Genomic DNA, 56443 nt, shown 5'->3' with positions numbered 1-56443 from the left:
CTCGCCGATGGTCGGATTCGCGCCATCCTGCGGGAGGAACTGCCCGGTACCCGACACCGTCCAGCTGCAACACGAGTAATCCCCGATCTGCCCGGCCCCGGCGACGAACATCGCCTCCCGCAGCGGCTCGGCGTGATCGGCGGGCACGAAGACCACCCACTTGTCCAGATCCGGCCCGGACGGCACCGGGGACAGCACATCCTCGACCGCCAACCCCAGGGTCTCGGCCAGCGCATCGGACACCCCGGGCGCGGCCGAGTCGGCGTTGGTGTGTGCGGTGAACAACGACCGACCGCCCCGGATCAGGCGGTGGATGAGCGCACCCTTGGGCGTCGACGCGGCCACCGTGTCCACGCCACGCAACAGCAGCGGATGGTGTGCCAGCAACAGGCCGCCCTCGGGCACCTCCGCGGCCACCGCATCGGTGGCATCCACTGCCACCGTCACCGAGGCCACCGGCTCCGACGGGTCACCGCACACCAGCCCGACGGAATCCCAATCCTGGGCCAAGGCGGGCGGATACGCGGTCTCCAGCACCTCGATCACATCGGCCAGCGACACACTCATCGGCCGGCCTCCGTCAGCGCCGCCACCAGCGCCGGCCACTCCGGGCGCACCGCGACACGCAGGTACTGCCCGCCCAAGCCGACGAAAGTGTCACAACGACGCACCGCAATCCCCTTGACTTCCAGGTGCTTTCGCACCAATTCCGCATCACCGGTCCGGAACAGGACGAACGGCGCACGACCGTCGACCACGTCCAGGCCGGCCGAGCGCATCCCGGCCACCATCTCGGCTCGCAGCGCGGCCAGTCGGTGTGCCCCCGCCTGCGCCTCGGCAACCGCCTCGGCCGTGCAGCACGCCGCGACGGCCTCCAGCTGCAGCGTGCCCAGCGGCCAGTGCGCGCGCCGTGCCGCCAGCCGGGCCAGCACGTCGGGCGCGCCCAGTGCATACCCCACCCGCAGGCCGGCAACCGACCAGGTCTTGGTCAGGCTGCGCAGCACCAGCACATCGGGCAGTGACCGACCGGCCAGTGACTCCGGCTCGCCGGGTACCGCGTCGGCGAACGCCTCGTCGACGACGATGATGCGACCCGGACGCCGCAGCGCCAGGATGTCATCGGCGGGGTGCAGCACCGACGTCGGGTTCGTCGGGTTGCCCATCACCACCAGGTCGGCCTCCTCGGGCAGCACCGCGCCGGACAGGTCGAAGGGCTCATCGAGCACGACGTGGGTCAGTGCCACTCCGGCCGCCGACAGCACCGCCTCCGGCTCGGTGAACGACGGCGCGAGCAGGGCGGCCAGCCGCGGTGCCAGGTTCGGCAGCAGCGCGAAACCCTCCGCCCCGCCGGCCAGCAGCAGCACCTCGTCGCGTCGGCGGCCGTGCCGGGCCGCCACCGCCTCGACGGCCCGCGTCGTGTCGGTCGACGTGGGGTAGCTGCCCAGGTCGGTCAGCCGGAGGGCCAGCCGCTCGACCAGCCACGGGGGCGGTCCGCCGGCGCGCACGTTGACCGCGAAGTCCAGCATGCCGGGCGCCACGGCCTGATCACCGTGATACCGCGCCCCGCGCCTGACCTCAGCTGCCACAGCACGACACTAGTGCGCCGCCCTGCTGCACAGGTACATCGGCGACAATGGGAGCGTGACCGATACCGTGCCCGCCACCGAGACCCGCACTCCACAGCTGGTGCTGTTCGACCTCGACGGCACCCTCACGGACTCCGCGGACGGCATCGTGGCCAGCTTCCGGCACGCCCTGACCGAGGTCGGCGCCCCGATCCCCGACGGCGACCTGGCGGGCCGGATCGTCGGGCCGCCGATGCACCACACGCTGAGCTCGATGGGCTTGGGCGACCGCGTCGACGACGCCATGGCCGCCTACCGAGCCGACTACACCACCCGCGGCTGGTCGATGAACCGCGTGTTCGACGGCATTCCCGAGCTGCTGGCCGACCTGGAACGCGCCGAGGTCAGGCTGGCCGTGGCGACCTCCAAGGCGCAGCCGACCGCGCAGCGCATCCTGACCCACTTCGGTCTGGACGGACACTTCGAGGTCATCGCCGGTGCCAGCCCGGACGGCACCCGGGCGCTCAAGTCCGAGGTTGTCGCGCACGCCCTGGAGCAGCTGTCCCCGCTGCCCGAGCGGATGCTGATGATCGGGGATCGCTCCCATGACGTCGAGGGTGCGGCGGTGCACGGCATCGAGACCGTGGTGGTGGACTGGGGCTACGGCCGCGCCGACTTCGACGGCCCCGGCGCCCCGGAACCGCTGCGCCGGGTGGCGACGATGGCCGACCTGCGGGAGGTGCTGGGTGTCTGACACATCCGGACTGCATGTGACATTCGTCTGTTCGGGCAACATCTGCCGCTCCCCGATGGCCGAGAAGATGTTCGCCCACCAGATCCAGGGCCGTGGTCTGTCCGAGCGGGTGCGGGTGACCAGCGCCGGCACCGGCGGATGGCATGCCGGCGACGGTGCCGACCGGCGCACCAACGCGGTCCTGCTGGCCCACGGCTACCCGACCACACACCGCGCCGCGCAGCTCAGCGATGACCATCTGGCCGCCGATATGGTCGTGGCGATGGGACGCAACCATGCGCGGTTCCTCTCCGATATGGGCGTACCGCCGGAGCGGCTGCGGATGCTGCGGGCATTCGATCCGCGCTCGGGGGCGCACCCGCTGGATGTCGAGGACCCCTATTACGGCGGACCCGCCGACTTCGAGGCGGTGTTCGGCGTCATCGAGGCCGCACTGCCGGGATTGCACAGCTGGGTCGACGAACGGCTGGCGCACTCATGAGGCGGTGGGGATTCCTGTTCCGGCCCCAGTGGCTGGCGCTCTACGTCGTGGTCGCGGCATTCGCCTGGCTGTGTTTCACCGTGCTGGCCCCGTGGCAACTGGGCAAGAACACCACCACCTCGCGCGAGAACGCGCAGATCGCGGCGTCGTTGAAGACCGACCCGGTGCCGCTGACGACGCTGCTGCCGCAACAGGATTCGTCCTCGCACGAACACCAGTGGCAGCGCGTGACGGCCACCGGCCACTATCTGCCCGACGCCCAGGTGCTGGCCCGGCTGCGATCGGTCGACGGTGCGCCCGCCTACGAGGTGCTGGTGCCCTTCGACGTCGACGGCGGGCCCACGGTGCTGGTCAACCGTGGCTACGTCAAACCCGAACAGGGCACCGCCGTGCCGCCGATCGCCGGAGCACCCACCGAAACCGTCACCATCACCGCCCGGTTGCGCGACGGCGAAGGCCTGTTCCCCGGCAAGGATCCGTTCGTCGCCGAGGGCGCCCAGCAGGTCTACACCATCAATCCCGGGCAGATCTCGGAGCTCACCGGGATCCCGCTGACCGGGTCCTATCTGCAGTTGGTGGAGGATCAGCCGGGTGTGCTGACCCCGATACCGCTGCCGGTGCTCGACGCCGGGCCGTTCCTGTCCTACGGCATCCAGTGGATCGCCTTCGGCATCATCGCCCCGATCGGGGTGGGCTACTTCATCGTCGCCGAGGTGCGCATCCGGCGACGCGAGAAGGCGGCCGCGGCCGGAGGCCGCCAAGCCAGCACCGCGGCCGGAGGCCTGAAAGCGGACGCACCGGTCGAGCAGGCCCCGATATCTACCGAACAGAAGCTCGCCGACCGGTACGGCAAGCGACGCTGACCGCGAGCGCGGTGGCCCCGGCCTGCACCAGCCGCGACAGCGTGCCCCCGCGGCGCAGATCCGCAGCACTGGGAGCCGGCCCGTCCCCGAGTGTCGGACGCATCTCCAGCCGGTGCGCGTACTGGGTCGGTCCACCGAGCGTCACGCCCAGCGCCCCGGCGAAAGAGGCCTCGGCCACACCGGCATTGGGACTGGGATGCTTGGCCGCATCGCGACGCCACGCCCGCCAGGCCGCGCCCGGCGCACGCGAAACCGCGACCACGATGGCGCCGGTGGCCCGCGCCCCCGGATAGTTCAGCACATCGTCGAAGCGCGCTGCCGCCCAACCGAACCGTTCATAGCGCGGCGACCTGTGCCCGATCATCGCGTCCAGTGTGTTGGCACCGCGATACACCAGTAATCCGGGGATCCCGGCGATCGCTCCCCACAGGATCGGCGCCACCTGGGCATCGGAGGTGTTCTCCGCCACCGATTCCAGCGCCGCGCGGGCCAGCCCGTCGGCGTCCAGTGCGGCCGGGTCGCGCCCGCACAGCGATGGCAGCAGTGCCCGGGCCCCGTCGACATCGTCGCGGTCCAGCATGTCGGCCAGCGCGCCGCCGGTGCGGGCCAGCGATGTGCCGCCCACCACCACATAGGTGCTGGCCGCGGTCGCGGCCGCCGTCCACAGCGGTCCGCGCCGGGCGGCCGCCCGCTCGGCGAGAAGTCCGAGGGCACCCAGCCCGCCCAGCAGCGCCGCGGTGTGCACCACACCCGCAGTACGGTCATCGGCGTAGCTACGTCGCTCGAATGCGGCCGCCGCCGTCCCGAACAGCGCCACCGGATGCCCGCGCTGCGGATCGGTGAAGATCAGATCGGCCAAGTAGCCGACGGCCAGACCGGCGGCGCGGGCGGAACCTCGGTGCGCAAACACGTCGGGCAGCGTCTCACAACGTGGTGTACTCGGGTGCATGAGGCACGCATGAGGCTCGGCCCACCGCGTCACCCGCGCCGCGTCGCCGATCTGGTCAACCCCGCGGCCGCCCTCGCGCCGGCAGCCAACGTCATCATGCAGCTGGCCGCGCCGGGTGTCGGCTATGGCGTGCTGGAGAGCCCGGTCGACAGCGGCAACGTCTACAAACATCCCTTCAAGCGGGCCCGCACCACCGGCACGTACCTGGCCGCGGCCACCATCGGCACCGACTCCGACCGCGCACTGATCCGCTCCGCGGTCGACACGGCGCATCGGCAGGTCAGGTCGCGGGCCGATAGTCCGGTGCGCTATCACGCCTTCGATCCGCGGCTGCAGTTGTGGGTGGCGGCCTGCCTGTACCGGTATTACATCGATCAGCACGAGTTCCTCTACGGCCCACTGGACGACGAGTCGGCCGACGCGGTGTACCGCGACGCCATGCGGTTGGGCACCACACTGCAGGTGCGCCCCGAGATGTGGCCGGCTGACCGGGCGGCGTTCGACGAGTACTGGAAGCGGTCGTTGGAGGAACTGCGCATCGACGAACCCGTCCGCAGGCATCTGCACGGTGTCGCGGCGCTGGTCTTCCTGCCCACACCGCTGCGCCAACTCGCCGGGCCGCTGAACTTGTTCGCCACCACCGGATTCCTGCCGCCGGAATTCCGCGACCTGATGCAGCTTCGGTGGTCGGCCGGCCAGCAGCGGGCCTTCGCCCTGTTGATCAAGGCGTTGCGGCTCACCGACCGGGTGGTCCCGCGCGAGGTGTACCTGCTGGGCTATGAGCTGTATCTGCGTGACATGCGCAGCCGGGCCAGGCGCGGCAAGCGCGTGGTCTGATACACATCAAAAGCAGGCGGCGCCATGACTTTCGCGAAACTGAACCATATGGCTATCGCCATCGCCGATGGCAGACTCATCGGCACCGACCCGGTGCTCGACGCGCACACCGACGGCGGCTTCCACTTCCAGTATCCGCACCCACGGCGCGGTGTCAGCATGTTCATATCTGATCCATAGAATGTCGAATTCTTCTCCATCGCAAAGGTTTTGAAATCTCTATGCGTCAGTCGCCGCGACGCGGGGACGGCCATACGGTGAGAACTGTAAGTCAGTTACCCACTGCACCAGGAGAAGTCATGAACAAGCTCGTCTTCACCATTGCCACCGTCGCCATCGCACTGACACCGGCGCTGCCCGTGGCGGTCGCCGCGGCGGCCGCCGGGCCGGGCGAACCTCTGTCGATCAGCGAGGTGAGCGCCGACAATTCCGACGGGTACACGTTCACGCCGCCGGTGACCGCACCCCAGACGATCCACTACAACGACTGAACGATGTCGTGAACGGGTATCCCCATCGGCATGTTGACAAGGATCACCCAGATCGTCGAGGGTCTCGGCGGGATCTTCGGAATCCGCGCGGGCACCGAGGAACCGTTCTACTTGTGTGAGGGACGCATCGGCCGGGCCGAGATCCGGCGCTACGGACCCCGCATCGCCGCCCAGACCGCCGTGACCGGTGACGGGCAGGATGCGCGTAGCGCCGGATTCCGGCGACTTGCCGGCTACATCTTCGGCGGCAACGATCGTGCGGACAAGATCGCGATGACGGCCCCGGTCGCCCAGTCCGGCACCGACAGTGGCTCGGTGATCCGGTTCTACATGCCATCCAAGTGGTCCCTGGACACCTTGCCCGAGCCGTCGGACTCCTCGATCACCGTGGTGGAGGTGCCCGCAGCCCGCTACGCGGTGCTGACGTTCTCCGGTGACCGTGACCGCGCGGCGGTCGCGGCCAAGTCGGCCGAGCTGCTGCGCGAACTGCAGGGCAGCGACGTCACCGTCGAGGGTGATCCGGTCGCCTGGTTCTACGACCCGCCGTGGACGCTGCCGTTCCGGCGCCGTAACGAGGTCGCGGTGTTGCTCGGGCCGTGAAGCCTCAGTACATGTACTCCGCGGGGCAGGACAGGTCGACGTAGACGGTTTCACCCGGTCGGTCCGAGTACGGCCCACGCACGGCTTCCACCGAGCAATTGGACAGCGGACCGTTCCGCGTCCCGTTGACCTGCACGCTGTAGCCCTGTGCGCGCAGATCCGCAACGGTTTCGGCCGCCGAGGCCGGCCCCGACGGCGCCGCAGACGCAGTCGGGGCCGACACGAGTGCCGCGGCGGCGAGAGCAAGGATGGCCGCACGGTTTCTGAAACTGGTCATTTCCACGTCCCTTCGGGCTGAGACGACACGCTCTGCCACGCTCTGTCGGGCGAAAACGCGCCGTTCGGTGATCACCGTGCGACTCCCGAATGTCCGTCGGATCGAAGAACCGCTCTCCGCCAACACTTTTGGAAGTCCCGATGTACCCCTATATCGTCGGGCACCACACGGCCGCCGGACAGCCAGGAAACCCGAAACATCGCGGGGGGGTTACCCCCAGTGCGATGCCCTGGATCAGATGTGTTCCTGCACACCGTCCTTGGCAGGAATAACTGAAGCGATCGCCTGGTTGGACTGCGCGACACGCTATTGAACGAAGAGAAGGAACTCAAAGCATGACAACACAGCAGTTGACTCGCGGCCGAATCCTTGCAGCGCTCGGAGGTGCCGCTGTCGTCGCCGCAGTCGGCTTGACTGCCGCCCCCGGCATCGGTCAGGCGGAAGGGATCGCGCCGGGTTCGGCGAAGGTCGCCACGAGCGAAGATGGAAACGGAGACGGAGAAATCTTCACTCCGCCCGTGACGGCCCCGCAGCAGACCTTCGAACCGTAGGCCTGACTGACCAGCGCCACCTACCGAGAAGGGCCGGTTGTGGCCGTCATGATCGGGCGCTGTGACGTAAGATCAGCCGCGGTTCGCGGAATATGCGAAAGCAGTCACCGCGTTACAGTTTTCAACACCGTCTTGAGAACGAAAGAAGGACCCGAAATGGCAACACAGCGTCTGGCTCGTCGTCGGATTTCGGCAGCGGTGGGCGGTGCTGCCATCATCGCGATGATCGGCTTCACCGCGGCCTGCAGCACCGAGGGCGACGAACCCGAAGAGACCACCCCGACCACCACCACGACGGAGGTCTCGCTGACCCCGACCGAGAAGTCGGTGAACCCCGGCGGTGGCGTCTTCACCCCGCCCGTGACGGCCCCGCAGCAGACCGTCGAGGGTCCGAACGACTGACGTACAACACACGCATGGGCGGGTCCGAATTCTTCGGGCCCGCCCATTGCGCTGTGTCGGTGGGCGCGGACGGTATCGAACCGCCGACCGCTGGTGTGTAAAACCAGAGCTCTACCACTGAGCTACGCGCCCCGTCGCAGGCAACTTACACGTCGTGCCCGCGTGCGGTGAAATCTCACCCACCGCGAATGGCCGCCAGGGCCCGCCGCCAGTCCGCCTGATCGCGCGGTACGCCGGGATCCTTCATCTCGGCGAACCGGATGATGCCGGCCGAGTCGATGGCGAACGTCCCGCGGTTGGAATAGCCGGTGTCGGCGTTGAAGACCCCATAGGCCTGCGCCACGACGCCGTGCGGCCAGAAATCGGCCAGTACGGGAAAGGTGAAGCCGTTCTCGGCGGCCCAGATCTTGTGTGTGGGTGGCGGACCCACCGAAACGGCGAGCACCGCAGTGTCATCGTTCTGATAATCGGCGAGGCGGTCGCGGATCTCGCCGAGCTCACCCAGACAGATCGGGGTGAACGCCAACGGGAAGAACACCAGCAGGACATGACGCGGTCGCAACGCCGACAGCGTGACGGGGCGACCGTGGTGATCCTTGAGGGTGAAGTCCGGTGCGGGGACCCCGACGGGCAGGCCGGCTTGCGCCACTACCGCCTGCCGGCGGCCTTGGACTTCGGCTGCACCAATCTGCTGGCGATCCAGTTGCCGAGATTGGCCGAGGAGGTCTGCATCAGACCCGCGGTGGGCGCGGACTCCGCGATCTCGGCGGGCTGGACGTGGCCGGGCTTGCCGGTCTTGGGTGTCACCACCCAGATGACGCCGTCATCGGCCAGCGGCGCGATGGCATCCATCAGCCGGTCCACCAGGTCACCGTCGTCATCGCGCCACCACAGCAGCACCACGTCGACCACCTCATCGGCGTCCTCGTCGAGCATTTCGCCACCGCAGGCGTCCTCGATATCGGCCCGGATGTCGTCGTCGGTGTCCTCGTCCCACCCCAACTCCTGGACAACCTGGTCTTTCTCGATGCCCAGTCTGCGGGCGTAATTGGGGTCAGATTCCTTCCCCGCCGCGACCACCTTCTGTCCTCCTCCTGTTAGTTTGAGTACGCCTGCGAACTTCGTGTGACGCCTATCGTCGCACGTCGTGTCCCCTCACCCGTGCTCCTGGGCGCAAGTTCGGACCCATGTTGTCAATATGCGGCATCACAGAGGTCCAATGCCAGGGTCCGCGAGTCGTTCAGCCGGTTGATCGCATCGTTGAACGGGCTCGGGCCGATATCGTCGGCGATCGCGGTGGCCACGGCCCGCGCGGCGTCCACCCACTGGTCGAGCGCATCACGTAGTTCCGGGCTCAGCGGGTCCGACAGGCTGCCCGCCACCAGGTCGGCGCTGCCCCGCAGGGAATCGATGGCCGGTCCCGCCGATCCCGCCACATCGGCACTGGAGTTGTAGGCGTCGACGTAGCCGTTGACCGCGGTGATGGCGTCGGCACTGCTGGAGCTGAGCGCCTCGCACGAGCTGTGCACGGCTTCCTGGGTGATCGAGGCCTGCCGTTCGGACTCACGGGCGCTGGAGCTGGCCGCCGATTCGGCGATCGATGCCGATACCGAGGCTTGATACAGCGGGGCGTCGGCCGTGTCGACGGTGGCGGTGCCGGGGACGACGCTGCTGCAGCCCACGACGATCATCGCCAGGCCGGCCGGACCGCCGACGGCGAGCGCGGCGATGCGCAGCCGCGTCGGTGCAGGACAGCCCCGCCAACTGGTCAGCATCGTGATCGAACTTACCGGTTCGCGCCCCGGATCGCCGGATCATTCCGCGAGCCGACCCCGCTCGGGCGCATCGGGCAGGATAGGAGCACGATGGAGGGTGCCACAAGCACCACGAGAAGCATCTTCAACCGAGGAGCCGTAGTTGACCACCGAGTTCGCGCGCCAAGACCTGGCTCAAAACTCTGGCACTGCAGGCGAACCCGACCGGGTCCGTGTGATCCGCGAGGGCGTCGCCTCATATCTGCCCGATATCGATTCCGAAGAGACCGGCGAGTGGTTGGAGTCGTTCGACCAGTTGGTTGAGCGGTCCGGCCCGGCCCGCGCGCGGTATCTGTTGTTGCGCCTGCTGGAACGTGCCAGCGAGCAGCGTGTCGCCATCCCGGCGTTGACGTCCACCGATTACGTGAACACCATCCCGACCGAGTTGGAGCCCTGGTTCCCCGGTGACGAGGACGTCGAGCGTCGCTACCGGGCCTGGATCCGGTGGAACGCGGCCATCATGGTGCACCGGGCGCAGCGCCCGGGAGTCGGTGTCGGCGGCCATATTTCGACGTATGCCTCCTCGGCATCGCTGTACGAGGTGGGCTTCAACCACTTCTTCCGCGGCAAGTCCCATCCCGGTGGTGGCGATCAGATCTTCATCCAGGGTCATGCCTCCCCCGGCGTGTACGCCCGCGCCTTCCTCGAGGGCCGGCTGAGCACCGACCAGCTCGACGGCTTCCGCCAGGAACATTCGCATCCCGGCGGCGGGCTGCCCTCGTACCCGCATCCGCGGCTGATGCCCGACTTCTGGGAGTTCCCCACGGTGTCGATGGGCCTGGGCCCGATGAACGCCATCTACCAGGCCCGGTTCAACCACTACCTGCACGATCGCGGTATCAGGGACACCTCCGATCAGCACGTGTGGGCGTTCCTCGGTGACGGTGAGATGGACGAGCCCGAATCGCGCGGCCTGATCCAGGTCGCCGCCAACGAGGGCCTGGACAACCTGACCTTCGTGGTGAACTGCAACCTGCAGCGCCTCGACGGCCCGGTCCGCGGCAACGGCAAGATCATCCAGGAGCTGGAGTCCTTCTTCCGCGGTGCCGGCTGGAACGTCATCAAGGTCGTCTGGGGCCGCGAATGGGATGCCCTGCTGCACGCCGACCGCGACGGCGCGCTGGTGAACCTGATGAACACCACCCCCGACGGTGACTACCAGACCTACAAGGCCAACGACGGCGCCTACGTGCGTGACCACTTCTTCGGCCGGGACCCGCGCACCAAGGCGCTGGTGGAGCCGATGACCGACCGGGAGATCTGGAACCTCAAGCGCGGCGGGCACGACTACCGCAAGGTGTACGCGGCCTACCGGGCGGCGATGGAGCACAAGGGTCAGCCCACGATCATCCTGGCCAAGACCATCAAGGGCTACACGTTGGGCCAGCACTTCGAGGGCCGCAACGCCACGCATCAGATGAAAAAGCTTGCGCTGGAAGACCTCAAGGCGTTCCGCGATGTCACCCGCGTGCCCATCTCCGATGCGCAGCTCGAAGAGGATCCGTACCTGCCGCCGTACTACCACCCCGGGCCCAACGCCCCGGAGATCCGGTATCTGCTGGACCGTCGCCGCACTTTGGGCGGGTTCCTGCCCGAACGGCGGACCAAGACCAAGACGCTGACCCTGCCGCCGACCGACACCTACAAGGCGCTGAAGAAGGGGTCGGGCAAGCAGCCCGTGGCCACCACCATGGCCACCGTGCGCACGTTCAAGGAACTGTTGCGCGACAAGAACATCGGGCCGCGGATCGTGCCGATCATCCCCGACGAGGCACGCACGTTCGGGATGGACTCGTGGTTCCCGAGCCTGAAGATCTACAACCGCAACGGCCAGCTGTACACCGCCGTCGACTCCGAGCTGATGCTGGCCTACAAGGAGTCCGAGGTCGGCCAGATCCTGCACGAGGGCATCAACGAGGCCGGCTCCACGTCGAGCTTCACCGCGGTGGGCACCTCGTATGCCACCCAGAACGAGCCGATGATCCCGATCTACATCTTCTATTCGATGTTCGGGTTCCAGCGCACCGGTGACGGGCTGTGGGCGGCGGCTGATCAGATGGCCCGCGGATTCGTGCTCGGCGCCACCGCCGGGCGCACCACCCTGACCGGTGAGGGGCTGCAGCACGCCGACGGGCACTCACTGCTGCTGGCCTCGACCAACCCGGCGGCGGTCACCTACGATCCGGCGTTCGCCTACGAGATCGCCCATATCGTGGAAAGCGGCCTGAAGCGGATGTACGGGGAAAACCCCGAGAACATCTTCTTCTACATCACCATCTACAACGAGCCCTACGTCCAGCCCGCCGAGCCGGAGAACTTCGATCCCGAGGGCGTGCTGCGCGGGATGTACCGGTTCCGGGCCGCGACCGAGAAGCGCACCAGCGCCGCTCAGATCCTGGCCTCGGGTGTGTCGATGCCGGAGGCGCTGAAGGCCGCCGACATGCTGGCCGACAAGTGGGATGTGGCCGCCGACGTCTGGTCGGTGACCAGCTGGGGCGAGCTGAACCGCGACGGCGTGGAGGTCGAGAAGCAGCGGCTGCGCCATCCCGGCGAGCCCGAACCGACCGCATATGTCACCAAGGTGCTCGCCGATGCGGCCGGCCCGGTCGTCGCGGTCTCGGACTGGATGCGGGCGGTGCCCGAGCAGATCCGGCCCTGGGTGCCCGGTACCTACCTCACCCTGGGCACCGACGGTTTCGGGTTCTCAGACACCCGTCCGGCCGCGCGGCGCTACTTCAACACCGACGCCGAATCCGTCGTCGTCGCGGTGCTCGAGGCGCTGGCCCGCGACGGTGAGATCGATCCGTCGGTCGCCGTCGCCGCGGCCAAGGAGTACCGCATCGACGATGTGCAGGCCGCCGACGTGTCCTACGCCGACACCGGTTCCGCCTGATCGTGGCGTGTGGAGCCTCGCCCGGAACGAATAAGGGCGAGGCTCCACAAACGCGACGGTAAAATTTTAGAGGTGTCCGACAATTCGTTCCCCGAGCCACGTTCTCCGCTCACGATCCTGGAGGGCGTTCCGGAGTCGCTGCGCCGTCGGTTGAAGCAGTACTCGGGCCGGTTGGCCACCGAAACGGTGCAGGCGATGCAGGAGCGGCTGCCGTTCTTCGCCGACCTGGAGGCCTCTCAGCGGGCGAGCGTGCAACTGGTCGTGCAGACCGCCGTCGTCAACTTCGCCGAGTGGCTGCACGACCCGGGCAGCGACCTCGGCTACACCGCCGAGGCCTTCGCACTGGTGCCGCAGGACCTGACCCGTCACGTCGCGCTGCGCCAGACCGTGGACATGGTGCGGGTGACCACGGAGTTCCTCGAGGAACTGCTGCCGATGCTTGGCCGCAACGAAGAGCAGACCAAGGCATTGACCGTCGGCATCCTGCGCTACAGCCGCGATCTGGCGTTCGCCGCCGCTGCGAGCTACGCCGACGCGGCCGAGGCGCGCGGAGCGTGGGACACCCGGATGGAGGCCAACATCGTCGACGCCATCGTGCGCGGCGACGCGGGCAGCGGACTGCAATCGCAGGCGGCCGCCCTGAACTGGGACGCGACGGCTCCGGCCACCGTCATCGTGGGCACACCGCGCCCTGATCGCATCGACCTGGCCATCGGCGATGTACACGCCGTAGGCAACCGGCACAACAGGGCCACCCTCTCCGATGTGCACGGCACCTGGCTGGTCGCCATCGTGTCGGGATCCCTGTCACTGACCGACCGATTCCTCGCCGACCTGCTCACCGTCTTCGACGACGGGCCCGTCGTCGTGGGCCCGACGGCGACGAGCCTGTCCGGCCTGCACCGCAGCGCCGCCGAGGCGATGGCCGGCATGCATGCCGTCGCGGGCTGGAACGGCGCCCCGCGTCCGGTATCGGCCCGCGAGTTGTTGCCCGAACGCGCCCTGCTCGGCGACGAGACGGCCGTCGCCGCCTTGGAGAGCGAGGTGATGCGGCCTCTGGCCGACGCCGGCCCCGCCCTCACCGAGACACTGGACAGCTACCTCGACTCGGGCGGCGCCATCGAAGCGTGCGCGCGCAAATTGTTCGTTCATCCAAACACCGTGCGGTACCGGCTGAAGCGGATCGCCGACTTCACGGGCCGCGATCCCACCGTGCCCCGCGATGCCTACGTTCTGCGGGTCGCCACCACCGTGGGCAGGCTGCAACGTGACGTGGGCCACTTCAACACCTCAAACAGCAGTACAACGAGACCTGCGGGGCAATCCGGGTCGGGCTGGGGCGGCTATCTGGGATGAACCGAGATCGCAACGAGGTCTCGGCACGGCCGCTTCACGTGCTCTTTTGTGGAAACTCCACAAAAGAATAAGACAAGGTTCATAATCTCTTACACCGCACTATGAGGCCCTCACAGTGTTTTCTTAATCCCGTGCTTGCTTTGCTTGCTCCCGGACAGGGATCCCAGACGCCCGGCATGCTCACCCCGTGGGTCGAGCTGCCCGGTGCCGCCGAGCGCCTGGCCGCATGGTCGCAGATCAGCGATCTGGATCTCGTGCGGCTGGGCACCACCGCCACCGCCGAGGAGATCACCGACACCGCGGTGACCCAGCCGCTGGTCGTGGCCGCCACCCTGCTGGCCCACGAGGAGCTCACCAAGCGCAATCTGCTGGGCGACAAGGACGCCGTGGTCGCCGGCCATTCGGTCGGTGAGATCGCCGCCTACGTCATCGCCGGCGTCATCTCCGCCGATGACGCGGTCAAGCTGGCCGCCACCCGCGGCGCCGAGATGGCCAAGGCCTGCGCCCTGGAGCCCACCGGCATGGCCGCGGTGCTCGGTGGCGACGAGGCCGAAGTACTGGCCCGGCTGGAATCCCTGGATCTGATCCCGGCCAACCGCAACGCCGCCGGCCAGATCGTGGCCGCCGGGGCCGTCGCCGCGCTGGAGAAGCTGGCCGAGGATCCCCCGGCCAAGGCCCGGGTCCGGGTGCTGGCCACCGCCGGCGCCTTCCACACGCACTACATGGCCACCGCCGCCGAGGGCTACGCGGCCGCCGCCGCGCAGGTCGCCACGGCCGAGCCCACCAAGACCCTGCTGTCCAACGCCGATGGCAAGCCGGTGGCCGATGCCGCCGACGCCATGGCCAAGCTGATCGCGCAGATGACCCAGCCGGTGCGCTGGGATCTGACCAACGAGACGCTGCGCGGAAACCAGCTGACGGCGATCGTCGAGTTCCCGCCCGCCGGGACACTGGTCGGCATCGCCAAACGAGAACTGAAGGGCACACCGACACATGCGGTCAAGGCCCCCTCAGACCTGGACGGACTCGCCGAGCTCTGAGTCTTTCGGGTAGCACTGCCCATAACAGAACGTCTGACACTCCGACAGCCGGAGTGCGCCAACAAAGAAGGAGCCATTGTGGCCGCCAGCCAGGAAGAAATCATCGCCGGTCTCGCCGAGATCATCGAAGAGGTCACCGGTATCGAGCCGTCCGAGGTCACCCCGGAGAAGTCGTTCGTCGACGATCTGGACATCGACTCGCTGTCGATGGTCGAGATCGCCGTGCAGACCGAGGACAAGTACGGCGTGAAGATCCCCGACGAGGACCTCGCCGGTCTGCGCACCGTCGGTGACGTCGTCGCCTACATCCAGAAGCTCGAGGCCGAGAACCCCGAGGCCGCTGCCGCCCTGCGCGAGAAGTTTGGCTCGGAATGAGCAAACCTTCCACTGCTAACGGCGGGTTCCCGAATGTCGTGGTGACCGCCGTTACGGCGACCACGTCGATCGCACCGGATATCGAGAGCACGTGGAAGGGCCTGCTGGCCGGCGAGAGCGGCATCCGCAAGCTCGAAGACGATTTCGTCGAGAAGTGGGACCTGGCAGCCAAGATCGGCGGTCACCTCAAGGAGCCGCTCGATCCGCTGATGTCCCGCCTCGAGATGCGGCGCATGTCCTACGTGCAGCGGATGGCCAAGTACCTCGGCAATCAGCTGTGGGAGACCGCGGGTAAGCCGGAGGTCGATCCCGACCGCTTCACGGTCGTGATCGGCACGGGTCTCGGTGGCGGCGAGAAGATCGTCGAGACCTATGACGCGATGAACGAGGGCGGGCCGCGCAAGGTGTCCCCGCTCGCCGTTCAGATGATCATGCCCAACGGTGCCGCGGCCGTCGTCGGCCTCGAGCTCGGTGCCCGGGCCGGCGTCATCACCCCGGTCTCGGCGTGTTCGTCAGGGTCGGAGGGCATCGCCCACGCATGGCGTCAGATCGTCATGGGTGACGCCGATATCGCGGTCTGCGGTGGTGTCGAAGGTGCCATCGAGGCACTGCCCATCGCGGCGTTCTCGATGATGCGTGCGATGTCGACCCGCAACGAGGATCCGGAAGGCGCCTCCCGTCCGTTCGACAAGGATCGCGACGGGTTCGTCTTCGGTGAAGCCGGCGCGCTCATGGTCATCGAGACCGAGGAGCACGCCCTGGCCCGTGGCGCCAAACCGCTGGCCCGCCTGATGGGTGCCGGTATCACATCCGACGCGTTCCACATGGTGGCCCCGGCCGCCGACGGTCTGCGCGCCGGCCAGGCGATGAAGCGTGCGATGGAGACCGCTGGTCTGTCCCCGAAGGACATCAGCCATGTCAACGCCCACGCCACGGCCACCCCGATCGGCGACACCGCGGAGGCCAACGCACTGCGCGTGGCCGGCGTCGGTGAAGCCGCGGTCTACGCGCCGAAGTCGGCGCTGGGCCACTCGATCGGTGCCGTGGGTGCCCTGGAGTCGATCCTGACGGTGCTCGCCCTGCGCGACGGCGTCATCCCGCCGACGCTCAACTACGAGACCCCCGATCCCGAGATCGATCTCGACGTTGTTGCAGGCGAGCCGCGATACGGTGACTACCAGTACGCCATCAACAATTCGTTCGGGTTCGGCGGCCACAATGTGGCTCTGGCGTTCGGACGATACTGAGGCTTGAGCAGCAGGCCACAGCAGAGAGAGATTCTGTAACAAAGGTGGGGAACGGCTTGAACAAGCTGTCTACGGGGAACGGTCTGCCCAACGTGGTCGTCACTGGCATCGCCATGACGACCGCGTTGGCCACCGACGCCGAAACGACCTGGAAGAAGCTGCTCGGCGGCGAAAGTGGCATCCGGCTGCTCGAGGACGACTTCGTCACCGAGTATGACCTGCCCGTCCGTATCGGTGGCCATCTGCTCGAGGGGTTCGACGACGAACTGACTCGTGTCGAGCTCCGCAGGTTGTCGTACCTGCAGAAGATGGCCACCGTGATCGGCCGGCGGGTGTGGGAGAACGCCGGTGCACCCGAGGTGGACCCCAAGCGCCTGATGGTGTCGATCGGCACCGGCCTGGGATCCACCGAGGAACTGGTGTTCGCCTATGACGGCATGCGGGCCAAGGGTCTGCGCGCCGTCTCGCCGCTGGTCGTCCAGATGTACATGCCCAACGGCGCCGCGGCGGCCGTCGGCTTGGAACGCAAGGCGAAAGCCGGTGTGAACACTGTGATCTCGGCGTGCGCGTCGGGTTCGGAGGGGATCGCCAACGCCTGGCGCAACATCGTGCTCGGCGAGGCCGACATCGCCATCTGCGGTGGTGTGGAGACCAAGATCGAAGCGGTGCCGATCGCCGGTTTCGCCCAGATGCGCATCGTGCTGTCCAACACCAACGACAACCCCGCGGGCGCCTGCCGCCCATTCGACCGGGACCGCAACGGCTTCGTCTTCGGTGAGGGCGGCGCCATGATGGTCATCGAGACCGAGGAGCACGCCAAGGCACGCGGAGCCAACATCCTGGCCCGCATCATGGGTGCCAGCGTCACCTCCGACGGCTACCACATCGTGGCTCCGGACCCCAACGGCGAGCAGGCCGGCTATGCGATGAGCCGGTCGATCGAACTGGCCGGGTTGCAGCCCTCCGATATCGACCACGTCAATGCGCACGCGACCGGCACCTCCGTCGGTGACGTCGCCGAGGGCGTGGCCATCAACAACGCGATGAAGGGGCACAAGCCCGCGGTCTACGCGCCGAAGGCGGCCCTGGGCCATTCGGTCGGAGCGGTCGGTGCGGTGGAGTCCATTCTCACGGTGCTCGCCTTGCGGGACGGGATCATCCCGCCCACGCTGAACCTGAAGAATCTGGACCCCGAGATCGACCTGGACGTGGTGGCCGACGAGCCGCGCTCCGGCAACTTCACATACGCGATCAACAACTCGTTCGGATTCGGTGGGCACAACGTGGCGCTCACCTTCGGAAAGTACTGACCTAGAAGTAACCCGAGGGCGCCGGTCACCATCCGACGCGCAAGAGGAGGACTGGATGACCATCATGGCTCCCGAAGCGGCCGCCGAGTCGCTCGATCCCCGTGACCCGCTGCTGCGGCTGAGCACGTTTTTCGACGACGGCAGCGTCTCGCTGCTGCACGAGCGCGACAAGTCCGGTGTGCTGGCCGCGGCCGGCACCGTCAACGGTGTGCGCACCATCGCGTTCTGCACCGACGGCACCGTGATGGGCGGGGCGATGGGCATCGAGGGATGCGCACACATCGTGAACGCCTATGACACCGCCATCGAGGAGCAGAGCCCGATCGTGGGCATCTGGCACTCCGGCGGCGCACGCCTGGCCGAGGGCGTCAAGGCGCTGCACGCGGTCGGCCTGGTCTTCGAGGCGATGATCCGGGCGTCCGGTTACATCCCGCAGATCTCGGTGGTCGTCGGCTTCGCCGCCGGCGGTGCCGCCTACGGGCCCGCCCTGACCGACGTCATCATCATGGCGCCGGAGAGCAAGGTCTTCGTCACCGGTCCCGACGTGGTGCGCAGCGTCACCGGCGAGGACGTCGACATGGTGTCCCTCGGCGGCCCGGAGGCCCACCACAAGAAGTCCGGCGTGTGCCACATCGTCGCCGATGACGAACTCGACGCCTACGAGCGCGGCCGCCGCCTCGTCGGATTGTTCTGCCAACAGGGGCATTTCGACCGCAGCAAGGCCGAGGCCGGCGATGTCGACCTCAAGGCCCTGATGCCCGAGTCGGCCCGCCGTGCCTACGACGTGCACCCGATCGTCGAGGCGCTGCTGGACAAGGACGCCCCCTTCGACGAGTTCCAGTCCCGCTGGGCACCGTCGATCGTCGTCGGCCTGGGCCGGTTGGCCGGGCGTTCGGTCGGCGTCATCGCCAACAACCCGCTGCGCCTCGGCGGCTGCCTGAACTCCGAAAGTGCCGAGAAGTCGGCACGTTTCGTGCGGCTGTGTGATGCCTTCGGCATCCCGCTGGTCGTCGTCGTCGACGTGCCGGGCTACCTGCCCGGTGTGGACCAGGAGTGGGGCGGGGTGGTGCGTCGCGGCGCCAAGCTGCTGCACGCCTTCGGTGAGGCCACCGTCCCGCGCGTCACCCTGGTGACCCGCAAGATCTACGGCGGCGCCTACATCGCCATGAACTCGCGCTCCCTGGGTGCCACCAAGGTGTTCGCCTGGCCGGACGCCGAGGTCGCCGTGATGGGCGCCAAGGCCGCGGTCGGCATCCTGCACAAGCGTAAGCTCGCCGCCGCGCCCGACCACGAGCGCGAGGCCCTGCACGAGGAGCTGGCCGCCGAGCACGAGCGGATCGCCGGTGGTGTGGACAGTGCCATCGAGATCGGCGTGGTGGACGCCAAGATCGACCCGGCGCACACCCGCAGCGTGATCACCCAGGCGCTGGCCGAGGCACCCGCGCGCCGCGGCCGCCACAAGAACATCCCGCTGTAAGGGTCTCCTTTCCTTCGCGAGCAGACGTAAAACTGCCCCTTTTCCGAGGAAAAGGGGCAGTTTTACGTCTGCTCGTCGGCGTTCAGCCGGCAGTCATCGGGTTGTGTAGCCGCCATTGGCGAAGACGGTCTGCCCGGTGATCCAGTGTCCTTCGTCGGCCAAGAACAGCACCAGCGGGGCAATGTCCTCGATGAGCGTCAAACGCCCGCCCATGGCCTGGGACTTGTGGAACTCGACTCGCTCCGGGGTCTCCTGACCGTAGAAGAACGGGGTGTCCATCGGACCGGGACCGATGTTGTTGACGTTGATTCCGCGAGCAGCGAACTCCTTGGCCGCCGCGCGGGTGAAATGTTCGACCGGACTCTTCGCGCCGGCGTAGGTGGAATAGCCGTCTGTGAATGCGGCCAGCAGCGCGGTGACGATGGTGATGACCGAACCGTTGTCGGCGAGGCGGCGGCCCGCCTGCTGCAGGAAGAAGTAGGCCGCCTTGGCGTTGATGTCGAACATCGAATCGTATTCGGACTCGGTGGTTTCCACGATCGGCTTGCGGAGGACCTTGCCGACGGTGTTGATCGCGATGTCGACCTGACCGAACGCATCGACAGCGGTGTCGAACAGGTTCTCGACGTTGGCAGGCACCGTGAGATCGCCCTGCACCTTGATGGCTTTGACGCCGGCCCGCTCGGCCTCGGCAACGGTCCCATCGGCATCGGACTCGGTAGCCGAGCTGTTGTAGTGCACAGCCACGTTGACACCACGCTGCGCCAAACTCCGGCTGATCAAACCACCAAGATTTTTGGCACCAGCGGCGACGACTGCTGACTTTCCTCTGATTTCGCTCACGCAGGGCACGCTATCGAGGAGTCAAACAAATTAAAAACAGCTCTTACCTTAATTTCAACAAGTAATGGTTGTAGATTATGGTGCGTGACTCTCGATCTGCGACGACTGGGCCACTTCGTCGCGGTGGCCGAGGCCGGCAGCTTCACCGCCGCAGCAGCCACCCTGCACATCACCCAGCAGGCGTTGAGTCAGTCGGTCCAGTTGCTCGAGAAAGACCTCGGTGCTCAGCTCTTCATGCGATCGGGGCGCCGCATCACCCCGACCGCAGCGGGAGCACAACTGGTGATCGAAGGGCGGGTGCTGCTGGCCGCCGCCGACACCGTGGCCAACCGGGTCTCGCGCACCGCAGACGACAGACCGGAGGTGTTCGTCGTCGGCCACACCCCCGCGCTGAGCTCTGCGGAGGTGTACGCCAGACTCGAACCCGCAATCGACACGTTCGGCCACCTGTCGGTCAGCTGTCGCCAGATGTATCCCGACGATCTTCTGCGCGAGACCCTCGAAGGCACCGTGCATTTGGGGTTGCGCCGCGGCATCGCACCCACCGCCGAATTGTCCTCCGCGATCATCGGTTATGACCGGGTGCGGGTGGCGGTCCATTGCGAGCACCGGCTGGCAGACGCGACGACCATCGATATTCACGAACTTTCCGGCGAGCAGATCGCCCTCTGGTCACCGCCCGGAGCGTCCTACTACAGCGACTTCCTGATGGGTGCGTGCCGACGCGCGGGTTTCGAGCCCGATTTCGTCGTCAGCCGCGTCCAGGGCTCGGCAACGGTCGCCGCACCTCTGACGACCGGAGCGCCGGCTTTCGTCACCACGCAGGCGGGCCCGGCAATGGACGGTCGAGTGCGGGTCATCGACCTCGAACCCGAGCTGCTAGTCGGCGTGCAGGCGCTGTGGCAGCGGCACACTCAATCGGCATTCCGCGATGCCATCCTCTCGGTCGGCTGAATCAGACGAACTCCGCGGCCGCCGCTGCCGCCCGTTCGCGGTCCTCGGCGACCAACCCGATCCGGGTGCGCCGGTCCAGGATGTCGTCGGCGTCCAACGCACCCTCATGCGTCACCGCGTACTCGAATTCGGCACGGAGGACATCGATTCCGGCGGCCACCGGTTCGGTCGGCCGATCGCAGGTCGCCATGGCGATCACATTGGGCGCCTCGGCACCGAAGCGGGCCACCAGCGAGGGCGGCGGGTCGGCCTGGGCGCGCACGGCGGCGACGGGATTGGTCGGCGCTCCGACCAGCGGCAGGTTGCGGGTCCGGCACGGCGCGGCGGTCAGCCCGCGCAGCGCAATGGCGCGGTCCAGGACATCCTCGGCCATGTACCGGTATTCGGTGAGCTTGCCGCCGACGACGCTGATGACACCGTTGTCGGACTCGGTGACGGCATGGTCGCGGGACAGGTCGGCGGTGTGCCCCTCGCTCTCGATCAGCGGGCGTAAGCCGGCGTAGGCACCGCGCACGTCGGCTTCGGTCAGTGCGGTGTCCAGCGCGGTGTTGACGGTATCGAGCAGGAAGCGCACCTCATCCGACGTGGGTTGCGGCACATCGGGTATCGGCCCGGGTGCGTCCTCGTCGGTGAGACCGAGATAGACGCGGCCGAGTTGTTCGGGCATGGCGAACACGAATCGGTTCAACTCGCCGGGAATCGGGATGGTCAGCGCTGCGGTCGGGTTGCCGAACGCCGCCGCGTCGAACACGAGGTGGGTGCCGCGGCTGGGCCGCAACCGGATCGACGGGTCCACCTCTCCCGCCCAGACACCGGCGGCATTGATCACCGCACGGGCGCGAAGCTGCAGCGTCTGCCCACTGAGTTCATCGGTCAACCGCACCGAATCCCCCTGTGCCAGCTCCGCTTTCATCCGGGTCAGGATCCTCGCGCCGTACTGCGCGGCGGTGCGCGCCACCGCGACGACGAGGCGGGCATCGTCGATGAGCTGACCGTCGTAGGCCAGGAAGGCGCCGTCGAGACCGTCACGGCGCACCGTTGGCGCCAGCGCGACGGCACGCTGGGCATCGACGCGACGCGACCGCGGCAGCACACCGGCCGGCGTCCCGGCCATCTTGCGCAGACCGTCACCGGCGAGGAAACCGGTGCGCACCAGAGCACGCGAGGCCCGGTTCATGGCCGGTAGCAACGGCACCAATTGCGGCATGGCGCTGACCAGATGAGGGGCGTTGCGCGTCATCAGGATTCCGCGTTCGGCGGCGCTGCGCCGGGCGATGCCGATATTGCCCGAGGCCAGATATCGCAGACCGCCGTGCACCAGCTTCGAGCTCCAGCGGCTGGTACCGAAGGCCAGATCATGCTTCTCGACCAGCACCACGCGCAACCCCCGGGTCGCCGCGTCCAGCGCGATACCGGCTCCGGTGATGCCGCCGCCGATCACCAGCACGTCGACCGGCTCGGTCAGCGCCTCCAAATCGGCGCTGCGCCGCGCACGGTTGAGTGCACTGGCGTGTGGGGATGCTGGGGTCATGGCTGCAGGTATCCGTTCAGGGCGTGGGCCAGTTCGTCGGCGAGCGCGTCGGCATCCAGGATCGGTTCGACCATCTGCGCGGACTGCACGGTGGACTGGGTGATCAGCAGGCACATCGCGGCGAGCCGACGTGGGTCACCGGAGCGGACGCTGCCGTCCTCCTGGGCCAACTTGAGCTGGCCGGCCACGGCGTCGATGAGGATCTGCTGACTGGTGCCCAGGCGCTCGGCGATGTACACCATCGCCAGTTCGGGCGCGTTGTGCAGCACCGTCATCACGATCTCGTCGTGCTGCAGCCGCCCGGCGACTCCAACAATGCGCGCCACCAGGGCCTGCCGTCCGATCTCGCGGTCGTCGGCGCCGTCGAGCACGCGGATCACCCGCGCAGTCAGCAACGCGGCCAGGATCGATCGGGTGTCCGGGAAGCGCCGGTACACGGTCGGCCGACTGACCCCGGCGCGCCGGGCGATCTCGGCCAGCGTCACCCGCTCCACGCCGAAGGCGATCACGCATTCGGCGGCGGCATCGAGGATCCGATCGCCGAGCGAATCATCGTTACTGATTGACACCATGTGTAATACTGTAACGCATGACGCAAGCCAGTGCCGATCTGCAGCCCCCGATGAAGTGGAATGCCTGGGGCGACCCGCAGTCCGCCAAACCCCTCTCCGACGGCATCAAGGCACTGCTCGCACAGGCCCTCGGCGTCGACGGTCCAGCAGCGCCGGAGTTGGCGGCCGGCGATGTCCGGTTACGCCCCACGTCGCTGTCCGATGATGATCGCGCGGCACTCGAAGCCGTCCTCGGTGACCGGTTCGTCCGCACCGACGATCAGAGTCGGCTGTTGCGCGCCGGCGGCAAGTCCACCCCGGATCTGTTGCGTCGCACGGATAGCGGCCAACAGGATGCGCCGGACGCGGTGCTGCTGCCCGCCGACGAGAGCGCCGTGATCGCAGTGCTGCAGGTCTGCAGCGAGCGCCGGATCGCCGTCGTGCCGTTCGGCGGGGGCACCAGCGTCGTCGGCGGACTGGACCCGTTGCGCGGGGAGTTCTCGGCGGTGGTGTCGGTGGATCTGCGCCGTCTCGATGCGCTGCACAGCCTGGACACCGAGTCCGGCGAGGCAGAACTCGGCGCCGGCGTCACCGGACCGCACACCGAAGAACTGCTCGGCGCCCAGGGGTTCTCGCTCGGTCACTACCCGCAGAGCTTCCAGTTCGCGACGATCGGCGGGTTCGCCGCCACCCGGTCCTCGGGCCAGGACTCGGCCGGCTACGGACGATTCGACGATATGGTGCGCGGACTCACCGTCGTGACGCCGGCGGGTGTGCTCGACCTCGGCCGCGCCCCGGCCTCGGCGGCGGGTCCCGATCTGCGCCAACTGATCGTGGGGTCCGAGGGCGTGTTCGGCATCATCACCCGGGTCCGGGTACGGGTTCACCCGAGCCCTGAGACCACGCGGTACGAGGCCTGGAGGTTTCCCGATTTCGCGACCGGAGCGGCCGCGCTGCGCGCGGTCACCCAGACCGGCACCGGGCCGACGGTGATCCGGCTCTCGGATGAGGCCGAGACCGGGGTGAACCTGGCGACCACCGAGAGCATCGGCGAAAAGACCATCACCGGAGGGTGTTTGGCGATCACCGCATTCGAAGGTACCGCGGCGCATACCTTGAGTCGGCACACCGAGACCGCGGCGGTGCTGCGCGCGCACGGTGGCACCTCACTCGGTGACGGTCCGGCGAAGGCATGGGAGCACGGCCGGTTCGGGGCACCGTACCTGCGCGATTCACTGCTGTCGGCCGGTGCGTTGTGCGAGACGTTGGAGACCGCGACCAACTGGTCGAACATCGGCGCACTGAAGACCGCGGTCACCGCGGCATTGACCGAATCACTGGGCCGGGCCCTGGTGATGTGTCATATTTCGCACGTGTACCCCACCGGAGCGTCGCTGTATTTCACCGTGGTCGCCGGCCAGCAGGGCGACCCGTTGCAGCAGTGGCAACGCGCCAAGATCGCCGCATCGGACGCGATGGTGGCCGCCGGGGGCACCATCACCCACCACCATGCGGTGGGCGCCGATCACCGGCCGTGGATGCGTGCCGAGATCGGCGATCTGGGCGTTGAGGTGTTGCGGGCGGTCAAGGCCACGCTGGACCCGGTCGGAATCATGAACCCGGGCAAGCTGATCCCGTGATCAAGCGGGTCACCGTCCTGACCAACCCCGCATCGGGGCACGGAAGTGCCCCGCATGCCGCCGAGCGCGCCATCACCCAATTGCACCGCCGCGGTGTCGATGTGGTGGCCATCGCCGGCCGCGACTCCGCGCATGCCCGCCAGCTCGTCGAGGGTGCGCTGGAACGCGGGATGGACGCGCTCGTCGTGGTGGGCGGGGACGGCATCATCTCGCTGGCGCTGCAGGTGCTGGCCCGCACCGACATCCCGCTGGGGATCATCCCGGCCGGCACCGGTAACGATCACGCCCGCGAGTTCGGTATTCCGACAAAGGATCCCGAGGCTGCCGCCGATATCGTCGTCGACGGGCGCGCCGTGGCGATCGATCTGGGTCAAATCGTCGGCGCCGACGGGACGCAGCGTTGGTTCGGTACCGTGATGGCCGCCGGATTCGACTCGCTGGTGACCGACCGGACCAACCGGATGCGCTGGCCGCACGGCCGGATGCGTTACAACCTCGCGATGGTCGCCGAGATCTCCAAGCTCCGCCTGCTTCCGTTCCGGTTCACTTTCGACGGTGAGGAGGTCGTCAGCGATCTGACGTTGGCGGCCTTCGGCAACACGCGCAGTTACGGTGGCGGCATGCTGATCACGCCCGGGGCTGATCCGTGCGACGGACTGCTGGACGTGACGATGGTGGCCTCGGCGTCGCGGACGAGGCTGATCCGGTTGTTCCCCACCGTCTTCAAGGGAACCCATGTGCACCTCGACGAGGTCCAGACCCGCCGGGCCCGGGTGATCACGGTGGAATGTCCCGGCATCACGGCCTATGCCGACGGCGAGTTCGTCTGCCCGCTGCCGGTAGAGGTGTCGGCGGTTCCCGGCGCACTCAAGGTATTGCGGCCGTAGCCTGATGCGGTGGACTGGGAGTTCGAGGGCGAGGTGTTCCAGTGGCGCGGGCCGGCGCCGTACTTCTTCGTCGAGACCCCGCCCGAGATCGATGATTTCCTCCATGCCCATCTCGGCGAGCTGACCTACGGCTGGGGTGTCATCCCGGCAACCGTGGGTGTCGGTGACACCGAGGTGCGGACCTCACTCATCCCGAAAGACGGTGTCTACGTGGTACCGCTGAAGGTGGCGCTGCGACGGCCGGAGAGCATCGATGACGGAGACCGCGTCCGGGTGCGCCTACGCGTCGGAGGCTGACCTGTCGTCGGTCAGCGCGGCCAACAAATTCATGGTCCGGGTAATCGCATCGGCCACCGGGCGCGTCGACAGCGACGGATCGATGGCGCGCTGGATGCCCAGCCCAATTCCCGCGCTCAGCAACAGATTTCCGAAGTCGTCGATGCGCGACGCGGTCTCGGGGTCCAGATCTCGTGCCAACGCACGCAGCACTGCGTTGACCATCTGCGCGGCATCGTCGCGAAGCGCGGTGATCATCGCGCCGAGTTCGGGGTTGTGACGAGATAGCACCACGAACTCCAACTCCAGCATGGTCCAACCGACGTCCCCGGCGGTGCGCTCCAACCAGTCGTTGACCGCAGCGATGCGCTCCATCAGATCGGTATCGGTGCCCGCCAGCCGGGACATCTCACCGAGTTTCTCGCGGTGGATCAGGGCCAGCACTTCGCGGCACAGCGCAGGCTTGCTGCCGAAGTTCGAGTACACGGCGCCCTTGGAGAACCCCGCGTCGTCGGCGATATCGTCGAGGCTCGTGGCGGCGTACCCGTGCGCCAGAAAACGCGACTTGGCGGCCTGCAGCAGTTCGGCGCGGGTCTGCTCCTGGCGTTCGGCCCTGGTCAGACGCGGCATGCCCAAATGGTAGACCGCGGGTATTGATTGCACTCCAAGTATTCGGATACCGTCGGTATCCGATATCGGAGGTCACGCATGGAGCATTCGGACGCCCGGCAACCGCGCGTCATCGTCATCGGTGCCGGGTTGGCCGGTATCGCCACGGCATACACGTTGCAACGCAACGGCTTCACCGATTTCACGATCCTGGAGAAAGGCTCCGAGGTCGGCGGGGTGTGGCACTGGAACCGCTACCCCGGCCTGACCTGTGACGTGCCCTCGCAGATCTACCAGTTCGGGTTCGCGCCGAAACCGAACTGGAGCCACCTGTGGGCCAACGGTGACGAGATCCGCGACTACCACCGCGATGTCGTCGAGCGCTTCGGTCTCGACAAGCATCTGCGGCTGAACACGGAAGTGACTGCGGCGCAATACGACAAGGCCGGCTGGACCGTGACCACCGCCGGCGGTGATTCCCTGACGGCCGATTTCGTCATCTGCGCCACCGGCGTCCTGCACCACCCGTTCACCCCCGAAATCCCGGGACTGGACGGCTTCACCGGACCGGTTGTGCACACGGCACGCTGGGATCCACTGCTGCGGACCGAGGGTCAGCGGGTGGCCGTCATCGGCACCGGTTCCACCGGCGTGCAGGTGGTTTCGGCCTTACAGCCCGACGCCGCCGAGATGGTCCACTTCGCCCGTTCGGCGCAGTGGGTGCTGTGGGCGCCGATGTCCCTTCCACAGCCGCGGGCTCTGGCGGCGATCTGGCGACGATGGCCCGCGCTGTTGGACGTCACCTTCGACGGGTTGCAGTGGGGATCCAACATCCTGGCCGATATCGTCACCACCCCGTCATGGCGACGAAAGCTGGTACAGGCTTACGCCCGCGCCAGTCTGCGGGTCCAGATCCGCGATCCGAAGCTGCGGGCCCGACTGACCCCGGATTACCAGCCGCTGTGCAAGCGGCAGGTGGTCTCGGGCAGCTACTACCGCGCCATCACCGCGCCGAACGCCCGACTGGTCACCGGTCCGATCGCCGAGGTCACCCCGACCGGGATCCGCACCGCCGACGGCGAGCAGCACGAGGTCGACGTCATCGTGCTGGCCACCGGCTTTCACGCGCACAACTACATGCGACCGATGTCGGTGGTCGGCCGCGACGGCGTCACCCTCGACGACGTCTGGGTGAAGGGTCCGCGCGCCTACCGGATGACGGCGATCCCGGGCTTCCCGAATCTGTTCACGATCCTGGGGCCGAACTCCCCGACCGGTTCCATCCCACTGCAGTATTCGGCCGAACTCACCGCCCGTTATGTCGTCGCATGGCTCACCCGATTCCGTGACGGTGAACTCGACGAGGTGGAGGTCACCGAAGCGGCCACCGACGAGTTCAACGCCGCAGTCGCCGATGCGCTCGGGCCCACGGTGTGGAACACCGGGTGCAACTCCTGGTACTTCACCGACGAAGGCACCATCGACCTCTGGCCGTGGGACCGCAAAACGCTCACCGACATGTTGAGTGAACCCGAGGATGCCCACTTCACAATCCGGTGAGCGTGCGCAGACTTCGCGGCGATCGCGGCGTGTCTGGGTGCAGACCCGCACGCTCGCCGTAAGAGATCAGCCGACGCCGCGGTTGAGCCAGGTGACCTCGCCGGTGTCGCCACCACCGCGGTAGGGCTCCAGCGACTCGTCCCAGGCGGTGCCGAGCACCGAATCCAGGTCGGCGGCCAACGCGTCGGCACCGGACGCCATCAGGGCACGCAACCGCTGTTCGCCGACCATGACGTCACCATTGGCGCTCATCGCACCGCTCCACAGGCCGAGTTGCGGGGTGTGGCACCAGCGGTGGCCGTCCACGCCCTCACTGGGATCCTCGGTGACCTCGAAGCGCAGCACCGACCACGAACGCAGGGCATTGGCCAACTGGGCACCGGTGCCCACCGGCCCTACCCAGTTCGTGACGGCGCGCAGCTGTCCGGGCATGGCGGGTTGGGGCGTCCACTTGAGGTTCGCCCGCGCCGACAGGGTCGACGAAAGAGCCCACTCCACGTGTGGGCATACCGCCGCGGGCGAGGCGTGAACGTAAACCACGCCAGTTGTCGCCTCGGCGAACTGGTTCGACGCACGCATACTTTTGCTCCTTCGGCTCCACGAGGGACGTCTTCCCCAACGACCTGGTGTTACCGAAATGTGCAGTTGTTTCGTGCGTGTCTATTGTGCCTTGTGGGACGCCTGTTGCGCTAGTGTGCGCCGAATTCTCTCAGGACTCCATCAGAGATGGCCGGCCACAGCTCGTGCGTCCAGTCACCGAAATCGCGGTCGGTGAGCACCACCAGCGCCAGATCGGCGACCGGATCGACCCACAAAAACGTCCCTGACTGGCCGAAATGGCCGAAAGTCGCACCAGAGTTGGCCGCGCCCGTCCAATGCGGCGACTTCTGCGACCGCAGCTCGAACCCCAGCCCCCAGTCATTGGGGCGCTGCGAACCGAACCCGGGCAACACGCCGTTGAGTCCGGGGAACTGCACGGAGGTGGCCTCCGCGTGCAGTTGCGTGGTCACCAGTTCGGGGCGCAGGAGTTCGGCGGCGAAGCGCGCCAGATCAGCCACGCTGGATCGCGCGCCGTAGCCGGCCGCCGGAGCGCCACCATCGAGCACCGACGACGCCATTCCGAGCGGTTCGAAGACCCCCTCGGCGAGATAGGTCTGCACCGGGATCTCGGTGGCCGCCTCGAGCGCCTCGGCGAGCAGGGTGAATCCGTGGTTGGAGTAGATCCGGCGCGTCCCCGGTGCGGCCAGTTGCTCTGAGCTCTGCATGGCCACCCCCGAGGTGTGCGCCAACAGGTGCCGCACCGTCGAGCCCGGCGGTCCGGCCGGGTCGTCGAGGGCGAACGCACCCTCTTCGACCGCGACCTGCGCCGCGCGCGCGACCAACGGTTTGGTGACCGAGGCCAGCCGGAACGTCCGGTCGACGTCCCCGCGCGTCGCCAGCACGCCGTCTCGACCCCCGACCACCGCCGCGGCGGCGGTCGGGACCGGCCAGTCGTCGATCAGATCCAGTGCACCCATAGGCGCCTGAGCCTACTTGTGTGCCACGTAGTAGTAGTTCAGCGGATCGGACTCGATCTCGTGCACCTCGACATCGGTGAATCCCGCGTCCGCCAACATGGACGTCGCCACCTCGCGACCCCACACGGTGCCCAGCCCGTCACCGCCGAGCCCCAGCGAGACCGTCATGCAGTGCATGGTGGACACCGTGTACAGGTAGGCGCCCAGCGGTGCCCCGATGTTGGCCTGCACATCACTGGATGCCTTGATGTCCACCATCAGGAAGGTGCCCCCGGGCCGCAGTGCGGCGAAGATGTTGTCCAGCACCCGCGCCGGGTGGGCCTGATCGTGGATGGCGTCGAAGGCGGTGATGACGTCATAGGCCTCGACCATGTCGAGTTCGGCGACATCGCGGGCCAGGAAGTCGGCATTGGCCAGGCCGCGGTCGGCGGCCTCGGCCCGACCCACCGCCAACCCCTCGTCGGAGAAGTCGATACCGGTGAACCGGCTGGTGCCGAACTCCTGGGCCATGAGGTTGACGGCATGTCCACTGCCGCAACCGATATCGGCCACCGCCGCGTTGCCGCGCAGCTGGTCGACCAGGCCGGGCACCAGCGGCAGGATGACATCGACCAGCGCCGCGTCGAACACCGCGCCGCTCTCCTCGGCCATCAACGTGTGAAACCGCGGATACTCGCCGTAGGACAATCCGCCGCCGGAGCGGAAGCATTCGACGATGCGCTGCTCCACCTCGGCCAGCAACGGGATGAACTGTGCGACACCGGCCAGATTGTCGGTGCCCGCCGCGCGGGTGAGCGCCGCCGCGCGATGTTCGGGCAGCCGGTAGGTGCCGCCGACGGCGTCGTAGTCGATGATCTGCGCGACGGTCAGGCCGCCCAACCATTCCCGTACATAGCGTTCGTCCAGATCGGCGGCATCGGCGATCTGGGTGCTGGTGGCCGCGGGCAGCCGCGCCATGGTGTCGAACAGGCCGGTCTGATGCCCGATGCTCAGCAGCAGGGCCACCGAGGCGTCGTTGATGATGCCGACCACGCGATTGCCGAAATCTTCGGCGGTTTCTTGGATGAGTGCTGTCATACCGCAGACGCTATGGCGACGGGACGCGGCGCGGTATCGGCCGAATAATGCGTTCTTGCAGCATCACGCATGGGGCAAATGATGTAGTCAGCCCTCGGTGTTGACGATCTTGTGCTGATAGGCCCAGGTCAGCGCCGCGGTGCGGGAGGAGACGCCGAGCTTGGCGTAGATGTTGGCCAGGTGACGCCCCACCGTCTTCTCGCTGATGAAGATCGCCTGGGCCACCTGACGGTTGGTCGCGCCACCGGCCAGCGCCCGCAACACCTCGATCTCGCGCCGGGTCAACCCTCCCGGGACGGGCCGTCCACACGCCGCGCTCGGCTGCACCGCCAGCTGCTCGTAGATCGCCTCGGCGGTCGCGATATCGGCGGCGGTCGCCGACTCATCGCCGATTCCCCTGTGCGCCAAGGCCATCCACTCATACACCTCGGCGCTCTCGTAGCGTGCCCGTTGCTCGCGGTAGAAGCGCAAGGCGTCGTTCAGGCTCTCCAGCGCGGCACCGTGCTCGCCGAGGCGGGTGAGCACCGCCCCGCGCGCGTGTGCCGCCCAGGCCCGATACCCCGGCGTCCCGAAGGACCGGGCACCCTCCTGCAGTTCGGCACAGTGGCGCTGTGCCTCGTCCAGATCGTCGCGGGCCAGGGCGATGTCGACGGCGGCCCGCAACATCCGCATCCTGCTGAGCGGGCTCACACCGGCCAGCGCGACCCGTAGCTCGGTCCAGGCCGACTGACTGTCGCCCATCCGGCAGCGCAGCAGCGCCAGTCCGGGCTGTGGGTCGACACCGAGGCTGCGGGCCTTGGCGAAGGCCGCGAGTGCGCCGTCGGTGTCACCGCGCAACCGGCGCACCTCGCCGAGCTGATAGAACCCCTCACCGCTCACCCAGTCGTTGACACCCTCCAAAGCGCAACTGGCCGTGAACAGTTGCTCTTCCAGATGCCGGTAGTCCTGGTCGGCGGCCGCCAGTTGCAACCGATGCACATCGCACACCCGGTAGTAGGTCGCCGTCTGGTGCACATCGCACCATCGCTGCATCGCGTCCGTCCACGCCCGCATCCGCGGCTGGTCGGCCAACTGGTGGCACAGGTTGAGCACCACACAGTAGATGTCGCCGGCCCAATCGACGGTGACCTCTCCGGCCAGCACCGGCAGCATCGCCTCGTCGATGTGGCCGCAGCCGTCGGTGGGCCGATTGTTGCCGAACGCGGCCATCGCGGCGGCCACCGAGGTCAACGCATCCAGCGACGGGTCACCGAGCGGCGCACTGATCTCCCGCAGCCGGTCGGCGTGCACCTGCAGTTCGTCGATATCGCGTCCGGCCCAGGCGACCAACGCCTCCAGATACACCAGATAGCCCATCGCGGGACCCGGCGCCGGGTCGGCGATCAGCCGCCGCGCCCGGCTCATCCAGCCGCGGGCGATGTTCAGATCGCCGCGGGTCACCCATTCCAGACCGAGCTCGAGTGCCTTCATCGCGGCCGCGGCCGGGTCGCTGCGCACCAGTTGGCCGTACACCCGCTCGGCCAGCCGGACCGCCTCGCGGCCGTGACCCAGACGCCAGGCCGCCTCGGCGTAGGAGTCGAGATCCGACAGCGGCATCGGGCCCACGCCGTCGACACGGACGTAGGCCTCGTACACGCCGCGCCAGTTCTGCTGCCCGAGCGCGGTTCGCGCCTCGTGCAGCAGCCCCTCGGCGGTTCCACTGGCCGTCATGAGCGTCACGTTATTACGCGTGGACGCCGGAGACCAGGGCATTTTCGGAGAAACTGGACACCTGTCTGACAGATCGGCGATGCGCGTATTAGGTTATAGGCATAGGTCGGTCCGCGTCGCTCGCGGTGCGCACTCCTGTAGTAGGTTTACCACCGAGCAACTCAAACCACTGTTAGTAAACAGGTATCGATTCCAACGAAAGGTTCAGCAAGGCATGAGTCAGACGGTGCGCGGTGTGATCTCCCGGTCCAAGGGACAGCCCGTCGAGTTGGTCGACATCGTCATCCCCGACCCCGGTCCCGGCGAGGTGGTGGTCGCCATTCAAGCCTGCGGGGTCTGCCACACCGACCTGACCTACCGCGAGGGCGGCATCAACGACGACTATCCCTTCCTGCTCGGCCATGAGGCCGCCGGCATCGTCGAAACCATCGGCGCCGGCGTCACCCACGTGGCCCCCGGCGATTTCGTCATCCTGAACTGGCGCGCGGTGTGCGGCGAATGCCGCGCCTGCAAACGCGGCCGCCCGCACCTGTGCTTCGACACCTTCAACGCCACTCAGAAGATGACCCTGACCGACGGCACCGAACTGTCCCCGGCCCTGGGCATCGGCGCCTTCGCCGACAAGACCCTGGTCCACGAGGGCCAGTGCACCAAGGTCGATCCCGCAGCCGATCCCGCGGTGGCCGGCCTGCTGGGCTGCGGCGTGATGGCCGGCATCGGCGCCGCGATCAACACCGGCGCGGTCAACCGCGACGACACCGTGGCCGTCATCGGCTGCGGCGGCGTCGGCGATGCCGCCATCGCCGGCGCCGCCCTCGTCGGCGCGCGCCGCATCATCGCCGTCGACGTCGACGACCGCAAACTGCACACCGCCCGCGAGTTCGGCGCCACCCACACCATCAACGCCCGCGACCTCGACGCCATCGAAACCATCCAGGACCTCACCGACGGCTTCGGCGCCGACGTCGTCATCGACGCCGTCGGGCGCCCCGAAACCTGGAAGCAGGCGTTCTACGCCCGCGACCTGGCCGGCACCGTCGTCCTGGTCGGCGTGCCCACCCCGGACATGACCCTGGAGATGCCGCTGGTCGACTTCTTCTCCCGCGGCGGATCACTGAAGTCCTCCTGGTACGGCGACTGCCTGCCCGAACGCGACTTCCCCACCCTGATCAGCCTCTACCTGCAGGGCCGCCTGCCGCTGGAGAAGTTCGTCTCCGAGCGCATCAGCCTGGACGCCGTCGAGGACGCCTTCCACAAGATGCACGCCGGCGAGGTGCTGCGCTCGGTGGTCGTGCTGTGAGCGGGCCCGCCAACATCCAGCGCGTCGTCACCTCCGGCACCTTCGAACTCGACGGTGGCAGCTGGGACGTCGACAACAACATCTGGCTCATCGGCGATGACAACGATGTGATCGTCTTCGACGCCGCCCACACCGCCGACCCCATCATCGAGGCCGTCGGCGGCCGCAACGTCGTCGCGGTGGTGTGCACCCACGGCCACAACGACCACATCACCGTCGCACCCGACCTGGCCAAGGCCCTCGACGCCCCGGTGTTCCTGCACCCCGCCGACGAGATGCTCTGGCGCGCCGTACATCCCGAGGCCGAGTTCCGCACCGTCGAAGACAGGCAGGTGCTGCGCGCCGGCGGTATCGAACTGCACGCCCTGCACACCCCCGGACACTCCCCCGGATCGGTCTGCTGGTCGGTCCCGGCCCTGAACGCCGTCATCTCCGGTGACACCCTGTTCCAGGGCGGACCCGGCGCGACCGGACGGTCCTACTCGGACTTCCCGACCATCCTGGAATCCATCTCCACCCGCCTGGGCACACTGCCCGACGAAACCGTCGTCTACACCGGCCACGGCGACACCACCACCATCGGCGGCGAACTCGTCAACTACGACGAATGGGTCACACGCGGCCACTGATCGAGATGCACGCAATGGTTGCTGAAACCGCGCGCCAGGCAACCATTACGTGCATTTCGCGTCTCCCGGCAGCGGCGGGATGTTGCTGAAACTTCATTTGCTGACGCGATGCGCGAAATTGCCTGCGCCACCGTTAAACTGGGCTTATGACCCGCTGGCCGCTTCGCACATTGTTGCTGTGCCTGGTCGCGGCGGTGACGGTGGCGTGCTCGGCACCGGCACCTGAACGCGTCTTCATCCGAGCCACCTCGCCCGAGGTGGTCACACCGGTGCACACCCCGGCGGTCGGTATCGACGGCACGCGACTGACCCTCGGCGGTAAGCCGTGGTGGCCCATCGGGGTCAATGCCTATCAGCTGGGTACCGACTGGTCGGTCAATGCCGGCTGCGGCGCCCAGGTCGACCTGGACACCTTCTTCGGCCAACTGCCCCCGCACTCGCTCACGCGGTTCAACGCGTTCTCCAGTCTGGCGACGAACAAGGAAACCGGCCTGCTGGATTTCAGCGCACTCGACGCCGTGGTGCGGGCCGCGGAACGGCACGGCCAGTTGCTCATCGCGGTGCTGTCCAGCAATGAGGGCAGTTGTGAGGGCGACACGTTCAAGGAGTACCGGTGGTACACCGAGGGCTGGCGCACCGACCTCACCCCCGGCATGACGATGACGTTCTCCCAGTGGCTCGACACCGCCGTGCAGCGCTGGGGTGACTCGCCGGCGCTGGCGGGCTGGACCGCGGTCGGTGAGCCCGAGCCGTCGGATTGTGCCGACAGCGCCTGCACCTGGCAGCTGCGCCAGTGCCATGCCGACTCGGCTCAGGTGCTGCGGGCGTTCTATGACGTCACCGGTGCCCGGATCCACGAACTGGACCCCGGCACACCGGTTTTCAGCGGTCACGCCGGCGGAGGACAGTGCGGCTCGGCCGGTGCCGAGTTCGAGCACGTGAGCGCATCCCCGGGCATCGACGTGCTGGAGTACCACTTCTACGAGGCGACCGATTCGCTGACCGGTGACCACTTCGACGGACTGCCCCGCCGCGTCGATCAGGCCCGCGCACTGGACAAGCCGCTGTTGATCACCGAGATCGGCATGGAGGCCGGGTCCTGCGGGTCCGTCGACGACCGGGAGCAGGTGCTGCGGCACGCCTTCACCGAGATGCGCAGGCAGGGGGCGGCCGGCGCGATGTTCTGGTCCTTCGTGCCCGATCCGCGACACGGCGAATGCACGCTCGACATCGGTCCGGGTGACCCGCTGATGCGTCTGGTCGGACGCGAGGTCTAGTCAGCCACCCAACAGCCGACGCTTCTCCGACTCGAACTCGGCCTCGGTGAGGGCACCGGAATCGCGCAGTGCGGCCAGCGTCTTGAGCTGCTCGATGCGGATACCGTCCTCGGTCGGTGTGTAGGACTGCACCGGTTGGTATGTCACCACCGGAGTGTCGCCGATGTCGAACGTCGGCGACACCGGCCGCGCGGTGCGCCGTACCCGGGCCGCCCACACCCGCGCGACGATCAGGTCCACCAGACCCAGCCCGAACACCGCGGCACACCACCACGGTGCCTGGCCCAGCGAGCTCGGCTGCCCGAACGCCAGCCGCGGGCGCAGGAATGCGCCGACGTTGCCGTCGGTGCGAACGGTGTATCGACCGGCCTCGGCGACCTGAGCCACCCACACCCGGACGCGGGCATCGTTGTTGACCGTCGTTGTGCCGCCGATGCTCTCGACGACGTCGGGTTCGGGCACACCCTCGGGCGGCTCGATGGCCATCCGCAGATCCGGGATCGGCAATCCGCCGCCGCCCGTGCTGCCGATGATCTGGGTGTGGAAGCTGATCGTCACCTCACCGGCGGGCAGCTGCATTTCCGCCCGTCCGGGTATCGGGACCTCACCGTAGGCGTTGTACCGGTCGAAGACGAACACGTTGAGGATCAACGTGACGACGAATCCGATCCCGGCGGCGATCATGGTCACCACGGCGATGATGGTGAGCAGCCGGGGCACGGTGGCGGGTGACATACCGCGAAGTCTGACATGCACTTCGGGGGCGCGTCCCGGTGTACGCGACTACCCTCACCTCAATGCCCGAGTCAAGCGTGGTGGTACGCCCGGTCCCGGTGGGCAGCGGTGACTACAGCGCCGCTGCCCGGTTGCAGGCGGCCGGGCTCAAGCAGGCCATCGGGCTCTTCGAGGAGGCGGCGGCCGCCGTCCCGCTGCCACAGCCGCCGCTGCCCATCGTGATCGCCGATTACGGCGCGGCCAACGGCCACAACTCGCTGCTGCCGCTCAATGCCGCGATCGCGGTGCTGCGCAAGCGGACGCGGCCCGAACACTCCATCCTGGTGACCCACACCGACGTCCCGGACAACGACTTCTCCGAGCTGTTCCGCGTGCTGGCCGACGATCCGGACAGCTACCTGCGCCATGACCCGGCGACATACTCCTCGGCGGTCGGACGCTCGTTCTACACCCAGATCCTGCCGGCCAACACCGTCAACCTGGGCTGGTCGTCCTGGTCCATCCTGTGGCTGAGCAGCTTTCCGGCCATCGTCACCGATCACATCCACGCCTCGTTCAGCGCCGACGAGGCGATCCGCTCCAGCCATGACCGGTTGGCGGCGCGCGACTGGCATGAGTTCGTCGCCTACCGCGGCCGCGAACTGTGTCCGGGTGGCCGGGCGGTGGTGATGACCATGGCGATCGCCGACAACGGCGAGTTCGGTTACCGCCCGTTGTTCGCGGCGCTGATGGCCGAGTTGGGCGAACTCGTGGCACGCAGTGTGCTGACCGGCGACGAGCTTTCCGCGATGTCCATCCCGATCGTCGGGCGCCGCGCCGCCGATTTCGCCACCCCGTTCGCGCCGTCGGGCCGACTCGAACAACTGACGATCGAACATCTGGACGTGTTCGATGCCGAGGACCGGTTCTGGCGTCAGTACCAGAAGGACGGCGACGCAACCGCTTTCGGCGCGCAGTGGGGTTCCTTCCTGCGCGCCGCGGTGTTCTCCACGCTGGGCGGGTTCGTCGCGGCCGAGCGTCGCGGCGCGTTCTGCGATGCACTGGAGGCCGGGATCGCCGCCCGGATGGCGGCCGAACCGCAGGAGATGCAGATTCCGATGGCCCAGGTGGTGCTGCACAAGAAGCCGCGCAGCCGTTAGCCGAACCCCGGCACCGCCGCGTCGATGAGGTGCGGGCCAGGCTCGGCCAGCGCCGCGGCGAACTGCTCGGCCAGTTCCTCGGCGGTGCTCGCCCGCGACGCCGGGACCCCGAAACCCGCTGCGATGGCCACGAAGTCGATATCCGGATTGCCGATGTCGAGCAGCGAGCGGGCCTTGTCGCCGCCGGCGACGGCACCCACCCTGGCCAGCTCCATCTGCAGGATGGCGTAGGCGTGGTTGTTCAGGATCACCACGGTCACGTCGAGGTTCTCGCGAGCCATCGTCCACAGCGCCGAGATCGTGTACACCGCACTGCCGTCGGCCTGCAGCGCGATCACCGGCCGGTCCGGGGCGGCCACCGCGGCACCGACGGCCACCGGCAGTCCCTGACCGATGGCGCCACCGGTGAGGGTCAGCACGTCATGCGGTGGCGACCCGGCCGTGGCGGCTGGCAACAGCACCCCGCTGGTGTTGGCCTCATCGGAGATGATGGCGTTCTCCGGCAACAGCGCCCCGATGACCTGCGCCCAATTGGCCGCCGTCAATGGGCCTTCGGGCAATTCCGGCACGGTCACGTCCGCGGCGGCCGGCGCCGGCGCTCCCAGCGCTTCGGCCAGCTCGGCCAGATCGGCGGGATCCAGGGCATGCACCTGCGCGCCGGTGGGCACCAGTCCGCTGGCGCGGCCGGGGTAGGCGAAGAACGCGACGGGCGCGCGGGTCCCGACCAGCAGCACCTGGGTGGCCCCGTCGAGTTGCTGCTCGGCCTGTTCGGCCAGATACGCCAGCCGTTCGATGGCCGGAATGCCGCGGCCCCGGGTCAGTCGCGCGGGGAACGTCTCGACCAGCGGACGGGCCCCGGTGGCGGCGGCGATGCGGGCGGCCGTCGTCAGTCCGTCGGCGGTGGTCGCCGCCCCGCCCAGCAGCAGCACCGTCTGCTCGCCGTATTCGCGCAGCAGTTCGACCGCGGCCGCCACCCCGATCCCGCCGTGGTCGGCGACGGGTGCCGCCGGCTCGTCGGACAGGTCGCTTGATTCCGCGGGGCTCCAGGAGTAGTCGGCGGGCAGGATCACCGTTGCCACCCGGCCGGGCGGCCCGGACGCGCCGGCGATCGCTGCGTCAACCGCGGCGGCCAGCGCCGCGGCCGACGCCGGTCGGTACACCAGCCCGTCGGGCCAGCCGGCCAACGCTTCGATATCGGATTCCAGCGGCGCGTCGAACTCGACATGGCGGGTCGCGTGATCGCCGACGATGTTCACCACCGGGGTGTGTGCGCGGCGGGCGTTGTGCAGGTTGGCCAGCCCGTTCGCCAGACCCGGGCCGAGGTGCAGCAGGGTGGCGGCGGGTCGGCCGGCGACGCGGGCATACCCGTCGGCGGCGCCGGTGGCCACCCCCTCGAACAGGCAGAGCACGGCCCGCATATCGGGCGCATCATCAAGGGCCGCAACGAAATGCATCTCGGAGGTGCCCGGATTGGCGAAGCACGCCGACACTCCCCCGGCCAGTAATCGATCGATGACTACATTCGCTCCGGAACCCATCTAGCGGATGGTACCGACACCGGGAATCAGCGGGAGATCCAGTGCCGTCACCCAGCCCGGCGGCAGGTCATTGACGGCAGGAACCGCATTCAGCGCCCGCAGGCCGGTGGCCAGACAGCCCGCGGCGGCGGCGTCGCGGCCCGAACCGTCGGTGAAGCGGAACGCCGTCTCCTGCGAGATGCTGGGTGTGCCTTCGATATCGACGCGGTAGACGTCGTTGTCGTTGCCGGTGGGCCAGTCCGGTGCGGCGTCCAGGCCGATCCGGTTCACATGCTCCAGCGCGATGCGCGTCTGGCCGCCGAAGCGGCCGTTGATGGTGAACCGCACCGCGGCCACCTTGCCGGCCTCGATGACACCCTTGGCGGACTTGCGGTCCTCCGGGGTGACCCACTTCTCCCAGGTGGTGGTGATCTCGTCGAGGGTGATACCCGCCGCGTGCGCGATCATGGGAACCGTTGCACCCCATGCCATGATCAGGATCTCCGGGCTCTCCAGCAGCGGCCGGTACTCGGGCGGCCGGCCGATGCCCATCTCGAACTCGTAGTCACCGGTGTAGTTGGTGTAGTCCAGCAGTTCGGAGGCGCGCACGCTGCGCACCTCCGAGCACAGACCCATCAGCGTCAGCGGGAACAGGTCGTTGGCGAAGCCGGGGTCGATACCGGTGGTGAAACACGATGCGCCGCCGGCCTCACAGGCCTCGGTGATCGGGGTGATCCAGTTCGGCGGGTTAAGGTGCATCTTCGGCCACACCCACGGCGTCATGGCGGTCGAGGTGACGTCGATACCGGCCCGCAGGAACCGGCTGATCAATTCGATATTGGCATCGGCCTGCGCCGCGGTCGGTCCGTAGTGCACCAGCGCGTCCGGTTCGAGCGCGATCAGTGCGTCGACGTCATCGGTGGCGGCGATGCCCAACGGCGCACCGAGACCGCAGATCTCGCCGACATCGCGTCCCACCTTGGCGGGGTCGCTGACGCCGACGCCGACGAGTTCGAACGCCGGGTGCTTGACGATCTCGGCGATCACCATGCTGCCGACGAATCCGGTACCCCAGACGACGATCCGCTTGGTCATGGCGTCCTCTCTAGAAGCAGCGCCGCAGGCCGCCGGGCTCGCAGTACAACGGGTACTTCTGCACCGGGATCGGCAGCGGTTCCTTGAAGGCGATGGTGAACGGTTTGACGTCGATGGTGGCCGGCAGGCCACACACCTGGTTGTGCGCGATGCTGCGGGTGCCGCTCATGGTGATGGTGTCGAACTTGAAGGTCTCGTAGATCGGCGCGGTGTCACCGTTCGGACAGGTGAGGCCGTCCATCGTGTTGACGTTATAGGTCCATATGCCGCCGGTGAGCTTGGCGTCGCCGCCCTTGGCCACCGCGGTCGGTGTGGAACTGACGTGCAGGATGCAGGCGACGGGGTCGCGGATCTCGACGCGCAGATCGCCGACCACCGGCACGCAGATCGGGTAGATCGACCAGTTCGCGTCGGGCAGGCCCTCCTGCTTGTAGGTATAGACGCCCTCCAGCACCTGCTGGTTCGGGTTCGCCTGCGCGGGCACCGCGAACCCGATCATCGAGACGGCCAGCAGGACGGCACCGAACAACCCGCGGAAAGTGTTCACGCCACGCAGTATTGCAGGGGCCCATCTGACGCGTCCGGCGTTTGCTCCGTGAGAAGGTGCCGGTATGACCTCATTGGACGGGAAAGTCGCATTGATCACCGGGGCGTCGGCGGGTCTCGGGGCCGCCACCGCGAAGTTGTTCGCCGAGCGCGGGGCGACGGTGTACGGCGTGGCCAGGGACACCGATCGGATGGCCGAGGTGTTCGCCGACGTGCCCGGCGGCCGGTTCGGGTCCTATGACATCGCCGCACCCGAGGCGTGTGCGCAGGCGGTGTCCGATTGCGTGGCGGCCTTCGGGCGGGTCGACGTGTTGGCCAACGTGGCGGGTTTCCACCAGATGCGGCGCACCTCGGCGGTCACCGATGCGGACTGGGACCGCGATCTCGCCGTCAACCTCAACGGACCCTTTTTCCTGTCCCGGGCCGCATTGCCGCATCTGCTGGCCGCCGGCGGCAACATCGTCAACGTCGCCTCCGTGGCCGGCGTGGAGGGCGAGGTCTACTCCGCGGGTTACTGCGCGGCCAAGCACGGCCTGATCGGTCTGACCCGGGCGATGGCCGTGGAGTTCACCAAGGAGAAGCTGCGTGTCAACGCGGTGTGCCCGGGCGGGATGCTGACCGCGCAGGTCACGGAGTTCGCCGCACCCGAGGACGCCGACTGGGACCTGATCATGCGCATCGCCGCGCCCCGGGGAATGATGGACCCGGTCGACGTCGCCAAGACCATCGCCTTCCTGGCCAGTGACGACGCCGCCGCAATCCACGGCGCGGTCTACCGCGTCGACAACGGAAAGGGCGCGGACTGATGACCGAGATCGACACGGGTTCCGACTCGATCGGCACCGTCGGCAGCACCGAGGTGCAGTCTTGCATCGGCACGGTCGGCAGCGCCGCGGTGGCCGGTTCGATCGCGACCGTCGGCAGCGCCGGGGTCGCCGGGTCGGTGGCGACCGTGCACAGTGCCGGCGTCGCGGGCTCGATCGCCACCGGCGCCAGCGCCGGCGTGGCCGGTGGATTCGCCGTGGTGGGCAGCGCCTTCTCGGTGCTGTGCGCGGCGCTGGTCGGCTGTGTCGCGTGTATCGCGTGTGTGGCGTGCCGTAAATGCGCGGCCTGCGTCGCGTGCGCGGGCTGCACCGATTGCGTCGGCTGCATCGGCTGCGTCAACTGCTCGGGCCTGCGCGGGGCGGTCGGCCTGAGCAACGTGCACGCCTGAGTGATGACCGCCCGGGACGGCGGTGGGCTCATACCACTCGACCAGAAACACGCCTGCGGGGCGCTCATGTGGGAGGCTCTCGAGCCCGGGTGCCGGTTGAATCCGGCAAATCCCGATCGCGTGAAATGATCCCCAGGTGGCTGCGGGGGTGGTGACTCGTGATGCGGAATTCGGTGCAGTGTCGCGGTTCCTCGACTCTGCGTCACGCGAGCCCACGATTCTGCTCATCGACGGCGAAGCGGGAATCGGCAAGACCACCCTCTGGCTGGCCGGAATAGAGCAAGCGCGCGAGCGTCACTTTCAGGTGCTGGCCACGCGGCCGGCGCAGACGGAATCGGTACTGGCCTACGTTTCGCTTGCCGACTTGCTGAGCCTGGTGCATCCGGCAGTACTGAACAACCCGTGACCACGACCCGACCGTGTGTATCCGTCGCATCTGCAGCGCTTTTCGCGGCCACTTTCACCCTGTCCGGGGTGGCGGCTGCGCCGGCTGCGCACGCCAGCCCGCTCGACGCCATTCGTGGTGCCGTGAACGCCGCACGAACCAACTGTCCCCCGCTGAACTACAACATCGACCTGGAGGGCAACGCGCAGGCTGTCGCCGGAAACAGATCACCGGGAGTACCCCCGTCGGGCCGCTACAACGGCAAGACAGCCGAGGGCGACATGATCGGTGACCCGACCGCGGAGGCGATCAGCGAGCTCGTCAACCAGATGCGCCCTTTGATCAACAACTGCAATTACAAGGATTTCGGCGTGGGCATGCGTCGCGACGACGGCGGAGAGTACAGCGTCGTCAGCCTCGCTCTCGGTGAGCCGCGTGCCGTGGCCCCGCCTCCGCCTCCGAGGCCCGCCCCGGCGCCGGCTCCCGCGCCAATTCCCGCGCCGCCTCCGCCTCCGCCTCCGCCGCCCGTCGAGAAGGCGCCGACAAACGCCGTGACGCTGAGCATCAAGCGCGAAGGGTTGCGCGCCAAGGTGACTGTGGGAAACACCTCGGACTTGCAGGCCCAATGCACCTACAAAGCCAGAGAAGTCAACGGGCTCGGCATTCCGGTCAGCCGTAACTTCGGCGTCAACCCCAGGGGCAGCACTCCGTTGGAGTTCCCGGCGCCGCTCATCGGACAGACGTACACGGTGGTGGTGATGCCGCGCCGACTTCAACGGTGAGAACGTCGAAATCGGGCGGGTGCAGCAGGACTTCTCGAGCCTCTAAGCGATTCTCGGATAGTTCGGTGTGGTCATCGACAGCGTCGTCACGACCGCCGACTCACACCCGGCGGCGCCGTCCCAGCAGTGCGGCACCACCGACGGCGCCCAGGCTGAGCACCGCGCAGGCCACCGCGGCGGTGATCAGCAGCGTCTGGTTTCCGCCACCGGTCGACGACGCCTCCTCCGACGCCAGCCGCAGCCGGTAATCGCCCGGCAGGGGGCCCTCGCGCGGTTCGTCCAGACCCGGGTACTGCTGGGTCCGGTGCACCTCGAACATCCGCTCGCCACTGGCGCTCTGCTTCCACACGCCCCACGCCGGTGTCGCCCCGTCGAGCAGCACCCGGCGTTCGCCATAGCGGGCGTCATCGCCGACGTCGACGATGCGCTGCACCCGGAAGGGCTCGTACACCGCATCCGAATACCGCACCTGCACCGGGACATTGTCGTAGCGGAACAGCGGAGGCGGGGGCGGCGGCGCGATCGCGCCGATGGTCGGGATGAAGCCACCGCCGAAGAAGCTGCCGACGGCGACGCCCACCGCGGTGCTGACGGCGGTGTTGACGGCATTGAGCACGACCGCGGTGAAGCTGTAGGCCGCGAGATCGGCGACGTACATGACCATCCGCTGCAGCGGCGGGATGGTCACCACGCGCGGCCGGTTCTGGTACTCGTAGACGATGCGCACCGGGTCGCGGTACGGGTTGACGATCATCGGCCGGTAGAACTCGTCGTACTGGACCCAGTCCGGGCTCCACTGTCGGACCCGGCGGTCGAAGTCGCGCTGCTCGGCGCGCAGGTCGCGCTGGTCTTCGCGCAGCTGACGCTGGTCCTCGCGCAGTTCGCGCTGATCGTCACGCAGCTCGCGGCGCTCCTGCGCGAGACGGTCGCGCTCGTCGTCGAGGCCGATCAGCGATGACAGTTGGGCCAGCTCGTCGACCTGGGCGGGCGCCGGGTTGACCTCGACCGGTGCGGCTTTGCTGGCCAGCACCACATCGTCGGCCGGGGCCTGCAGCACCTCGGGTTTGAGCGTCTCGATCACGCGGGCGACGGGCTCGACGTCGGAAGGCTCGGCGCTCTCGGTCGCGTCGGCGGTGTCCGGGGTCGCCGACGTCGCGTCGGTGGACGGAGCCGCGGACGTGGAGTCGGGCGTCTCGGATTCCGGTGCTTCGGATTCCGGTGCCTCGGATTCGGGTGCCTCGGTGTCCGGTGTCTCGGTCTCGGTGCTCGGCTCGTCGGCGGCCGGTGCCTGGCTCGGGGCCGGGGTGACTCGCGCCGGCGTGCTGTCGGCCGTGGTGCTTTCGGGCGCGGTGCGCTCGGGGGTCGTGACGTCGGGCTCGGTGGTCTCCGGCGCGGCTTCGCGCTCGGCCGGCGGCGCGGACTGCGAGGTCGTCACCTGCGTACTCGGACGCCTGGTGGTCGCCGGCGCCGGCTGGGGTTGCGGCGCGGCCGTTTCCGGTGCGACGGTCTCGGGCTCGGCGGTTTCCTGCGGCACGGTCTCGGGTGCCACGGTCTGCGGGGCACTGCGCGTCGGCACCGGCGCCTGGGTCGGCTCAGGCGCGGGCGCCTGGGGCTGCACGGACGGCTGCGTCGGCTGCGGCACCACGGTGACGGCCGGGGCCTGGCTCTGCACCGGAGCCTCCGCGGTGGCCGCGGGCTCGTCGTAGGACTCGCCGTAGGACTCGTCGCTGCCGCCGCTCGACTGCGACGGCACCTCGACGACCGTCGTCTCCACCGCGTCGGGATCGGCCATCGCGGGCGCCACACCGACCGTCAGCGCGGTCAGCGAAAGCACCACCGTGGAGGCCACGCCGGCCACCAGGCTGCGCCGCAGGAACTCTTCACGTGCCGCACTCATCGTGCATCGACTCCTCAACGTTCACAGGAGCAGGGCAATTCTCAGCCACTACTGCAACTCGCAGTCATCTCCCCCGACACCGGCCGAATGGCCCGGCAGTGTCTCGCATGATTCATCGCTGTGGGCGGCGCAGTGTTACAACCCGCCGGGATCTCCGTGGTTTCAGTCTGGTCCGCCCTCCCCGCGACGGACTGAGCTCAGGTACGCCTGATCACCGCCAGACCTACGTCACTTCAGCCGCGCGGTTACCTCCGGCACGAGACTGAAACCACGGAGAACCGCCATCGACCGGGGCAGGTGCCGATCTGACACCATCGACGACGTGCCCACTCGCGATTTCGTCCTCACCGACGAGTTCCGGGATGCGATGGAACTGCTCGCCAGGGGCAGGCACATGTTCCTCACCGGCAAGGCCGGCACCGGCAAGTCCACCCTGATCCGGCGCTTCATGTCCCAGACCGACCGCAACGTGGTGGTGGTCGCGCCGACCGGGATCGCCGCGCTGAATGTCGAGGGCTACACCATTCACCGACTGTTCGGATTCACCTCGACCACCACGCTGGCCGATATCCGCACCGGCCGCTACTACCCGGGCCGGTTCGCCCGCACGGTCAAGGCCCTGGACACCCTGATCATCGACGAGGCGTCCATGGTCCGGGCCGACCTGTTCGACAAGGTGGCCGCGGCGCTGCAACGCTACGGGCCCGAACCGGGCAGCCCGTTCGGCGGTGTCCAACTGGTGCTGGTCGGTGATCTGTACCAGCTGCCGCCGGTGGTCACCGAGGGCGAGGCGGCGTTCTTCACCGACCGCTACGCCACCCCGTACTTCTTCTCCGCCGACAGCTTCGACCGCGACCAGTTCCCGATGGTGGCGTTGACGACGGTGTTCCGTCAGCTCGGCGATGACCGGATGACCGCCATCCTCAACGAGATCCGCGAGGGAGTGCTGCTCGGGCACGCCCAGGCCGAACTCAACGCGCGCACCGACCCGGACTTCGTCCCCCCCGACGACGAGTTCTGGCTGACGCTGGCGCCGACGAACCGGCTGGTGACCGCGCGCAACCGGCAGCATCTGGAGCGCCTGCCCGGTGCCGAGATCACCCACCATGCCCGCCAGACCGGCGACCTGAGCCTGTTCGATCCGCCGGCCGACGAGACCCTGCGGTTCAAGGTCGGTGCGCAGATCATGATGCTCACCAACGATCAGGCCGACCGCTGGGTCAACGGCACACTCGGCAAGGTCATCGCACAGGTCGCCGATGACGATTCGGTGGTCGTGGAGTTCAACGACGGCAGCCGCGCCGAGGTCGGACCGGTCACCTGGGAGGCAACCCGGCCCGTGGTCGAGGGCGGCTCGCTGCACCACGAGGTGTGCGGCACCTTCACCCAACTGCCGTTCAAACTGGCCTGGGCCATCACCATCCACAAGAGTCAGGGCCAGACCCTGGACCGGTTGGTCGTCGACCTGACCGGCGGCATGTTCTCCTACGGTCAGCTCTACGTCGCGCTCAGCCGGTGCACCTCGATGAGCGGGCTGGTGCTCAAACGGCCTGTGCTGCCCAAGGATTTGAAGACCGACCGCCGCATCGCGCGGTTCTTGCACAGCGCCGACGGGCCCGACGACGGGGCGCGCCGCTACTGCGCGATCGGGATTCTCACCGTGGGCGATGAGGGCCGGATGTCGCGGCCGCGCCCCGTCGAACTGGCCGTCGCCTTCGATGATGGCACCGCGGTGAGCACGCTGATCAATCCGCAGCGCGATCTGGCCGACGCCCGAGTGGCCTACGGCATCACCGTCGCCGACATCCTGCTGGCGCCCACCCTGGCCGAGGCCTGGGGCGTCGTGGCGCCGATGCTGACCGGCTGCACACCCGTCGGGCCCGGTATCGACGAGACGCTGGGGTTGATCGACTCTGAACTCAAACGCCTCGGCCATGTGACGGTGATGCCGCTGGGTGCCGACGCGCGCGGTCGCGTCACCGGTGCACGGGCCCTGGACCGCGCCACCGCGGCACTGACCGCCTTCACCGGCGCCCCGGCCGCCGGCTGCACCGCGTTCGGCGACCCGTCCGAATCACTGTCGGGGCATCTGCTCACCCGCGACGAGTCCGCGGCGACACCGACCTCGGCGCGGCTACCGGCGCTGTCGGCGCTGCTGGAGGTCAGCCGGCATGTCGGGCCCGCGCTGCTCGGCCTGCCCGCGCCCGAGGCGCTGCCCGAGGACCCGTGGATCGCCGCGGCCCGGCATTCGGTGGCCGGTCAGCTACGTGCGGCCGCAGGCCGAGTCCGGCTGACGCCCGAGGCGTTCGCGCGGCTGCGCGCCGCCGGCCGGTTGCTCGGCGTCGAGATCGTCGACGCGGCAATGCAGTCCGCGGCCGAAGGTGGCGATATCGGCGCGGTGCTGGTGCCCGGTGCCCGGGTCTGCTTCACCGGTATGGCGCTGGATGACGCCGGCCACGAGGTGCCCCGCGAGGAGATGATGCGCATCGCCGAGGGTGCGGGCCTGGCTCCGGTGAAGTCGGTGACCAAGACCCGCTGCGAGGTGCTGGTCACCGCCGAGGAGGGCACCCAGTCCGGCAAGGCGCGCAAGGCGCACGAGCTCGGAAAACCCGTGTTCGCCGCTGCGGACTTCCTGCAATGGGCCCGTGACCGCTCGTCATCGCCGGTCACGCCTTAAGGTCGAACCGTGAACCGGCTGGACCGCTTCTTCGAAATCACCGCCCGCGGCTCGACGATCTCCTCGGAGCTGCGCGGCGGTGTCGTGACCTTCATCGCGATGGCCTACATCATCGTGCTGAACCCGATCATCCTGTCCGGGGCGCCGGACGTCGCCGGTAACCAACTGGGCTTCACCCAGGTGTCGGCCGTGACGTCGCTGGCGGCCGGGGTGATGACGATCCTGTTCGGCGTCATCGCGCGGCTGCCGTTCGCGTTCGCCGCGGGCCTGGGCATCAACTCGTTCCTGGCGTCCTCGGTGGTCGGCGATTTGACCTGGGCCGAGGCGATGGGCCTGGTGGTCATCAACGGCGTCATCATCGTGCTGCTCGCGGTGACCGGGCTGCGCCGGCTGATCTTCGACGCCGTGCCGATCCAGCTGAAGCTGGCGATCACGGCGGGCATCGGCTTGTTCATCCTGTTCATCGGGCTGGTCGACGCCGGCTTCGTCGCCTCCACCGGTGGTCCGTCCCCGCCCGTGGGCCTGGGCGTGCAGGGCGCCGGATCGATCACCAACATCCCGACGGTGGTGTTCGTCTTCACGCTGCTGCTCACCGGCATCCTGGTGGCCCGCAAGATCCGCGGCGGGATCCTGATCGGGTTGATCACCGGCACCGTCGTCGCGGTCGTCATCGAGGCGATCTGGCATCTGGGTTCGGCCACCGAGAAGCCGGGCGGCTGGGGACTGTCGGTGCCCACGCTGAGCGGTTCACCGTTCGCGCTGCCCGACCTGTCGCTCGTCGGTGAGTTCAGCCTCGACAGCGTCAGCCGCATCGGCGTGCTGGCCGCGGTCATGTTGGTCTTCACCCTGGTGTTCACCAATTTCTTCGACGCCATGGGCACCTTCACCGGGTTGGCCCGCCAGGCCGGGGTGTCCGACGAGCACGGCAACTTCCCGCGTCTGCAGTCCGCCCTGGTGGTCGAGGGCGCGGGCGCGGTGGTCGGCGGCGCGGCCTCGGCATCGTCGAACACGGTGTTCATCGAGTCCGGGGCCGGTATCGGCGAGGGTGCGCGCACCGGGCTGGCCAGCCTGGTGACCGGCGCACTGTTCCTGGCGGCGATGTTCGTGACCCCGTTGGCGGCGATCGTGCCGACCGAGGTGGCCGCCGCCGCGCTGGTGATCGTCGGCGCCATGATGGCCTCGCATCTGCGGGAGATCGATCTGGCCGACTTCTCCATCGCGCTGCCGGTTGTGCTGACCGTCGCGGTGATGCCGCTGAGCTATTCGATCGCCAACGGCATCGGCGTCGGGTTCATCTCCTGGGTCATCGTGCGGACCGCCGCGGGCAAGGGCCGCGAGATCAGCCCGCTGCTGTGGATCGTGGCGGCCGGGTTCCTGCTCTACTTCGGACGGGGTTGGATCGACTCCCTGATCGGGGCATGACCGTCGAGATCGAGAAACCGGCCCGGCGCGCGCATATCGTCCGACTCGCGCTGCTGGCAGCTTTCCTGCTCGGCCTGTGGTACCTGATCGGCATCGAGCGCGTCCTGGAGATCGACGAGATCCGCTCCGCGGTCGCGTCCACCGGACCGGTCGCCCCGCTGGTCTACGTCATCGTCTCGGCGGTGCTCGGCAGCCTGTTCGTGCCCGGACCCATCCTGGCCGCCGGCAGCGGTCTGCTGTTCGGTCCGGTGGTGGGAGTGTTCGTCACGCTCGGTGCCACGGTGGGCACCGCGACCATCGCCGGCCTGGCCGGGCGGCGCGCCGGGCGGGAGAGCACCCGGGTGCTGCTGGGCGCCGAGCGGGCCGACCGCATCGACGCGCTGATCGCCCGGGGCGGGCTGTGGGCGGTGGTCGGGCAGAAGTTCGTCCCCGGCATCTCCGATGCCGCAGCGTCCTACGCCTTCGGCGCGTTCGGAGTCCCGTTGTGGCAGATGACGGTCGGCGCGATCATCGGATCGGCCCCGCGCGCCTTCGTCTACACCGCACTCGGCGCTTCGGTCGGTGACCTGTCCTCCCCGCTGGTGTACGCCGCGATCGGCGTCTGGTGCGTGACGGCGGTCGTCGGGGCGTTCGCCGCCCACCGGGGTTTGCGCAGTTGGCGCAACCGGCCACGACCCGACACCGAGCCACCCGATTCGCAGGTTGAACGGGGCTGACGGATGATCGACGGATGAAGCGAGAAGTCGGCGCCGTGCTCGAGGTCGACATCACCTCGCCCACCACGCTGGAATTCCAGATCGCCGTGGCACCCCACCCGGGCGCCGAGGTGCGCGAATCGTTGAGTTTCGTCCTGGACGGCAAACCGGTCACCGCGCAGGAGATCAGCGGCACCCACGGCAACCGCATCCACAAGTTCGACGCCGGCATCGGTCATCTGCGGGTCGACTACTCGGCCACCGTGACCGGTCATGCCGATCCCCCACCGGTCACCGACTACGACCTGTCGATGTATCTGCGTCCCAGCCGCTACGCCGAAGCGGACAAGCTGTTCGGCTTCGCAGCAACCGAATTCGGTGAGCTCACCGATCCGAATGCCCTGCTGGAACGGGTGTCGACCTGGGTCGGCCGCCGGCTGCAGTACGTTCCGGGTTCCAGCGACCCCATCGACGGTGCGGTCGACACCCTGCTGGCCGGCGCCGGGGTGTGCCGCGACTACGCGCATCTGGTGGTGGCCCTGCTGCGGGCGGTCGGGATTCCGGCGCGGCTGGTGTCGGTCTATGCGCCAGGCCTGAGTCCGATGGACTTCCACGCGGTCGCCGAGGCGTTCGTCGACGGGCACTGGCGGGTCGTCGACGCCACCCTGCTGGCACCGCGCGACAGCATGGTCCGCATCGCGACCGGCCGCGACGCCGCCGACACCGCGTTCCTGGACAACCACAACGGCGCGATCACCCTGACATTGCTGTCGGTGCTCGCCATCACCGACGGCGATCTGCCCGCCGACGCACCGGATCGGCTGCTGTCACTGCACTGACGATGGGTCGGTGCGGACGAGAACTCGCTCACACCGGCCCGGTTAGGGCAGCCTGTCCTGCCATCGCAGCGCCAAATCTGGTAAGAACAAAGCACCTCTAACAGATCAGGAGGAGAGACCGGACGTGCCCGAGTCTTCAGCGGCGACGGTCGTAACTCCCCAGGAGCAACACCGCGGCGGCATCGCCAAGTTCATCCGTACCTTCGCCATCCCGATCATCATCGGCTGGATCGCGCTGGTCGGCCTGGTGACGGTCACCGTGCCTCCGCTGGAGACCGTCGGCCAGATGCGTTCGGTGTCGATGAGCCCCGATTACGCGCCGTCGGTCATCGCCAGCAAGCGCATCGGGCAGGTGTTCGACGAATACCACTCCGACAGCCAGATCATGATCGTGCTGGAGGGCGAGCAGAAGCTCGGCGCCGACGCGCACATCTACTACAACGACCTGGTCGACCGGCTGGAAGCCGACACCCGCCACGTCGAGCACGTGCAGGACTTCTGGGGCGACCCGCTGACCGAGGCCGGCGCGCAGAGCGCCGACGGCAAGGCCGCCTACGTCCAGGTGTTCCTGGCCGGCAACATGGGCGAGGCGCTGTCCAACGAGTCGGTGGAGGCGGCCAAGCAGATCGTCGATGCCGTGGCTCCGCCGCCGGGGATCAAGGTCTATGTGACCGGCGGGTCGGCGCTGGTCGCCGATCAGCAGATCGCCGGGGACCGCAGCGTCCGGGTGATCGAGGGCGTCATCTTCGCCGTGATCATCACGATGCTGCTGCTGGTCTACCGATCCATCCTGACCACGCTGCTGGTGCTGGTGATGGTGGTGCTGGGACTGTCCTCGGCCCGTGGCGTTGTGGCCTTCCTGGGCTATCACGAGCTGATCGGCCTATCCACCTTCGCCACCCAGATGTTGGTGACGCTCGCGGTGGCATCGGCCACCGACTACGCGATCTTCCTGATAGGCCGATATCAGGAGGCGCGATCGGTCGGCGAGGACCGCGAGTCGGCGTACTACACGATGTTCCACGGCACCGCGCATGTGGTGCTCGGCTCCGGTATGACGATCGCCGGCGCGATGCTGTGTCTGCACTTCACCCGGCTGCCGTACTTCCAGACCCTCGGCATCCCGATGGCGTTCGGCATGGCGACCGTGGTGCTCACCGCGCTGACGCTGGGCCCGGCCATCGTCACCGTCGCCAGCCGCTACCGCAACCTGCTCGAACCCAGGCGCGCCATGCGGATCCGCAGCTGGCGTCGCGTCGCCGCCGTGGTGGTGCGTTGGCCCGGCGCGGTGCTGTTCGCCACCATCGTGCTGTCGCTGATCGGTCTGCTCGCGCTGCCCGGCTACCGGACCAACTACAACGACCGCAACTACCTGCCCGACAATCTGCCGGCCATGGAGGGCTTCGCCGCCGCCGAACGGCACTTCTCGGTGGCGCGGATGAACCCCGAGGTGCTGCTCGTCGAGACCGACCGCGATCTGCGGAACTCGGCCGACTTCCTGGTGATCGACAAGATCGCCAAGGGCATCTTCCGGGTCCCGGGAGTCGGCAACGTCCAGGCCATCACCCGCCCGCAGGGCGAACCGCTGGAATTCAGCACCATCCCCGCGCAGATGAGCATGAGCGGCTCCAGCCAGCAGATGAATCAGGCGTACATGGAGGACATGTTCGCCAACATGCTGGCCCAGGCCGATGACATGCAGTCCAGCATCGACACCATGAACCGGATGATGTCGCTGATGCGGGAGATGAGCGACACCACGCAGAGCATGGTGACCAAGTCCAACGAGATGGCCGTCGACATCGCCGAACTACGCGACAACATCTCCAACTTCGACGACTTCTTCCGGCCGATCCGCAATTACTTCTATTGGGAACCGCACTGCTACAACATCCCGATCTGCTGGTCGATGCGGTCGGTGTTCGACGCATTGGATGGCACCGACCGGCTCACCACCCAGTTCGAAGAGGTGCTGCCGGATCTGAACCGGATGGCCGCGCTGATGCCGCAGATGCTGGAGGTCATGCCCGCGCAGATCGAATCGATGCAATCCTCGCGCGACATGATGCTGCGGATGTATCAGACCCAAAAGGGCATTCAGGACCAGAGCATGGAGATGTCGGAGAACCAGAGCGCGATGGGCGACGCGTTCAACGACGCCAAGAACGACGACACCTTTTACCTGCCGCCCGACATCTTCGACAACGCGGATTTCAAACGCGGCATGGAGAGTTTCATCTCCCCCGACGGAAAGTCCGTGCGGTTCATCATCTCGCACGCCGATGACCCGTTGACGCCGGACGGCATCAAGCTGATCGACCAGATCAAGACGGCCGCAAAGGAATCCATCAAGGGCACCCCGCTGGAGGGGTCCAAGATCTACATGGCCGGTACCGCCTCGTCGTTCAAGGACATGCAAGAGGGCAACAACTACGACCTCATCATCGCCGGGGTCGCCGCGTTGAGCCTGATCTTCATCATCATGTTGCTCATCACCCGCAGTCTGATCGCCGCAGCGGTCATCGTCGGCACCGTGGTGGTGTCCCTCGGGGCGTCGTTCGGCCTGTCCATCCTGATCTGGCAGCACATCCTGGGTATCGAGCTGTACTTCATGGTGATGGCGATGGCGGTGATCGTGCTGTTGGCCGTCGGCGCCGACTACAACCTGCTGCTGGTGGCCCGGATGAGGGAGGAACTCAACGACGGGCTGAACACCGGCATCATCCGGGCCATGGGCGGTACCGGTTCGGTGGTGACCGCCGCCGGTCTGGTGTTCGCCTTCACGATGATGTCGATGTTCGTCAGTGAGATGGTCGTGGTGGCCCAGGTCGGTACGACGATCGGCCTCGGACTGCTGTTCGACACCCTGGTCATCCGGTCGTTCATGACCCCGGCCATCGCTGCGTTGTTGGGCAAATGGTTCTGGTGGCCGCAGGTGGTGCGCCAGCGTCCGGCGCGCCCGACCCCGCCGCCACAGCCGCAGGAAACCGCCTCCGTCTGAGCTCCGGCGCCTCGCCAGCCTCAGCCGAAACATCTGTAGCAAATTTTTGACTGCTGTCGCAACGTGCCGCTTGGGGGCGCTTGCGCGGGTAAATACCTGTAATCTGGACGCCGAACTGCTACTACAGCGAAGAATTCTGCAAACACGTCAATTCGAGATCGAACGAGTACGATCTTGACCGGGACTACCCCGGCGGCCCTGCGCGGAGAAAACCCGAACGGAGGGCAGATGAGCGTCGAGGAGATCTCACACGTGCCCACCACGCCGGGCGACGAAAGCCACTACGTGCGCGGTATGGATCACCTTCTGAAGGCGGTCCAGGAATTGTCGCTCGCGCGCAGCCTGCCCGAGATCCAGCGCATCGTGCGGGCCGCCGCCCGCGCGTTGACCGGGTGCGATGGCGCCACCTTCGTCCTGCGCGACAACGGCCAGTGCTACTACGCCGACGAGGACGCCATCGGTCCGCTCTGGAAGGGCAGCCGGTTCCCCCTGGAATCGTGTATCAGCGGGTGGGCCATGCTCAACCGCCAGGCCGCGGTCGTGCCCGACATCTACGCCGATGACCGCATCCCCCATGACGCGTATCGCCCGACATTCGTCAAGAGCCTGGTGATGGTGCCCATCCGCAAGCTCGATCCGGTCGGGGCCATCGGCAACTACTGGGCCGACGAGCGGCAGCCGACCGAGGAGGAGGTCTCGCTGCTGCAGGCGCTGGCCGATGCGACCTCCGTCGCGATGGAGAACGTCCAGATCTACGCCGAACTGGAACAGCGGGTGCTCGATCGCACGGCCGATCTGGAACGCGCCAACACGGCGATGCTGCACATGTCGGTGACCGACGAACTGACCGGCGTGACCAATCGTCGTGGCTTCTATCTGGTGGCCGAGTCGGCATTGCAGGCCGCCCGCCGCGACGGTCTCGACGGTCTGCTCGGTTTCATCGACGTCGACGGACTCAAGCAGGTCAACGACAATCAAGGGCATGTCGTCGGCGACGCCGTGATCGTCGACGTGGCCAATGTGCTGCGCGAGACGCTGCGCAAGTCCGACATCCTCGCCCGCATGGGGGGCGAGGAGTTCTGCGTGCTGGCAATCGGTTCAGAGAGCGACCCGGTGGCGTTGAAGGATCGACTGAATGCGGCTTTCGAGGATTGCAACGATACGCAGAGCCGTTCCTACCGGTTGTCGACCAGTATCGGCCTGATGTTGGTGACCCCCGGGGACACCAGCAGCCTGGAGGATCTACTGGCGAGCGCCGACGAGCTCATGTATGCCGAGAAGCGTGCCCGGCCCGCCTAAGCCGATGAGATGAACTCGACGGCGGCGTCGATCGCCGGACGGTGCCGCAGCAGGCGATAGTGCGCCAGCCGGCCCAGACCTTTGGTGGTGTGCAGCTTGGCATTTGGCCACAGCGCGACGAGCTGCTCGCTGGTCTCGTACAGGCTGTCGGGGTCATCGGGGTCGTGGATGAGCAGCAGCGGCGGGTTTTCCGGCCGGGCCGCGACCGCCGAGATGTCGGTGTCGTACAACGGCATCTTCAGCCTGCGGTCCAGACGGCCGACCATTCTTTCGCGGATGCGGGGTCCGAATCCATGTCGATGAGCGAAAACATCGACATACCAGTCGAAGTCGCCCATCGGCGCGAGAAAGACCAAGCGCTGCGCCTGCGCGCCCCAGGACACCGCGAGCGCGGTCGACTTGGCACCCAGCGAGTGCCCGATCACCGCGCGGGCAGGCCCGAATTCGGCGATGACGGCCGCAACGGCCTTGGCGCACTCGACGATTGTGGTACGACCGGGCGCGAGGTCGCCGGGCTCGGATCCGTTGTGGCTGGGCAGATCAAAGGCGATCACGCGATGGCCCGCCTCGACCAGCGGTTTGACGAAGACGCCCATGTGCGCCTGGCAGCCGCCCCAACCGTGGACCAGGTACACCGGCTCACCGTCGCCCCAGGATTCCCCGACGATCCGGTGCCCTTCCCAGGAGGCTTCGACCGGTTGACTCGGCGGCACGCCGGGCGGCATCCGCAGGCTCATCTCCACCGCGGGCGGGGTGCACCACAGTTCGGCGGCCCACCGGGCACCCTCGCCGGGTGCGTGCCGCTCCAGCAGGGCGAGCCGCTGCCGGACCTCCTCTGGAATCGGCGGCTCCACACCCGAACCCGCCGTGCTCAGATCGCGCTCATCACTCCCCACGGAGGACAACCCTACTGATGCGTGTCGGGCGGCGTGGCACGCGGACGCCGATGGTCGAACGTGTGTTCTAATCGGTACCGGAACCGATACCCGGAGGGATACACCGTAGCAATGACTTTCGACACGATGACCGTAGAAGCCGACTCCGCGACCACGTTACCCGCGCCTGTGGAGCCGGTGTCGGAGGCCGCGGAGCCGAAGAAGGCGTCGGCCAAGCGGGCCGGCCGCAAGGCCAAGACGCTGGAGCTGACGCTGACGGTCACCGGCACCGCCGACGGTGAGTGGCACGCCGAGCTCAAGCAGGGCAGCACCTATCTCACGCGGGGACTGGCCGTCGCGGCCGCCGCGGTGTCGCGCGCGGCCAAGGAACTGCACGAGGACCTGTCGGGTCCCATCGATGCCGTCATCGAGGAGGCGCGCAGCCAGCAGGCGGCAAGGGTGGCCGCCTTGGAGGCGGAACTGGCCGCGGCGCGCGCCGCGCTCGCCGGATTGGACTGACCGCTAATTGTCCGTCGTCGGCTTCGGTTGGAAGGGGGTGTACCACATCCATTGGGCCTTCTCCCCCGACGGACCGCGGCACGGTGCCACATGCGGGGGTGGCCCGGTCGGTGGGCGCGCCAGCGACGCGGCGGTCAACGTGCGGCCCCACCGGTCGGTCACGA

57 protein-coding genes and 1 tRNA gene (1 of these 58 cut by a window edge) are annotated in these 56443 nt (G+C 67.9%); 36 read left to right on the top strand and 22 right to left on the bottom strand.

Annotated features, from left to right (window positions below):
• Positions 1-567: the 5' portion of a Nif3-like dinuclear metal center hexameric protein gene (locus ACWDUN_RS26810; protein ID WP_449933489.1), read on the bottom strand. Its footprint begins 564 nt before the window's first position; only the first 567 of its 1131 coding nucleotides appear in the window; it begins with the start codon at positions 565-567; the stop codon falls past the left edge of the window.
• The gene (cobC, locus tag ACWDUN_RS26805) at positions 564-1586 is read right to left on the bottom strand and encodes an Rv2231c family pyridoxal phosphate-dependent protein CobC (protein WP_449933488.1); all 1023 of its coding nucleotides are present in this window, start codon (positions 1584-1586) and stop codon (positions 564-566) included. Before cobC ends, ACWDUN_RS26810 begins: the two co-directional genes overlap by 4 nt.
• A gap of 55 nt (positions 1587-1641) precedes the next feature.
• Between cobC and ACWDUN_RS26800 the strand changes: the two genes are divergently transcribed.
• The 3 genes from ACWDUN_RS26800 to ACWDUN_RS26790 are packed head-to-tail and all read left to right on the top strand — an operon-like array spanning position 1642 to position 3663.
• Complete coding sequence (locus ACWDUN_RS26800; RefSeq protein WP_449933486.1) at positions 1642-2319, top strand: HAD-IA family hydrolase; 678 nt, start codon at positions 1642-1644, stop codon at positions 2317-2319.
• Entirely contained in the window at positions 2312-2800 is a 489-nt protein-coding gene (locus tag ACWDUN_RS26795; protein WP_449933485.1) for a low molecular weight protein-tyrosine-phosphatase, read from the top strand. The genes ACWDUN_RS26800 and ACWDUN_RS26795 overlap by 8 nt, the downstream gene beginning before the upstream one ends.
• Positions 2797-3663 (top strand): SURF1 family cytochrome oxidase biogenesis protein, encoded by an 867-nt coding sequence (locus ACWDUN_RS26790; RefSeq protein ID WP_449933483.1) that lies wholly within the window; start codon positions 2797-2799, stop codon positions 3661-3663. Before ACWDUN_RS26795 ends, ACWDUN_RS26790 begins: the two co-directional genes overlap by 4 nt.
• Here the strand turns inward: ACWDUN_RS26790 and ACWDUN_RS26785 are convergent.
• On the bottom strand, positions 3620-4573 hold the full coding sequence (locus ACWDUN_RS26785) for a cobalamin biosynthesis protein (RefSeq protein WP_449933482.1): 954 nt from the start codon (positions 4571-4573) through the stop codon (positions 3620-3622). The genes ACWDUN_RS26790 and ACWDUN_RS26785 overlap by 44 nt on opposite strands.
• Before the next feature lie 48 nt (positions 4574-4621).
• Between ACWDUN_RS26785 and ACWDUN_RS26780 the strand changes: the two genes are divergently transcribed.
• The 4 genes from ACWDUN_RS26780 to ACWDUN_RS26765 all read left to right on the top strand — a co-directional run bounded on the left by ACWDUN_RS26780 (position 4622) and on the right by ACWDUN_RS26765 (position 6540).
• The gene (locus ACWDUN_RS26780; protein ID WP_449933480.1) at positions 4622-5449 is read left to right on the top strand and encodes an oxygenase MpaB family protein; all 828 of its coding nucleotides are present in this window, start codon (positions 4622-4624) and stop codon (positions 5447-5449) included.
• 48 nt (positions 5450-5497) lie between these two features.
• On the top strand, positions 5498-5629 hold the full coding sequence (locus tag ACWDUN_RS26775) for a hypothetical protein (RefSeq protein WP_449933478.1): 132 nt from the start codon (positions 5498-5500) through the stop codon (positions 5627-5629).
• Between the two features lie 119 nt (positions 5630-5748).
• The gene (locus ACWDUN_RS26770) at positions 5749-5940 is read left to right on the top strand and encodes a hypothetical protein (protein WP_449933477.1); all 192 of its coding nucleotides are present in this window, start codon (positions 5749-5751) and stop codon (positions 5938-5940) included.
• A 30-nt stretch (positions 5941-5970) separates the two neighbouring features.
• On the top strand, positions 5971-6540 hold the full coding sequence (locus ACWDUN_RS26765) for an SOUL family heme-binding protein (RefSeq protein ID WP_449933475.1): 570 nt from the start codon (positions 5971-5973) through the stop codon (positions 6538-6540).
• A 4-nt stretch (positions 6541-6544) separates the two neighbouring features.
• Here ACWDUN_RS26765 and ACWDUN_RS26760 read toward each other — a convergent pair whose 3' ends face one another.
• On the bottom strand, positions 6545-6817 hold the full coding sequence (locus tag ACWDUN_RS26760; protein WP_449933474.1) for a hypothetical protein: 273 nt from the start codon (positions 6815-6817) through the stop codon (positions 6545-6547).
• A gap of 335 nt (positions 6818-7152) precedes the next feature.
• Here ACWDUN_RS26760 and ACWDUN_RS26755 point away from each other — a divergent pair, with 335 nt between their 5' ends.
• Entirely contained in the window at positions 7153-7368 is a 216-nt protein-coding gene (locus ACWDUN_RS26755) for a hypothetical protein (protein WP_449933473.1), read from the top strand.
• A gap of 156 nt (positions 7369-7524) precedes the next feature.
• Complete coding sequence (locus tag ACWDUN_RS26750; protein ID WP_449933471.1) at positions 7525-7770, top strand: hypothetical protein; 246 nt, start codon at positions 7525-7527, stop codon at positions 7768-7770.
• Positions 7771-7830: 60 nt separating this feature from the next.
• On the opposite strand, the gene ACWDUN_RS26745 is transcribed toward ACWDUN_RS26750, so the two are convergent.
• From ACWDUN_RS26745 to ACWDUN_RS26730, 4 genes are all read right to left on the bottom strand, one after another.
• Positions 7831-7902 (bottom strand) — tRNA-Val (locus tag ACWDUN_RS26745).
• Between the two features lie 43 nt (positions 7903-7945).
• Complete coding sequence (locus ACWDUN_RS26740) at positions 7946-8419, bottom strand: peroxiredoxin (RefSeq protein WP_449933469.1); 474 nt, start codon at positions 8417-8419, stop codon at positions 7946-7948.
• Positions 8419-8850, bottom strand: a complete 432-nt coding sequence (locus ACWDUN_RS26735; protein ID WP_449933468.1) for a DUF3052 domain-containing protein — start codon at positions 8848-8850, stop codon at positions 8419-8421. Before ACWDUN_RS26735 ends, ACWDUN_RS26740 begins: the two co-directional genes overlap by 1 nt.
• A 113-nt stretch (positions 8851-8963) precedes the next feature.
• A complete protein-coding gene (locus ACWDUN_RS26730; RefSeq protein ID WP_449933467.1) occupies positions 8964-9545 on the bottom strand; it encodes a hypothetical protein in 582 nt (193 codons plus the stop codon).
• Between the two features lie 142 nt (positions 9546-9687).
• On the opposite strand from ACWDUN_RS26730, the gene aceE reads away from it, so the two are divergent.
• The 7 genes from aceE (at position 9688) to ACWDUN_RS26695 (ending at position 19282) form a co-directional block, all read left to right on the top strand.
• The gene (aceE, locus tag ACWDUN_RS26725; protein WP_449933466.1) at positions 9688-12477 is read left to right on the top strand and encodes a pyruvate dehydrogenase (acetyl-transferring), homodimeric type; all 2790 of its coding nucleotides are present in this window, start codon (positions 9688-9690) and stop codon (positions 12475-12477) included.
• 63 nt (positions 12478-12540) lie between these two features.
• On the top strand, positions 12541-13833 hold the full coding sequence (locus tag ACWDUN_RS26720; protein WP_449933531.1) for a PucR family transcriptional regulator: 1293 nt from the start codon (positions 12541-12543) through the stop codon (positions 13831-13833).
• A 131-nt stretch (positions 13834-13964) separates the two neighbouring features.
• Positions 13965-14873: an ACP S-malonyltransferase gene (locus tag ACWDUN_RS26715; RefSeq protein WP_449933464.1), complete on the top strand. Its 909-nt coding sequence runs from the start codon at positions 13965-13967 to the stop codon at positions 14871-14873.
• Positions 14874-14951: 78 nt separating this feature from the next.
• A complete protein-coding gene (gene acpM, locus ACWDUN_RS26710) occupies positions 14952-15248 on the top strand; it encodes a meromycolate extension acyl carrier protein AcpM (RefSeq protein WP_030136494.1) in 297 nt (98 codons plus the stop codon).
• Positions 15245-16495: a 3-oxoacyl-ACP synthase KasA gene (gene kasA, locus ACWDUN_RS26705; RefSeq protein WP_449933462.1), complete on the top strand. Its 1251-nt coding sequence runs from the start codon at positions 15245-15247 to the stop codon at positions 16493-16495. The genes acpM and kasA overlap by 4 nt, the downstream gene beginning before the upstream one ends.
• A 56-nt stretch (positions 16496-16551) precedes the next feature.
• Positions 16552-17805, top strand: coding sequence for a 3-oxoacyl-ACP synthase KasB (kasB, locus tag ACWDUN_RS26700; RefSeq protein WP_449933461.1), 1254 nt, complete (start codon positions 16552-16554; stop codon positions 17803-17805).
• Between the two features lie 55 nt (positions 17806-17860).
• Positions 17861-19282: an acyl-CoA carboxylase subunit beta gene (locus ACWDUN_RS26695; RefSeq protein WP_449933460.1), complete on the top strand. Its 1422-nt coding sequence runs from the start codon at positions 17861-17863 to the stop codon at positions 19280-19282.
• A 93-nt stretch (positions 19283-19375) separates the two neighbouring features.
• Here ACWDUN_RS26695 and ACWDUN_RS26690 read toward each other — a convergent pair whose 3' ends face one another.
• Positions 19376-20125 carry an SDR family oxidoreductase gene (locus tag ACWDUN_RS26690; protein WP_449933458.1) on the bottom strand — a complete coding sequence of 250 codons (750 nt, stop codon included), beginning with the start codon at positions 20123-20125 and terminating at the stop codon, positions 19376-19378.
• A gap of 84 nt (positions 20126-20209) precedes the next feature.
• On the opposite strand from ACWDUN_RS26690, the gene ACWDUN_RS26685 reads away from it, so the two are divergent.
• Positions 20210-21079, top strand: a complete 870-nt coding sequence (locus tag ACWDUN_RS26685) for a LysR family transcriptional regulator (RefSeq protein ID WP_449933456.1) — start codon at positions 20210-20212, stop codon at positions 21077-21079.
• Position 21080: 1 nt separating this feature from the next.
• Here the strand turns inward: ACWDUN_RS26685 and ACWDUN_RS26680 are convergent, their stop codons facing one another.
• The gene (locus tag ACWDUN_RS26680) at positions 21081-22610 is read right to left on the bottom strand and encodes a glycerol-3-phosphate dehydrogenase/oxidase (RefSeq protein ID WP_449933455.1); all 1530 of its coding nucleotides are present in this window, start codon (positions 22608-22610) and stop codon (positions 21081-21083) included.
• Entirely contained in the window at positions 22607-23182 is a 576-nt protein-coding gene (locus ACWDUN_RS26675) for a TetR/AcrR family transcriptional regulator (protein WP_449933454.1), read from the bottom strand. The genes ACWDUN_RS26680 and ACWDUN_RS26675 overlap by 4 nt, the downstream gene beginning before the upstream one ends.
• A 50-nt stretch (positions 23183-23232) precedes the next feature.
• On the opposite strand from ACWDUN_RS26675, the gene ACWDUN_RS26670 reads away from it, so the two are divergent.
• From ACWDUN_RS26670 to ACWDUN_RS26660, 3 genes are read left to right on the top strand one after another with little or no spacing between them, the layout of a single operon-like run.
• Positions 23233-24801, top strand: coding sequence for an FAD-binding oxidoreductase (locus tag ACWDUN_RS26670; protein WP_449933529.1), 1569 nt, complete (start codon positions 23233-23235; stop codon positions 24799-24801).
• Entirely contained in the window at positions 24801-25688 is an 888-nt protein-coding gene (locus ACWDUN_RS26665; RefSeq protein ID WP_449933527.1) for a diacylglycerol kinase, read from the top strand. Before ACWDUN_RS26670 ends, ACWDUN_RS26665 begins: the two co-directional genes overlap by 1 nt.
• Positions 25689-25697: 9 nt before the next feature.
• On the top strand, positions 25698-25985 hold the full coding sequence (locus ACWDUN_RS26660; protein ID WP_449933452.1) for a DUF1905 domain-containing protein: 288 nt from the start codon (positions 25698-25700) through the stop codon (positions 25983-25985).
• On the opposite strand, the gene ACWDUN_RS26655 is transcribed toward ACWDUN_RS26660, so the two are convergent.
• Complete coding sequence (locus tag ACWDUN_RS26655) at positions 25968-26594, bottom strand: TetR/AcrR family transcriptional regulator (protein ID WP_449933450.1); 627 nt, start codon at positions 26592-26594, stop codon at positions 25968-25970. The two genes, ACWDUN_RS26660 and ACWDUN_RS26655, sit on opposite strands and share 18 nt — an antisense overlap.
• Before the next feature lie 78 nt (positions 26595-26672).
• Between ACWDUN_RS26655 and ACWDUN_RS26650 the strand changes: the two genes are divergently transcribed.
• Positions 26673-28133, top strand: a complete 1461-nt coding sequence (locus ACWDUN_RS26650; RefSeq protein WP_449933449.1) for a flavin-containing monooxygenase — start codon at positions 26673-26675, stop codon at positions 28131-28133.
• Between the two features lie 66 nt (positions 28134-28199).
• Here ACWDUN_RS26650 and ACWDUN_RS26645 read toward each other — a convergent pair whose 3' ends face one another.
• The 4 genes from ACWDUN_RS26645 to ACWDUN_RS26630 form a co-directional block, all read right to left on the bottom strand.
• Positions 28200-28712: a DUF3145 domain-containing protein gene (locus ACWDUN_RS26645; protein WP_023986000.1), complete on the bottom strand. Its 513-nt coding sequence runs from the start codon at positions 28710-28712 to the stop codon at positions 28200-28202.
• Positions 28713-28822: 110 nt separating this feature from the next.
• Positions 28823-29650: a serine hydrolase domain-containing protein gene (locus ACWDUN_RS26640; RefSeq protein WP_449933447.1), complete on the bottom strand. Its 828-nt coding sequence runs from the start codon at positions 29648-29650 to the stop codon at positions 28823-28825.
• Between the two features lie 12 nt (positions 29651-29662).
• Positions 29663-30727, bottom strand: a complete 1065-nt coding sequence (locus ACWDUN_RS26635) for a class I SAM-dependent methyltransferase (RefSeq protein WP_449933446.1) — start codon at positions 30725-30727, stop codon at positions 29663-29665.
• A gap of 87 nt (positions 30728-30814) precedes the next feature.
• Positions 30815-32437 carry a LuxR C-terminal-related transcriptional regulator gene (locus ACWDUN_RS26630; RefSeq protein ID WP_449933445.1) on the bottom strand — a complete coding sequence of 541 codons (1623 nt, stop codon included), beginning with the start codon at positions 32435-32437 and terminating at the stop codon, positions 30815-30817.
• Between the two features lie 214 nt (positions 32438-32651).
• Here ACWDUN_RS26630 and ACWDUN_RS26625 point away from each other — a divergent pair, with 214 nt between their 5' ends.
• The 3 genes from ACWDUN_RS26625 (at position 32652) to ACWDUN_RS26615 (ending at position 35643) form a co-directional block, all read left to right on the top strand.
• Positions 32652-33737 (top strand): S-(hydroxymethyl)mycothiol dehydrogenase, encoded by a 1086-nt coding sequence (locus ACWDUN_RS26625; RefSeq protein WP_449933443.1) that lies wholly within the window; start codon positions 32652-32654, stop codon positions 33735-33737.
• Entirely contained in the window at positions 33734-34366 is a 633-nt protein-coding gene (locus ACWDUN_RS26620; RefSeq protein ID WP_449933442.1) for an MBL fold metallo-hydrolase, read from the top strand. The genes ACWDUN_RS26625 and ACWDUN_RS26620 overlap by 4 nt, the downstream gene beginning before the upstream one ends.
• A 146-nt stretch (positions 34367-34512) precedes the next feature.
• The gene (locus ACWDUN_RS26615) at positions 34513-35643 is read left to right on the top strand and encodes a beta-mannosidase (RefSeq protein WP_449933441.1); all 1131 of its coding nucleotides are present in this window, start codon (positions 34513-34515) and stop codon (positions 35641-35643) included.
• On the opposite strand, the gene ACWDUN_RS26610 is transcribed toward ACWDUN_RS26615, so the two are convergent.
• A complete protein-coding gene (locus tag ACWDUN_RS26610) occupies positions 35644-36378 on the bottom strand; it encodes an SHOCT domain-containing protein (protein WP_449933439.1) in 735 nt (244 codons plus the stop codon).
• Positions 36379-36440: 62 nt separating this feature from the next.
• Between ACWDUN_RS26610 and ACWDUN_RS26605 the strand changes: the two genes are divergently transcribed.
• Entirely contained in the window at positions 36441-37517 is a 1077-nt protein-coding gene (locus tag ACWDUN_RS26605) for an SAM-dependent methyltransferase (protein WP_449933437.1), read from the top strand.
• Here ACWDUN_RS26605 and ACWDUN_RS26600 read toward each other — a convergent pair.
• Genes ACWDUN_RS26600 through ACWDUN_RS26590 form a run of 3 tightly spaced genes read right to left on the bottom strand, consistent with a single transcriptional unit; the run spans position 37514 to position 40676 of the window.
• A complete protein-coding gene (locus ACWDUN_RS26600) occupies positions 37514-39055 on the bottom strand; it encodes an acetolactate synthase large subunit (RefSeq protein WP_449933435.1) in 1542 nt (513 codons plus the stop codon). The two genes, ACWDUN_RS26605 and ACWDUN_RS26600, sit on opposite strands and share 4 nt — an antisense overlap.
• Positions 39056-40129, bottom strand: coding sequence for an NAD(P)H-dependent amine dehydrogenase family protein (locus ACWDUN_RS26595; protein ID WP_449933434.1), 1074 nt, complete (start codon positions 40127-40129; stop codon positions 39056-39058).
• A gap of 10 nt (positions 40130-40139) precedes the next feature.
• Positions 40140-40676, bottom strand: coding sequence for a hypothetical protein (locus tag ACWDUN_RS26590; RefSeq protein ID WP_449933433.1), 537 nt, complete (start codon positions 40674-40676; stop codon positions 40140-40142).
• Between the two features lie 64 nt (positions 40677-40740).
• On the opposite strand from ACWDUN_RS26590, the gene ACWDUN_RS26585 reads away from it, so the two are divergent.
• The 4 genes from ACWDUN_RS26585 to ACWDUN_RS26570 all read left to right on the top strand — a co-directional run bounded on the left by ACWDUN_RS26585 (position 40741) and on the right by ACWDUN_RS26570 (position 43055).
• Positions 40741-41481, top strand: a complete 741-nt coding sequence (locus tag ACWDUN_RS26585) for an SDR family NAD(P)-dependent oxidoreductase (protein ID WP_449933431.1) — start codon at positions 40741-40743, stop codon at positions 41479-41481.
• The gene (locus tag ACWDUN_RS26580) at positions 41481-41888 is read left to right on the top strand and encodes a hypothetical protein (protein ID WP_449933429.1); all 408 of its coding nucleotides are present in this window, start codon (positions 41481-41483) and stop codon (positions 41886-41888) included. Before ACWDUN_RS26585 ends, ACWDUN_RS26580 begins: the two co-directional genes overlap by 1 nt.
• Before the next feature lie 136 nt (positions 41889-42024).
• Positions 42025-42294 (top strand): AAA family ATPase, encoded by a 270-nt coding sequence (locus tag ACWDUN_RS26575; RefSeq protein ID WP_449933427.1) that lies wholly within the window; start codon positions 42025-42027, stop codon positions 42292-42294.
• Positions 42295-42362: 68 nt separating this feature from the next.
• Positions 42363-43055: a hypothetical protein gene (locus ACWDUN_RS26570; protein ID WP_449933425.1), complete on the top strand. Its 693-nt coding sequence runs from the start codon at positions 42363-42365 to the stop codon at positions 43053-43055.
• Between the two features lie 100 nt (positions 43056-43155).
• Here ACWDUN_RS26570 and ACWDUN_RS26565 read toward each other — a convergent pair whose 3' ends face one another.
• Positions 43156-44952, bottom strand: a complete 1797-nt coding sequence (locus ACWDUN_RS26565; RefSeq protein ID WP_449933424.1) for a hypothetical protein — start codon at positions 44950-44952, stop codon at positions 43156-43158.
• 367 nt (positions 44953-45319) lie between these two features.
• On the opposite strand from ACWDUN_RS26565, the gene ACWDUN_RS26560 reads away from it, so the two are divergent.
• The 6 genes from ACWDUN_RS26560 to ACWDUN_RS26535 all read left to right on the top strand — a co-directional run bounded on the left by ACWDUN_RS26560 (position 45320) and on the right by ACWDUN_RS26535 (position 54885).
• Positions 45320-47629, top strand: coding sequence for an AAA family ATPase (locus ACWDUN_RS26560; RefSeq protein ID WP_449933525.1), 2310 nt, complete (start codon positions 45320-45322; stop codon positions 47627-47629).
• Positions 47630-47638: 9 nt separating this feature from the next.
• Positions 47639-49051 carry an NCS2 family permease gene (locus ACWDUN_RS26555; protein ID WP_449933422.1) on the top strand — a complete coding sequence of 471 codons (1413 nt, stop codon included), beginning with the start codon at positions 47639-47641 and terminating at the stop codon, positions 49049-49051.
• Positions 49048-49767: a TVP38/TMEM64 family protein gene (locus tag ACWDUN_RS26550; protein ID WP_449933420.1), complete on the top strand. Its 720-nt coding sequence runs from the start codon at positions 49048-49050 to the stop codon at positions 49765-49767. Before ACWDUN_RS26555 ends, ACWDUN_RS26550 begins: the two co-directional genes overlap by 4 nt.
• Positions 49768-49781: 14 nt before the next feature.
• The gene (locus tag ACWDUN_RS26545; RefSeq protein ID WP_449933418.1) at positions 49782-50585 is read left to right on the top strand and encodes a transglutaminase-like domain-containing protein; all 804 of its coding nucleotides are present in this window, start codon (positions 49782-49784) and stop codon (positions 50583-50585) included.
• Positions 50586-50709: 124 nt separating this feature from the next.
• Complete coding sequence (locus ACWDUN_RS26540) at positions 50710-53586, top strand: MMPL/RND family transporter (protein WP_449933416.1); 2877 nt, start codon at positions 50710-50712, stop codon at positions 53584-53586.
• 228 nt (positions 53587-53814) lie between these two features.
• Positions 53815-54885: a GGDEF domain-containing protein gene (locus ACWDUN_RS26535; RefSeq protein ID WP_449933414.1), complete on the top strand. Its 1071-nt coding sequence runs from the start codon at positions 53815-53817 to the stop codon at positions 54883-54885.
• On the opposite strand, the gene ACWDUN_RS26530 is transcribed toward ACWDUN_RS26535, so the two are convergent.
• A complete protein-coding gene (locus ACWDUN_RS26530; RefSeq protein ID WP_449933412.1) occupies positions 54882-55781 on the bottom strand; it encodes an alpha/beta fold hydrolase in 900 nt (299 codons plus the stop codon). The genes ACWDUN_RS26535 and ACWDUN_RS26530 overlap by 4 nt on opposite strands.
• 126 nt (positions 55782-55907) lie before the next feature.
• Here ACWDUN_RS26530 and ACWDUN_RS26525 point away from each other — a divergent pair, with 126 nt between their 5' ends.
• Positions 55908-56279, top strand: coding sequence for a DUF6319 family protein (locus tag ACWDUN_RS26525; RefSeq protein WP_449933411.1), 372 nt, complete (start codon positions 55908-55910; stop codon positions 56277-56279).
• Positions 56280-56443 lie beyond the last annotated feature (164 nt).

It is taken from the genome of Mycobacterium sp. NPDC003323 (genome assembly GCF_053589535.1).
This window is presented reverse-complemented; position numbering and strand designations above follow the sequence as displayed.

Coding starts and splice junctions, on each gene's coding strand:
- ACWDUN_RS26790 (WP_449933483.1), top strand. CDS start 2,797: ATGAGGCGGTGGGGATTCCTGTTCCGGCCCCAGTGGCTGGCGCTCTAC.
- ACWDUN_RS26780 (WP_449933480.1), top strand. CDS start 4,622: ATGAGGCTCGGCCCACCGCGTCACCCGCGCCGCGTCGCCGATCTGGTC.
- ACWDUN_RS26775 (WP_449933478.1), top strand. CDS start 5,498: ATGGCTATCGCCATCGCCGATGGCAGACTCATCGGCACCGACCCGGTG.
- ACWDUN_RS26770 (WP_449933477.1), top strand. CDS start 5,749: ATGAACAAGCTCGTCTTCACCATTGCCACCGTCGCCATCGCACTGACA.
- ACWDUN_RS26765 (WP_449933475.1), top strand. CDS start 5,971: ATGTTGACAAGGATCACCCAGATCGTCGAGGGTCTCGGCGGGATCTTC.
- ACWDUN_RS26760 (WP_449933474.1), bottom strand. CDS start 6,817: ATGACCAGTTTCAGAAACCGTGCGGCCATCCTTGCTCTCGCCGCCGCG.
- ACWDUN_RS26755 (WP_449933473.1), top strand. CDS start 7,153: ATGACAACACAGCAGTTGACTCGCGGCCGAATCCTTGCAGCGCTCGGA.
- ACWDUN_RS26750 (WP_449933471.1), top strand. CDS start 7,525: ATGGCAACACAGCGTCTGGCTCGTCGTCGGATTTCGGCAGCGGTGGGC.
- ACWDUN_RS26730 (WP_449933467.1), bottom strand. CDS start 9,545: ATGCTGACCAGTTGGCGGGGCTGTCCTGCACCGACGCGGCTGCGCATC.
- kasA (WP_449933462.1), top strand. CDS start 15,245: ATGAGCAAACCTTCCACTGCTAACGGCGGGTTCCCGAATGTCGTGGTG.
- ACWDUN_RS26695 (WP_449933460.1), top strand. CDS start 17,861: ATGACCATCATGGCTCCCGAAGCGGCCGCCGAGTCGCTCGATCCCCGT.
- ACWDUN_RS26680 (WP_449933455.1), bottom strand. CDS start 22,610: ATGACCCCAGCATCCCCACACGCCAGTGCACTCAACCGTGCGCGGCGC.
- ACWDUN_RS26675 (WP_449933454.1), bottom strand. CDS start 23,182: ATGGTGTCAATCAGTAACGATGATTCGCTCGGCGATCGGATCCTCGAT.
- ACWDUN_RS26670 (WP_449933529.1), top strand. CDS start 23,233: ATGAAGTGGAATGCCTGGGGCGACCCGCAGTCCGCCAAACCCCTCTCC.
- ACWDUN_RS26655 (WP_449933450.1), bottom strand. CDS start 26,594: ATGCCGCGTCTGACCAGGGCCGAACGCCAGGAGCAGACCCGCGCCGAA.
- ACWDUN_RS26650 (WP_449933449.1), top strand. CDS start 26,673: ATGGAGCATTCGGACGCCCGGCAACCGCGCGTCATCGTCATCGGTGCC.
- ACWDUN_RS26645 (WP_023986000.1), bottom strand. CDS start 28,712: ATGCGTGCGTCGAACCAGTTCGCCGAGGCGACAACTGGCGTGGTTTAC.
- ACWDUN_RS26640 (WP_449933447.1), bottom strand. CDS start 29,650: ATGGGTGCACTGGATCTGATCGACGACTGGCCGGTCCCGACCGCCGCC.
- ACWDUN_RS26635 (WP_449933446.1), bottom strand. CDS start 30,727: ATGACAGCACTCATCCAAGAAACCGCCGAAGATTTCGGCAATCGCGTG.
- ACWDUN_RS26630 (WP_449933445.1), bottom strand. CDS start 32,437: ATGACGGCCAGTGGAACCGCCGAGGGGCTGCTGCACGAGGCGCGAACC.
- ACWDUN_RS26625 (WP_449933443.1), top strand. CDS start 32,652: ATGAGTCAGACGGTGCGCGGTGTGATCTCCCGGTCCAAGGGACAGCCC.
- ACWDUN_RS26615 (WP_449933441.1), top strand. CDS start 34,513: ATGACCCGCTGGCCGCTTCGCACATTGTTGCTGTGCCTGGTCGCGGCG.
- ACWDUN_RS26610 (WP_449933439.1), bottom strand. CDS start 36,378: ATGTCACCCGCCACCGTGCCCCGGCTGCTCACCATCATCGCCGTGGTG.
- ACWDUN_RS26605 (WP_449933437.1), top strand. CDS start 36,441: ATGCCCGAGTCAAGCGTGGTGGTACGCCCGGTCCCGGTGGGCAGCGGT.
- ACWDUN_RS26600 (WP_449933435.1), bottom strand. CDS start 39,055: ATGGGTTCCGGAGCGAATGTAGTCATCGATCGATTACTGGCCGGGGGA.
- ACWDUN_RS26595 (WP_449933434.1), bottom strand. CDS start 40,129: ATGACCAAGCGGATCGTCGTCTGGGGTACCGGATTCGTCGGCAGCATG.
- ACWDUN_RS26585 (WP_449933431.1), top strand. CDS start 40,741: ATGACCTCATTGGACGGGAAAGTCGCATTGATCACCGGGGCGTCGGCG.
- ACWDUN_RS26580 (WP_449933429.1), top strand. CDS start 41,481: ATGACCGAGATCGACACGGGTTCCGACTCGATCGGCACCGTCGGCAGC.
- ACWDUN_RS26565 (WP_449933424.1), bottom strand. CDS start 44,952: ATGAGTGCGGCACGTGAAGAGTTCCTGCGGCGCAGCCTGGTGGCCGGC.
- ACWDUN_RS26560 (WP_449933525.1), top strand. CDS start 45,320: ATGGAACTGCTCGCCAGGGGCAGGCACATGTTCCTCACCGGCAAGGCC.
- ACWDUN_RS26550 (WP_449933420.1), top strand. CDS start 49,048: ATGACCGTCGAGATCGAGAAACCGGCCCGGCGCGCGCATATCGTCCGA.
- ACWDUN_RS26545 (WP_449933418.1), top strand. CDS start 49,782: ATGAAGCGAGAAGTCGGCGCCGTGCTCGAGGTCGACATCACCTCGCCC.
- ACWDUN_RS26535 (WP_449933414.1), top strand. CDS start 53,815: ATGAGCGTCGAGGAGATCTCACACGTGCCCACCACGCCGGGCGACGAA.
- ACWDUN_RS26525 (WP_449933411.1), top strand. CDS start 55,908: ATGACCGTAGAAGCCGACTCCGCGACCACGTTACCCGCGCCTGTGGAG.